Source organism: Aeromonas sp. QDB11, from assembly GCF_027705265.1.
Lineage (GTDB): Bacteria > Pseudomonadota > Gammaproteobacteria > Enterobacterales > Aeromonadaceae > Aeromonas > Aeromonas allosaccharophila.
Map to the genome: position 1 here is coordinate 1 of NZ_JAPDBM010000045.1, position 42391 is coordinate 42391.

Here is a 42391-nt window from a genome sequence, read left to right on the forward strand (position 1 = left end):
CAGGCAAGGGGCAACAGTGGATCAAGGGATGATCGTCTCACTTTTTCCTGTCAATGCCATCTGGGTGAACAGTTACCCCTCAAGGATCTCTCATTCATTGGCGATCCGGATGATTTTTCGCCAGAGCCAGGCGATTTCCCCACCTTTAGTGGCCAGAAAAACCTAGCGTGTACCAGCGCTTTCACCCCTGCACCCGGTAATTACAAGAATGCCTCCTGGGGCAGCGACAACTGCCTAGCCACCCTGCAATCAGGGCAGATCTATCGCTTCAACACCCTGTCGCTTTCCGACGGGGCCGTGCTCAACCTCAACGGTGCGACCGTCTATGCCAAGACGGTGCTGGTCACGGGGAACTCGGATGGCATCAAGGGGAGTGGCAACCTCCACGTCAATGAGCTGACGGTCTCCGGCAACGGCAAGCTCTCCGGTGCGAACGTCACCGTTTATGACAACCTGGCGCTGTCGACCAGCTCGATTGGCAACGTCACGGCCCGCTTTCAGCCCCACTATGCCAAAGCGGTCTCCCTGAGCGGGCAGAGCCAGATGCCCATGGCGGCGGGGGACTGGGCCATCAGGGAACTGACGGTCGAGGACAACAGCGTCATGACGCTGGAGGGACAGAGTACCCTCAGTGTCTACGAGTTAGAGATGAAGGGGCAGGGCAAGATCACGGCCGCGGGCAGTCGCGGCGATCTGACCCTCAAACTGCATCAGACCCTGGAGGTGAGCGACAACGGCGTCATCAATGGCTATCTGCAGGCCAGTTACGTCAAGACCTTCAAGCATCAGAGTACGTCTGACATCCGGCTCTACTTCCGTGGCGGCAGCCACTGGATCGACAAGTTGGAGCTTGGCAGCAACGACAAGCTGATCTTCGATACCGGTTTCGCCACCCAGCTCTACCTCAAGAGTGACCTGATCCTGAGCGACCAGATGGAGGTCAATGCTGGGGGCATGGCCAACGACCTTATGTTCTACCACTTTGGCAAGGTCACCATGAGCAGCAATGCCAAGCTCAACGCCATTCTGTATGTGATTGCGGGCGATCTGGCCATGAGCGGACAGGCCCAGCTTACGGGGGCCGTGTCGGCGGTGAATGTCACCATGACGAACAACAGCATGGTCATCCATGAGCCCTTCACCGGTGACTGGCCCGGTATCTGTGAAGAGGATCTGCCCTGCTTCAGCGACGACTTCTCCGCCAGCGCTCTCAGCAACAACTGGGTGGTGGCCCGCAGCAGCGGCAATTTTACCCCCGCCATCGTCAATGGCAGGCTCGGCATGACCGAGGCCAGCACCCGGCAATCCACCTCGGCCACCTATCAGCGGCTTTTCCCCGCTGCCAACAACTTGGTGACCATAGAATTCGACCAGTATTCCCACGGCGGCAACGGGGCGGACGGCATGGCGGTGGTGCTCTCGGATGCTAGGGTGACCCCCCAGCCTGGCGCCTTCGGTGGGCCCCTCGGATATGGTTTCAAGACGGGGGTCAATGGCTTTGCCGGTGGCTGGCTCGGGGTGGGAATAGATGAGTACGGCAACTTCTCCGGCGAAGGTGGGGCGACCAACAAGGGGCGGCGCAAGCAGTCCGTGGTAGTGCGTGGCTCGGGCTCGGGCACCAGCGGCTACAACTATCTCAAAGGGACTTGCAAAGATGGTGCTGACAACGCCAACGGCGACTGCCTCTCGCCAACCGTGGACAGCGGCTCGGACAGCAATCGCCCTCACCGTTATCGACTGACCATAGACTCGCGCATCGGCGGCCAGTCCATGGTCAAGGTGGAGCGCAACACAGAGGGCGGCTACAGCACCCTAATCGACAGCTTCAATGCAGCCACCCAGAGCGGCCAGGCGGCCATTCCCGAGAATCTGCTATTGTCGCTGACCGGTTCGACCGGGGATGCGACCAACGCCCACCAGATCGACAACGTCCGTATCTGCGCCCTCAACTCCAGCCCGGTGGGCACCCAGATCGATCACTTCGAGTTCGATCACTCAGGCCAAGCCCTGACCTGCACCCCCGAGACCATGACCATACGGGCCTGCGCCAACGCCAGTTGCAGCCAGCTGTTTACGGATCCGGTAAGCGCCGCCCTGACGCCGCTTAAAAATGGCGGCAATGGCTGGGTAGCCGGCAACCAGGTGAGCTACAGCGGCAACACCGCTACAGTGAGTTTCAGCGGCGGCACCACCAGCTTGCAGCTGCGCAACAATCTGGCGAGCTCCATGACGGTGGGGGTAAGCGGCTCGACGCCGTCCACCAAGCCGCTTAGCACCACCCTGTGCCGAGCGGGCAGCGGCGCCCTGAGCGCCACCGCCTGTACTCTCAGCTTCGCCGACAGCGGTTTCTTCTTCGATTTGCTGGATACCTATTCCAACCAGCCTCAGGATGTGACTATAAGTGCGGTCAAAAAAGACGACATTACCAAGCAATGTGTGCCCGGATTTACCGGCGTGAGGTCTGTCGGCTTTTGGGGAACGTACAACAATCCAAATACCAATAGCTTTGGTAGCAAGATTTCCATCGATGGCAACGCCATTGCAACTTATGCCGGCAGTGTTTCTTCACCAACGCCAACCACCCTTAACCTGACTTTCGATAATCAGGGTAAGGCGACCTTGAAAAAAGTGACCTACCCAGATGCGGGTCAGATGCAGCTTTCAGCCAGTCATAATGGCAGTGGCGAGACGGCGGGTCTGGTGATGACGGGGTCCGACAAGTTTGTGGCACGTCCGGTCGGCCTGTGCATCACGCCCCCGCAAGGGGCCTGCGTGGCAGGTGATAGCAGTTGTCCGGTATTCAAAAAAGCGGGGGAGACGTTTCAGGTAGATATCAAGGCGATGGCCTGGGAGTCGGCCAATGATGGGGATATCTGCGTAGGGAATCAGACTACGCCCAACTTTGCTTTGACTAACATCGCTCTTGCTACTCAACTGGTTGCCCCGATTCCCGGGCAAAATGCGCAGGTCGGTACAGCGAGCTATAACCACTCTAATGGGATGGGCATCAACAATCTCAATAAGGTCACCCAGTCAGTCAGCGAGGTGGGGGTGTTCCGGATGACGGCGACGCCACCGGCGGCAAAGCCGCCAGAAGGAAGCACTGTATCTACGGGCTATTTCGGCTACACCATCCCTCCCGCCAGCAGCGTGCCGGTGGGCCGCTTCGTACCCTGGGATTACAGTTTGAGCGGTGGTTTTATCACGCCTGCTTGCAATGCCTTTACATACATGAGCCAGCCCTTTGCCAGCGGTTTTGTCCTCACTGCGCGCAATCTGCAGAAAGGAACGACACAGAACTATCAGGGGGCGTTCGCCAAGGGGGAAGCGCTGATGGTGGCGGCCAATGCTCTGGATGGGGTTGCGCGTGACAAGCGCATTACACTATCTCCCTCGCTCAGCTGGGCAAGTGGTATTGCGAGCGTTAATCAGCAGTCACCTTTCGGGCTGAATACCCGCTTTGATCGTGCTGCGAGTCCAGAGGCACCGTTTGCCACGTTGAGCTTTGGTATCAAAGTCGATGATCAGGATGGCGGTACTACGCTGTTGGCGAATCCGAATATAAATGCGGCTGTAGCAGGATCCTGCGCTGGGGCTAGTTGTAATGCGGTGCGGCTGGGCACTCAAAAACTGTTGTATGGCCGCCTTTTGGCCGGGACTGAAGCCGGGGTCGCCTCGGCGCCGCTGGCCATTCCACTGCAGATGCAATATTACGAAGCGGGCAACTGGCAGCCGAACAAGGAAGATCAATGTACCCGGCTCTCTCTCGCCGCTGACGGCATCCGCTTCCTCAATCCGGGCCACTCGTTTGATGCAGCCACTCGCGATCTGAATCTGGGGGCGGGCCGCAAGATCAAGCTGGGGTTGGGCAGTTCGGCACCGGGTGGTGATGCTGCACAGGCGAAAGATGGGGAGATCCTGTTCCACTTTGCCAGGCCGGATATCTCGGTGCGCATTCCGTACAAGGTTGATTTGGCAAAACAGCCATCATCGCCACTCTGGTTGTCTGACCCGGCAAGTGCCAATGATGGCAACCTGCAAGGTGAGGCCATTTTCGGCTCCAGCCGGGGTAATGACAGAATTATTTATCGGCGCGAAGTATTGCACTAAATGATGTGTAAGGGGGGATGGCGCAACGGCATCCCCCTAAATCCTTGTTTATTAGCGTTTACAAGCGTGTGCGAGTGAGTGATGACTCGCATTTTTGTCGCGCCTGATTGATTGGCGACAGTTTGAGCGCTTGCCCATTAGGGTGGGCATTGGTAAAGTTAGCCGGTTTTCTGCACCTCCAAATTCTTAGGATTTCCCGTAGCCATGTTCAAAAAGCTCAGAGGCGTCTTTTCCAACGATCTGTCGATCGATTTGGGAACTGCCAACACCCTGATCTATGTAAAAGATCAAGGGATCGTCCTTAACGAACCCTCAGTTGTCGCCATTCGCCAAGAGCGCGGGAACGCCAAATCGGTCGCTGCTGTCGGTCATGCCGCCAAGCAGATGCTGGGCCGTACCCCGGGCAACATCTCCGCGATCCGCCCGATGAAAGACGGCGTGATCGCCGATTTCTACGTGACCGAGAAGATGCTGCAGCACTTCATCAAGCAGGTTCACGACAACAACTATTTCCGCCCCAGCCCGCGTGTGCTGGTGTGTGTGCCGTGCGGCTCCACTCAGGTTGAGCGTCGCGCCATCAAGGAGTCCGCACTGGGCGCCGGTGCCCGTGAGGTCTACCTGATCGACGAGCCTATGGCTGCTGCCATCGGTGCCGGCCTGCCGGTCTCCGAAGCGACCGGTTCCATGGTGGTCGATATCGGTGGTGGTACCACCGAAGTAGCCATCATCTCCCTGAACGGTGTGGTCTACTCCCAGTCCGTCCGTATCGGTGGCGACAAGTTTGACGAAGCGATCATCAGCTACGTTCGTCGCAACTACGGCAGCCTGATCGGTGAAGCCACTGCCGAGCGCATCAAGCACGAGATCGGCTCCGCCTATCCGGGTGAAGAGGTGCGCGAGATTGAAGTGCGTGGCCGTAACCTGGCTGAAGGTGTACCGCGCAGCTTCACCCTCAACTCCAACGAGATCCTGGAAGCGCTGCAAGAGCCGCTGTCCGGTATCGTTGCGGCCGTCATGGTGGCGCTCGAGCAGTCTCCGCCGGAACTGGCTTCCGACATCTCCGAGCGCGGCATGGTGCTGACCGGTGGTGGCGCCCTGCTGAAAGACATCGACCGTCTGCTGATGGAAGAGACCGGCATTCCTGTCGTCGTAGCCGAAGATCCCCTCACCTGTGTGGCCCGTGGCGGCGGCAAGGCGCTGGAGCTGATCGATATGCACGGTGGCGATCTGTTCCACTACGAATAAGACCCAAAGCCGGCCAGCGTGCCGGCTCTTTTTTGACGACCCATGAAACCCATTTTTGGTAGAGGCCCTTCGCTTCAGTTACGGTTGTTTCTCGCCGTCATCATCTCCATCGCTGCCATCGTCGCGGATTCCCGCTTCGGTGTGTTTACCCATGTCCGCGTCTACCTCAGTTCGTTAGTCAGTCCCCTGCAATACATGGCCAATGCGCCGGGTACCCTGCTCGACACCATGTCGACCCAGGTGCAGACCCGTGCCGATCTCATCGAGCAGACCAAGCAGCAGGAGCAGCAACTGTTCACTCTGCGTGCCCGTCTGCTCAAAATGGATCAGCTGGAACACGAGAACCAGCGGCTGCGTGAGCTGCTAGGCTCGCCGGTGCACAAGGAGTCCCGCAAGATGGTGGCCGAGCTGCTGTCGGTGGATTCCGACCCCTTCAGCCATCAGGTGCTGATCAACAAGGGGGCGCTGGATGGCGTCTACAACGGTCAGGCGGTGATCAACGATCAGGGTGTGATTGGTCAGGTGCTCCACGTGGGCTCCACCACCAGTCGCGTGCTGCTGATCACCGACTCCAGCCACGGTATTCCGGTGCGGGTACTGCGCAACGACTTGCGTGCTATTGCTTCCGGCAGTGGCGAGCTCGACAAGCTTGAGCTGCGCAACCTGCCGCGCAACACCGATATTCAGGTGGGTGACCTGCTGGTCACCTCGGGTCTGGGCGGCCGCTTCCCGGAAGGTTATCCGGTGGCGACTGTGACCCGCTCCGAGTATGTGGAGGGCAAGCCCTTCGCCCAGGTCGAGGCCAAGCCGCTGGTGGAGCTGGACAGACTGCGCTATCTGCTGCTGCTGTGGACCGACAAGAAGCCTGAAGTACATGATGAGGATGGCGAACGGGCGGCTCCCGCTGCGTCCGCCGCAGGAGCCACCCGCTAATGCTAGAACCCGCCAGCGGCAGGATCTGGATCTGGATCTCGATCCTGCTGGCCTTGAGCCTGTCGATCCTGCCGCTTCCTTTTGAATTTGACCCCTTCCGTCCGGACTGGCTGGCCATGGTGCTCATCTACTGGGCACTGGCCTTGCCGCACCGGACCAACGTCGGCACCGCTTGGGTGGCGGGCCTGCTGCTGGATGTGCTGCTTGGCAGCACCCTCGGCGTGCGGGCGATGGCGATGGCCATCACCACCTATCTGGCGGCCTTCCAGTTCCAGAAGATCCGCAACTTCTCCCTCTGGCAGCAGGCACTGATCATCGGTGGCCTCTCGCTGGTGGGTAAAATGACGGTATTCTGGGCCGAGCATCTGTTTAGCCAGGCCAGTCTCAACTTCTCCTACTTTTGGTCGACGTTGACGACGATGCTAATATGGCCCTGGGTGTTTCTGGTGCTGCGCAAGGTGCGGCGCCGCTTCAATATCAGGTAAATATGAACAAAAACAACGAACCACAACTCTATCTCGCCTCGGCTTCTCCCCGTCGCCGTGAACTGCTTACCCAGCTTGGCTACCGCTTCGAGGTGCTGAAACTGGATGTGCCCGAGCAGCGGGAAGAGGGTGAAAAGGCGCAGGATTACGTCTGCCGCCTCGCCCGTGACAAGGCGATGGCTGGCGTGGCGTGTGCGCCGACGGCGTTGCCGGTGCTGGGTGCCGACACAATAGTGGTGCTGGGCGACCGGGTACTGGAGAAACCGTCCGATCTGCTCGATGCCAAAGATATGCTGGAGGCGCTCTCCGGCAAGGTGCATCAGGTGATGACTGCGGTGGCGCTGGCCAGCAAGGATCGTTGTGATGTGCGTCTGGTCACCACCAACGTGGCGTTTCGCAAGCTGGATGAGGCCGAAATCGAGGCCTACTGGCGGACCGGTGAGCCCTGTGACAAGGCCGGGGCGTATGGCATTCAGGGCATTGCCGGCAAGTTTGTCAGCCGCATCGAGGGGAGCTATAGCGCCGTGGTCGGCCTGCCCCTGCTGGAGACAGACCTGCTGATCAAACATCATCTGGAACAGCTTAAATAATTTCCCGTCAGCTGTGCTCTGCTGCGTTTCTCCCTTGCGCGCGTTGTACCGGATTGGCTCTATAGAATTCAAAACTGGAACAGGCAAGGTTACTTATGTCGGTAGAACTGCTGGTTAACGTTACCCCCTCCGAAACCCGGGTCGCTCTGGTCGAAAACGGTCTGCTGCAGGAAGTGCATGTCGAGCGTCAGGCCAAGCGCGGCATCGTGGGCAATATCTACAAAGGCAAGATCAGTCGGGTGCTGCCCGGTATGCAGGCGGCGTTCGTCGATATCGGCATGGACAAGGCGGCCTTCCTGCACGCCTCCGATATCGTGCCGCACACCGAGTGTGTGGCGGTGAAGGAGAAGGAGCAGTTCCAGGTCGGCAACATCGCCGAGCTGGTACGTCAGGGGCAGGACATCATGGTGCAGGTGGTGAAAGATCCGCTGGGTACCAAGGGTGCCCGTCTCACCACCGACATTACTCTGCCGTCCCGCTATCTGGTGTTTATGCCGGGCAGCGCCCACGTCGGCGTCTCCCAGCGTATCGAGTCCGAAGCGGAGCGGGAGCGTCTCAAGCGCACCGTGGCCGGTTATGTGGACGAGCTGGGTGGCTACATCATCCGTACCGCCGCCGAAGGGGTGGGGGAGCTGGAGCTGGAGCAGGATGCCGCCTTCCTGAAACGCCTGTGGCGCAAGATCCTCGAGCGCAAGCAGAAGTACCCGCCCTGCAAGATCCTCTACGAGGATCCCAGCCTTGCCTTCCGGGTGGTGCGCGATTTCGTCGGCGCCGAGCTCGACAAGATCCGCGTTGACTCGCGTCAGAGCTTCGATCAGCTCAAGCGTTTCACCGGTGAGTATGTGCCGGAGCTGGCCAACAAGCTGGAGTACTACCCCGGCGAGTCGCCGATCTTCGATCTCTACGACGTGGAGAACGAGATCCAGCGCGCGCTGGAGCGCAAGGTGGAGCTGAAATCCGGCGGCTACCTCATCATCGACCAGACTGAAGCCATGACCACGGTGGATATCAACACCGGCGCCTTTGTCGGCCATCGCAATCTGGAAGAGACCATCTTCAACACCAACGTCGAGGCGACGGCGGCCATCGCCCGCCATCTGCGACTGCGCAACCTCGGCGGCATCATCATCATCGACTTCATCGACATGCAGTCGGAAGATCACCGTCGTCGGGTGCTGCACAGCCTGGAGCAGGCGCTCTCCAAGGACCGCGCCAAGACCAACGTCAACGGTTTCTCCCAACTAGGCTTGGTCGAGATGACCCGCAAGCGCACCCGCGAGAGCCTGGAGCATGTGCTCTGCTCGGAGTGCCCGGAGTGCAAGGGGCGTGGTCGGGTCAAGACGGTGGAATCGGTCTGCTTCGAGATCCTGCGGGAGATCATCCGGGTCAATCGCGCCTACGATGCGGATCAGTTTACCGTTTATGCGGCTCCGGCCGTGGCCGACTACCTCCATGGCGAGGAGTCCCACAGTCTGGCGGAGCTGGAAGTGTTCATCGGCAAGCAGGTGCGGGTAGTGAGCGAACCCCTCTGTGGTCAGGAGCAATTCGACGTGGTGATGATGTAATTGGTCTATCGCTGGCTGAGTCGGGGCTGGTTGGCCCTGGGGGTCCTGTTCGTACTGATGGCCATGCTGGTCACGCTGGTAAGGGTTGGGGGCCCTTTGCTGAATCAATACCGGGAGAGCCTGATCCACACTCTGCTGGGGGATTCACAACTCAAGGTCAGCGTGGAGCAAGTGGGGCTGGACTGGACACAATCCGGCCCTGCCCTCGAATTGCAGCAACTCGCCATCGCCCCGGATTCGGGGCGTTTTACCGTACAGCTCGGTAAAGCCTGGGTGCATCTCGACTTCTGGCGCACCCTCAACGAGCTCAAGCCAGTGTTTGGCGAGCTGACCCTCAGTGATGGCGATATCACCCTCGATTTCAGCCAGCCAGCCAACAGCCGCGAGCCGCAAGGGGACCCCCAGCAGGGCGCCCTGCTGCGCTTTTTGCTGACCCAGCTCTCCACCTTCGATGTGCACAACACCCGCCTCAGCGTCACCACCTCCCTCGGCGATCTGCGGGCGCTCGACATTGCCCAGCTGCGCTGGCAGAACCGCGGCAAGCGCCATCAGGGGGTCGGCAAGGCTTACCTCATCAACGGGGTGGGCGAGAGTACCATCGATCTGATTCTGGATATCGATGCCCCGACGGCACGTCTCGACCGCCTCAAGGGGCAGCTCTATCTGGGTGCCCGCCAGCTCGATATCAGCCCCATTCTCGCCAAGATCCATGCCGGTGAGCCCAGCGTCGCCGGTCAGCTCGACTTCCAGCTCTGGAGCGAGTTTGACAGCGGCAAGCTGGGCAACACCCTGCTGGCCTTTGGCAACAACTACCTGATCTGGAAGGATCCCAAGGATCAGCGGCTCCATCGTCTCGGTCTCGATGGTGGCAAGGTTCAACTGCGGCGCGATGGTCAGGACTGGCAACTGGCCAGCCACGATGTGATCTTCAAGCTGGATGACAAACCCTGGCTGCACAGCCGGTTGCAGCTGGAGCGGATCGGCGAGCGGGTACAGGGCTATGTGCCGCAGATCGATCTCGATCAGCTTGCCCAGCTGAGCCAGCTGGTCTCGGCGATGTATCCCGCCCAGAGCGAGCTGCTCAAGCGGACCAGACCCAAGGGCAAGCTGACAGACTTGACCCTGCTGGCGGATGCCGGGTGGCAGGATATCTCCTTCAGCGGTGAGATCGCCAATGTGAGCCTCAATGCCTGGCACGACGTGCCCGGTTGGCGGGATCTCAACGGCGAGTTCTGGCTCACCCCCAAGGGGGGCAGCGCCAGATTGGCACTGGCGAACGACAAGGTGGACCCCGCCCGTCACTTCAAGGTGCCGATCCCGGTCGATCGCTTCTCGGCCCGCCTCGACTGGTGGCGCGAGGCACAGGGCTGGGTGTTGTACGGGCAGGATATCGCGCTGGATAACCCGGATCTGACCCTGGCCAGCCGTTTCCGTCTCGATCTGTTCGAGCACCCCTTCCTGGCCTTGACCGGCCGCATCGATGTGAAGAACGCGGGCCATGCCGATCGCTACTTCCCGCTGCAGGCGATGGACAAGGGACTGGTGGATTACCTGAGCGGCGCCATCAAGGGGGGCAAGGCCAAGGGGGCCGATCTGCTCTGGTACGGCGAGTTCCGTGATTTCCCCTATGAGCAGGGCGATGGTATTTTCCAGGTGGCGGTGCCGCTGGAGCAGGCTACCTACGAATTCTTCCCCGGTTGGCAACCGCTCACCGACCTGCAGATCGATCTGCTGTTCCAGAATGCCAGCCTCGATATGCGCAGCCGCTCCACCCGACTTGGCAAGGCGAGCTCCGACTCGGTGCATGCCTGGATCCCGGATCTCTCCCCCGGCGCCCACCTCTATGTGGATGCCAAAGTACAGGGCGAGGGGAAGGCCATCAGCGACTACCTGCAGGACTCCCCGCTGGGTAGTTCGGTGGGACAGGCGCTGCGAGAGATCGAGATCCGCGGCCCGATGGCCGGTTCGGTCAAGCTCGACATTCCTCTCGATGGCGAGAGCGAGGTGAAGGCGAGCGGCGATGCCACCTTCAGCAACAACAAGGTGCGGGTCGCCAGTCTGGATCTGCCGCTAGAGAAGGTGCAGGGGCGTCTCGAATATGACAACGAACAGACCCGCTTCAGCAACCTCAAGGCGAGTTTGTGGAACCAGCCGCTGACCCTCGACTATCAGGGGCGCCAGCATCCGGATCACTATCAGGTCGACCTCGATTTCAAGGGGCAGTGGGATAGCCGCCGCCAGCCCGCTGCCATCGCCTCGTACGGTATCCTCAACGGCCGCAGCAACTGGGGCGGCAAGCTCGGGTTGACCCTGCCCGAGAGCAAGCCGTTCAGCTTTCAGCTGGCGCTCGACTCCAACTTGCAGGGGATGGGACTGGATCTGCCGCTGCCGCTGGCCAAGAGCAGCGCCAGCCGGCTGCCGCTCAAGGTGATCGCCCGTGGCCGGGATGGCAGCGCCGACATTCGCGCCGTGCTTGGGGCTGATGTGGATATGCAGACCCGACTGGTTTACGGCGAAGGGGTGCCTTATCTCAGCCGGGTGCGGGTCGATGTGGGACAGCCGGGTGCCCGGGTGCTGCGCGATGCCCCCATGCTGCTCGCCATCAACCAGCAGGAGGCTGACGTTGGCAGCTGGCTGGCACGACTCAAGCAGTGGCTGCCAGCGCAGAACCAGACCAGCAATGCGGTGGTTGGACCGGCCTTCTTGCCGCAGGAGTGGTGGGTGGATGGGCAGCTGGCTCGCGCCTATATCGGCAGTGCCACCCTCAAGGCGGTACGTTTCACCGTGGGGCCGACCAATCAGGCGACCGAGGTGATGATCGACAGCCCCGATGTGATGGGGGTGATCCGCCTGCCCGCAGTGGCCAATCGCCCGGTGGATGCCAAGTTTGCCCGCATCTACTGGTCTGGCAAGAGTTCGGATCTCAGCCCGGACCCCGATGCCAAACAGGACAACGCCATCATGGCCTCCATCCCCTGGTTGAAGGTGAGCTGTGTCGATTGCCGCTTTGGCGAGCTACCTCTTGGTGAAGTGAAAGGGGAGCTGGTGCCCGGCGCCAACAAGGTGACACTCAAGGGGCTGGATGTGCGGCTGGCGGGGAGTCAGCTCACCGGCAGCGTCGACTGGCTGGCCGATGGCAACCGGATGCAGACCCGCGCTCGTGGCAAGCTGACCAGCAACAACAGCGAACTGCTGCTCAAGCGGCTGGGCTACACCTCGCCCATCGGCGATGCCCCCGGCTCCCTCGCTTTTGATCTGAACTGGCAGGATGTGCCCTACCGCCCGAGTCTGCCGACCCTGGGGGGAAGTGCCAACTATCAGCTGGAGGGCGGCACCCTGCGGGAGGTCAACGACAAGGGGGCGCGGCTGCTCTCCCTGCTCAGCCTTGACTCCCTGCTGCGCAAACTGCGCCTCGATTTTCGCGATGTGTTCGACAAGGGCTTCTACTTCGAATCCATGTCCGCCTCTGCCACCATCAAGCAGGGGCAGGTCAGCAACGATGATTTCTATATGAAGGGGGCGGCAGGCAACCTGCGCGGCGAGGGGATCGCCGATCTGGTGCGCTGGCGGCTCGACTACGAGCTGAGCTTCTCCCCCAATCTGGGGGGCACCCTGCCAGTGGTGGCGGCCTTCTCCATCACGCCGGTAACCGGCCTCTATGTGCTGGCCCTCTCCAAATTGCTGGAGCCGGTGGTGGATGTGGTGACCCGCATCGATTTCCGGGTCTCCGGCCCGCTCGATGATCCCAAGCTGATCGAGGCGGGACGCAATCGGGCTCGGATCAAGCTTAACCAGCAGCAGAAAGAGGCGGTCGATGCGGTGGTGCCCACCCTGCCAGCGGCCACCCCTTTCCTGCTCAATCCACAACCGGGCAGTCCGCGCCAGCCCTGATGCTGGCGCCAACCCTTGCCTCGACCTGCTCACGCTCAAGGAGAGAGCCATGATCCGACATATTCTGCTGATCACCTTCAAGCCCGACGCACTCCCCGCCGATATTGCCGCCATCAGGGCCGCCTTCCTCGCCATACCGGCCAAGGTCAGCGGCGTGACCGCCGTGGAGTGGGGGGAGAATGACAGCCCCGAGGGGAGGGATGACGGCTTTACTCACTGCGTGCTGATGACCTTCGCCGACGAAGCGGCCCGCCAGCGCTATCTACCCCACCCGGATCACGATGCCCTCAAGGCCATCTTCCGTCCGCTGCTGGAGCGCATCATAGTGCTGGATTACACCCTGCAGGCAGGGGATGCTGTCACCGTCTGATGGTCCAATCTACAAGGCAAGCGACAAGGAGAGCGTCATGTGGTTAGCCGCAATACAGCTGGTATCTGGCCGTCACTGGCAGGATAACCGGGAGCAGATTGCCGCCGAGCTGGCGGCCTTGCCAACCGAGCGGCCGCTGCTGGTGCTGCTGCCGGAGAACTTTGCCCTGTTTGGCGAGCGGCAGGGCTATCTGGATGGCACCGAGGCGATCGGCCCCGATCTGAGCGGCGCCGCGCCGATCCAGCAACAGCTGGCCGAGTGGGCCCGCGACTTTGGCATCTGGCTGGTGGCGGGGGCTATGCCGACGACTATCGCCGGTTCCGACCATATCCACACCAGCTCGCTAGTGTTTGACCCAAGCGGTGAGCTCAGGGGGCACTACCACAAGATCCACCTGTTCGACGTGGATGTGGCGGACAATCACGGCCGCTATCGGGAGTCGGAAACTTTCAGCCCTGGTCAGGACTGCGTGCTGGTGGACTCCCCCTTTGGTCCCCTTGGCCTCTCGATCTGTTATGATCTGCGCTTTCCCGAGCTCTACCGCCAGCTGGCCCGTGCCGGTGCCCGCGTGCTGCTGGTGCCTGCCGCCTTTACCGCCGTGACCGGCGAGGCGCACTGGGAGCCGCTGCTGCGGGCCCGCGCCATCGAAAACCAGTGCTACGTAGTCGCTGCCAATCAGGGCGGCACTCACCAGACGGGGCGCCAGACCTGGGGCCACAGCATGGTGATCGACCCCTGGGGTCGGGTGCTGGCGAGCAAAGAGTCCGGACGCGGCACCGTGCTGGCGCAGATGGAGCCTGGGCTTATCGACGAATTGCATCGCACCATGCCAGTGCTGACCCATGCCCGTTTGTTGTGATGGTGTGGCTTGTTGCCAACCCGTCAGCAAGACGATTTAAAACATCTCGTTACGAGAGTGGAGAAGAAGATTGAGTCTATTGAGCCAGGTTAGTGCCTCCCTGTTGGCCCCGAACGATCTTGACGAAGGGCGGCTGCAGCAACTGCTCGGCAGCCTGATGAGCCATCAGGTGGAGTTCGGCGATCTCTATTTCCAGCGCAACTGGCACGAGTCCTGGATGCTGGAAGATGGCATCGTCAAGGATGGCAGCTACAACATCGATCAGGGGGTCGGGGTGCGCGCCGTCAGCGGCGAGAAGACCGGCTTCGCCTACTCGGACGAGTTGAGCCTGCTGGCGCTGCAACAGTCGGTGACCGCCGCCCGTGGCATCGCCGCTGCCGGTGCCCACGGCAAGGTGAAGGCGTGGGCTCGCACCGAAGCGAACCTGCTCTATCCGGCCATGGATCCGCTGCAGACCCTCGACAAGCACCAGAAGATCGCCCTGCTGGAGCAGATGGACAAGTTCGCCAGAAGTCTGGACCCCGCCATCAATCAGGTGATGGCCTCCATCAGCGGTGTCTACGAAGAGGTGCTGGTGGCTGCTACCGATGGCACCCTGGCTGCCGATATTCGTCCACTGGTGCGTTTGTCGGTGACCGTGATCGCCGAGAAGGGCGATCGCCGCGAACGTGGCAGTGCCGGTGGCGGTGGCCGCTTTGGTTACGACTGGTTCCTCGAACTGGACGGGCTGGAGAGCCGCGCCTTTGGCTATGTGCGCGAAGCGGTGCGTCAGGCGCTGGTCAACCTCGAAGCCATCGACGCGCCAGCCGGCACCATGCCGGTGGTGCTGGGCTCCGGTTGGCCCGGCGTGCTGCTGCACGAGGCGGTGGGCCACGGTCTGGAGGGGGACTTCAACCGCAAGGGATCTTCCGCGTTTGCTGGTCGCATCGGCGAGCAGGTGGCCTCCAAACACTGCACTATCGTCGATGATGGCACCCTGCCGGGTCGGCGCGGCTCCGTCAGCATAGATGACGAGGGGACGCCGGGCGGTTACAACGTGCTGATCGAGAACGGCATCCTCAAGGGGTATCTGCAGGACAAGCAGAACGCCCGCCTGATGGGCGTGCCGCTCACAGGCAACGGCCGCCGCGAATCCTACGCCGCCATGCCGATGCCGCGCATGACCAACACCTATATGCTGGCGGGTCAGTATGATCCGGCCGAAATCATCGCCTCGGTGAAGAAGGGGATCTATGCCCCCAACTTCGGCGGCGGTCAGGTGGACATCACCTCCGGCAAATTTGTCTTCTCCGCCTCCGAGGCCTACCTCATCGAGGATGGCAAGATCACCGCGCCCATCAAGGGCGCGACCCTGATCGGCAACGGCCCCGAGGCGATGAGCCAGGTCTCCATGGTGGGTAGCGACCTTGCACTGGATCGCGGGGTCGGCATCTGCGGCAAGGAGGGCCAGAGCGTGCCGGTCGGTGTCGGCCAGCCCACCCTCAAGCTGGACCAGCTCACCGTGGGTGGCACCTCGTAGGTTGGGTGAGCCGCGCAGCGGCGTAACCCGACGCAATCAAACCCCGGCTCTTGCCGGGGTTTTGCTATTTAGCTGATGGCAGATAACAAAAAGCCCCGGTCGGTGGACCGGGGCTGGCGAATTATTCGGTATCAGTTGACCGAGATGGCGCGGGCGTCGATGAAGTAACGGGCCTTGCCCTGTTTATCGATCTGGATCTTGGCGATCAGCCTCTCTTGCTGCTTGTGTTCCCACAACTGCTCTACGTTGGCAAGGGCTGGATTGACAATGCCGAGCACATTCAAGTACTCGTGAAACAGGCTATGACTACCAATTTCGGTCAGCATCTTGGTCATCTGGACACTCTTCTGGAACAAGGGGGGCGGATACAAGATAGCCATGTCGAGCTGAATGATTACTGTACAAAAAACAAACAGCGGATGATTTGTCGTCACAGAAAGAGATAAGGCCGGTCGTTGAGTACGGGATTGCGGACAACAAAAAGCCCCGGTCGGTGGAGCGGGGCTGGCGGATTATTCGGTATCAGTTGACGGATATGGCGCGGGCGTCGATGAAGTAGCGGGCGTTACCCTGTTTGTCGATCTGGATCTTGGCGACCAGCTGCTCTTGCTCTTTATATTCCCAGCGCTGTTCGATCTTGGCGAGGGATGGGCTCGCAATCCCAACCACGTTCAGGTACTCGTGAAACAGGCTATGGCTCCCTATTTCGGTCAGCATCTTGTCCATCTGCATACTCTCCTGAAATTGAGTGGGTATTCATCAACAAACCTATCAGCATCCGTCTGAACAAAGTCTGTATGAAAAACAAACTAACTCATTTGTGTGTCAATAACATGATCAGGAACAAGATCAGTGCAGATCGTCAGGGACTTTTTGATACCGTTTTCAATCAGAGCTGGTGGGCTTTTGCGGCAAGTGATCAAAAGTGCCGGAAACCTGCGGTAGCGCCGGTGTGCTCTGTACGGCTCCCCCACCGTGGAATACCGGATCCTGTGCCACTTCCTTGATGCCATTGATGCAAAATTGCATACCCATGCAAACCAGCAGGAAGCCCATGATGCGGGTCATGGCGTCGATGCCGGTGTCGCCGAGGATCTTGCAGACCGGATCCGCCAGCTTCAATACTCCCCAGCTGATCAGGCTCATCAGGGCAAACGCCGTCACCATGCCGCCGTAGATGGTGAGCCGATTGTACTCGCCGGGCAGCTCGGCGATCTGGGCGGCACCGCTGATCACCAGTGCCATGGTGCCCGGCCCGCACATGCTGGGCATGGTGAGCGGCACGAACGCGATGCTCTGGTTGATGTCTACCCCGCTTGCCTGACTGGGGGCGGGAAACAACATGCGAAAACCGATAAAGCCGATGATGAGGCCACCGGCCAGTCGCAAGCCCGGAATGGAGATCCCGAACAGATCCAGAACCGAGGATCCGATAAAGAAGGTGATGCAGAGGGTGCAGAACAGATAGATGGCGGCCAGGTTGACCTGGCGGCGCACGTGTTCGCGCGACATCCCCTTGCTCAGCCCCAGCAGCAGGGTGGCCGTGGTGGGCGGGTTGACCATGGGCAGCAGCGCCAGCAAGGCGATAAAGACGACCTGAAAGAACATATTGGGCCTCTGATAACGGGAGTGAATAGGAACGCCATGAGGCAGGCTGTCACCTGACTCAAGAGGGAGGCTATCTTATGCTGGCCAAACTGAACACAAGCAGTACAAAAAAGCCCCGAATCAGATTCGGGGCTCGGGGTCAGGCGGGTTGGGGTTGCTGCTGCCGAATGGCGCGCTGCTGGAACCAGAGCCAGAGGCCGATGGCAAAGCCAAGCACCGACAGACTCACCACATAGTGGGAGGGTGCCAGCATGTCGTTTTTCATCCAGAGGGTCACCGCCATCGGGGTGAGGCCGCCGAAGATGGCGTAGGCCACGTTGTAGGAGAACGACAGGCCGGAGAAGCGCACCACCGGCGGGAAGGCGTTGACCATCACGTAAGGCACGGCGCCGACAATCCCGACCGCAAAGCCCGCCAGCATGTAGAGCGGCACCAGCTGGCTCGAACCGGCCGCCAGACCGTGATAGAAGGCGTAACTGGAACCTGCCAGCAGCAGGGAGCCGAACATGAAAGTGATACCGCTGCCCAGCAGGTCGATCAGCCGACCATAGACGATGCAGCCGAGGGTCAGGGCCACGATGGCCAGCGAGTTGGCGGTCAGGGCGTCAGCCGGGCTGATGCCATAGACCTTTTGCAGATAGGTGGGGGTCATCAGGATCACCACCACGATACCGGCGGAGAGCAGCCAGGTGAGCAGCATGGAGACCACCACGCTGCTCTTGTGACTGCGCAGTACCGTCTTGAGGGGCAACTCGTCGGCCAGCGCCTTGTTGGCCTGCATTTCGGCGAAGACCGGGGTCTCGTGCAGCCAGCGGCGCAGGTACATGGCGACGATGCCGAAGATTCCGCCGAGCAGGAAGGGCACCCTCCAGCCCCACTCGCTCACTTCGGCCGGGGTCAGGCTCTTGTTGACCGCCGTGGCGATCAGGGAGCCGAGCAGGATGCCGGCCGTCAATCCCGCCGTGAGCGTGCCGCAGGCGACCCCGACCCGACGGGCAGGGACGTGCTCGGCGACAAACACCCAGGCACCCGGCACTTCACCGCCGATGGCGGCGCCTTGCAGGATGCGCAGTCCCAGCAGGGCGATGGGGGCGCCGATGCCGAGCACCGCATAGGTGGGCAGCAGACCGATCAGCAGGGTCGGCAGCGCCATCATGAGGATGCTGAGGGTGAACATCCGCTTGCGGCCGATGAGGTCGCCAAAGTGGGCCATGATGATGCCGCCGAGCGGGCGGGCCAGATAACCGGCGGCGAAGATGCCGAAGGTCTGGAACTGGCGCAGCCACTCGGGAATATCGGCCGGGAAGAACAGCTCGCCGATGACGACGGCGAAGAAGACGAAGATGATGAAGTCGTAAAACTCCAGCGCACCGCCGAGGGCAGCCAGACTCAGGGTCTTGTAATCCTGTCGATTGAGGGGGCGGGCGTGATCGTGCTGTTGTGCGGTTGTGGTCATATCCGTATGTTTCCCATCGGTTTTTTTAGTTATTGTCGTCCCCGTAAAGGGGCATATACAGGTGATCGAGAGTATGCTGCCCGTCGCTTGTGTGTAAATCGCGCAATTCGCAACACTGTCTTGCATCTTTTTGGGGCAACCTTTTTGGGAAAACCAGCGCGTTTGGGAAACCAGAGCGCCCCGTTGGCGGAGGAATGATGGAAAAGAAACGGGTACTGCTCTCCTGGAGCTGCGGCAAGGATTGCGCATGGGCATTGCATCAGTTGCGGCAAGATCCCGCCATTGAGGTGGTGGGGCTGTTCACCACCCTCAATCAGGCATTCGAGCGGGTGGCAATGCACGGGGTGCGCAAGCAGCTGTTGACCGAACAGGCCGCTTGCGTCGGCTTGCCCCTTATTACCATCGATCTGCCCTGGCCCTGCAGCAACGAGGATTACGCCCGTATCATGACCGGCTTTATCGCCGATGTGGTGGCGCAGGGGATCCGCCATATGGCGTTTGGTGATCTCTTTCTTGAGGATGTGCGCGCCTACCGTGAACAGCAGCTGGCAGGCACTGGTATCGAGCCGCTGTTCCCGCTGTGGGGCAGCAATACCCGTGAACTGGCGCCACAGATGGTGGCCGCAGGGTTGAAGGCGCGGATCAGTGCCCTCGACCCGAACAAGCTGGATGCCAGCCTGGGTGGCCACGATTTTGACGATGTACTGCTGGCTGCACTGCCGGAGGGGGTTGACCCGTGCGGCGAGAACGGCGAGTTTCACACCCTGGCCTATGATGGCCCCATGTTTTCCCGCCCGCTCGGCATTCGGGTCGGGGAGACAGTGCTGCGCGATGGCTTTGTCTTTACCGATCTGCTGCCAATCGAAGATTAATTATCAGGCGTCAAATGCTCCCTTTTGCAGGAGCATTCACAGATTTGAAGGCGTGGATGGGGGCACTATTGGCCCCCTCTTTTGATTGACGATGACAACCTGCCTTATGAAACACCTCTCTCGTCCGGCGCTGCTAGCCTCCTTGCTGGCTGCCGCTCTCTCTCTGCCCGCCTTGGCGGGTCAAGCCGCGATCGTTCAGCCGATCCCTGCCGGTGTCACCACCGTCACCCTGGCCCAGCAGGCGCCGATCCACTGGGTCTCGGTGGAGCAGATTGCCAAGAGTCTGGATGGCCTGCCGCCGATGGCGGTCGGTTTTGATATCGACGATACCCTGCTCTTCTCCAGCCCGGGCTTTTATCGCGGCAAACAGGAGTTCTCGCCCAACGACGAGAGCTATCTGAAGAACCCCGCCTTCTGGGAGAAGATGAACAACGGCTGGGATGCGTTCAGCATGCCGAAAGAGGTGGGCAAGGCGCTCATCGCCATGCACCTCAAGCGCGGCGATCACATCTATTTCGTCACCGGTCGCTCGGCCACCAAGACCGAGACGGTGAGCCAGACCCTGCAGCAGACCATGAGTATTCCGGCCGACCAGCTCAATCCGGTGATCTTCGCTGGCGATCAGCCAGGCCAGAACACCAAGGTGCAGTGGCTCAAGGAGAAGCATATGAAGCTCTTCTACGGCGATGCCGACGGGGATATCAAGGCGGCGCAGGAGATCGGCATTCGCGGCATTCGTCTGCTGCGGGCCGCCAACTCCAGCTACCGGCCACTGCCGCTGGCAGGGGCGCTGGGGGAAGAGGTGATCATCAACTCCCAGTTCTGATCCACTGCGGATCGATGCAACAAGGGCGGGGCCATCAGCACCCGCCCTTCTGTTTTTTAATGAGCCATTTTTTAGTGAGTTATGACAAGGCGTGGCGCCTCAGTCTGCCCACGGCATCTCGGGCAGGCTGTCGAGGAACTCGCCGTAGCGGGTCAGATTGAAGGGGCCCTGATCGGCCTCCATCGCCATCAGCTCGGCCCCGAGGGCGCAGGCGATATATTGCAGCGCCTCTTCCCGCGGGGTGCCCTTCATCACCAGCCGCATCAGGGTCGCTTTCACATGGGGCGGGTGACCATCGTTGAGCTGGTTCTCCACCATCTCCAGCAGTGTCTCTTCGTCAAAAAATTCCTGAGTGTCGTTCATGGGATATCCGCAACAGTGAATGTGGCGGCCAGTATAGCCTGAATGGGGCTAACACCTTGAACGGTCAGCGAATAAACAATCCGATACAGAAGTCATTTGTTACCCATAATTAGGAGGAGTTTGCCAAGGCAAACAGGTTGGAACACAGATAACATGGATGGACACGCCTATGCCCACGATAGATTCCCTGCTGGCCGAGCCCAAGCTGCTGCCACAGATCCCCGAAGTAATGCGCGACTTGATTCAGACCTTCAATGAAAAGGAGCCGGATCTGCTCAAGATCAGCAAGTTGATCAACAAGGATCCGGTCATCTCCGCCAAGTTGCTGCGGTTGGCCAACTCGGCCAAATTCGGCAGCAGTCGCCAGATCGGCACCGTCAATGAAGCCGCTGTGCGGCTGGGGTTGGCGATGGTGCGCAACATGGTGCTGGCCTGCGGGCTCACCGAATCGGTCAAGGCCGTCCCCGGCATTGATCTCAAACATTTCTGGGGCTGCGTGTTCAACGTGGCCGAACTGGCTCGCCGTCTGGCGGTGAAGAAGGGGATGAAGGGGGAGGAAGTCTTTACCTGCGCCCTGCTCTACGATCTCGGCCGCTTGGTGATGCACGTGGGCCTGCCGGAAAACACCGTCCATCACATCCACGATCTGGAGTTGCACAAGGGGCGGGCCAAGGCGGAAGAGCTGGTGGTCGGCTTCAACTATGCCCAGGTCGGGGCGGCCATGGCTCGCTACTGGAAGTTCCCCGAGACCATCAGCACTGCGGTGGAGTACCACTACAACCCCATGCTGGCCAAGGAGTTCTCCCCCGAGGCCGGATTGATCCACTTGGCCATCGTGCTGGCGGCTCAGTCCGATGTTGCAGAAGAGGCACCACCCGAGTGGCCCCACAAGGTGGCAGATGCGCTGGGGCTGAGCTGGGCCGATTGCGCCGCCCAGTTCATCGCGCTGCGGGAACAGGGCAACGGTTATGCCGGGTTGCTGGCGGCCTGAGACCATATCTTCCATCTCATCAGGGGTCGCCGCGCGGCCCCTTTTTCATGGCTGATGGTGCCGCAGGCTTGCCAGTCAGGGAGTGACGGGGCACTCTTTGCCCTTCACTTTCCGTCTGAGAGCCCTTGCCATGATTGCCTCCTCCCGCCTGATCCTGCGCGAAATGATCGCCACCGACGCCCCCTTCATTCTTGAGCTGCTCAATGACGGCGACTTTTATCGCTACATCGGCGATCGGGGCATCCGCACTCTGGAGCAGGCGCAGGAGTATATCCAGCAGGGACCGGCGGTCAGCTATGCCCGTTATGGTCACGGGCTCTATCTGGTGGAGCGCAAGGAGGACGGGGCCAGCCTCGGTATCTGCGGCCTGATCAAGCGCGATACCCTGGCGCAGGTTGATATCGGCTACGCCTTCTTGCCGCAATATCGCGGTCAGGGCTACGCCATTGAAGCGGCGCAGGCAGCCCTTGCCGATGGCAAAAGCCGGTTGGGGATCGGGCAAGTGGTTGCCATCGTCACTCCGGGCAACGAGCGATCCATCGGCCTGCTGGCCAAGCTGGGGCTGGTACGCAGCCGCCTGGTCAAGTTGAGCGACGATGCTGACGAATGCCTGCTGCTGGAACAGTGATCAGGGTCAGAGAGCGTGAAAGCGAATGGCGAGGTGGCTGGTCAGGCTGAGTGACAAGCAAGAGACTGGATCTGGCTAAAGGCATGAGAGAGAAGCAAAGAGGCCGCCGTGAGTTGCGGCCTGTCTGCATCGGGCGCTGCCGGAGGGCAGGCAGGATCAGTTGAGGTCTTCGATGGAGAACTCGCCAGCGATACCATCACAGGAGATGGCGAAACCGCCGCTGAAGCGGGTGCTGAACTGGATCAGGAACGCATCGGAATCCTGCTCTTGCGGGGGCAGGTTGATGGGTTTGCTACGACGCAGGGGCTTGTGTGTTTGTACGGCTTTCATCATGGTATTTCTCTATATAAATTAGGTGTTTGCTCCTTGTATTGGCAAATGTCAGGTTAATGGGCGCGGTCGATTGGGTGAACGACAAGCGCGCAGGAATACCCAGCCCGGTTAAGGGGCGTCTGCACTTTTCAAGGAATATGCTGATGCATAAATCAAATTGGGTGGGCAGATCGGGTCTGCACCGTGAGAGCCGGGCAACGCAGGCAGACAGCCTGACGGTTCTCAAGGCGAGTAAATCAGAGGAAGGTTATGTGGGTTTTGGCAGGATTCATCTAACGTTGAAGCATTGCGAACATAAACAGGGCTGATTAACTAGCCGGGGCGCATTCTCTCCTCGAAATGAATAAAAAGCAAACAATAATTTGGCGATGTTGAAGTAAGTACGCTTTTCCTCTGTGTTATCAAGGTGCTATCAGTCGCAAATATTAGTCATAAAAAGAGGGCTCCTGACGGAGCCCTCGTTCATTCTGCAATCAGTACCGTCGGTCGACTCAGTAGTCGCCACAGGCCTTCTTGGCGGCAGTGATCATCGGGGTGATGGTCATGCCCTGCACCACGATGGAGAACATCACCACCGAGTAGGTCATCACCAGGATGACCTGACGCAGGTCGACACCATGATCCGGGATCATCATGACGCCGGAGGGGAGTGCCAGTGCCATCGCCATGGCCAGACCGCCACGCAGACCGCCCCAGGTAAGGATCCGCACCGAGAAGGTGTTGTAGTTGCGGAATCTGCGGAAGGCCACATAGGGCAAGGAGACGCTGATGAAGCGGGCAGCCAGACAGAGCGGTACCGCGATAACCAGCAGCACCCAGTCATGCCAGGATAGTTCCAGCAGCACCAGTGCCAGACCGATCAGCAGGAACAGCAGGGCGTTGAGGAACTGATCCATCAACTCCCAGAAGTGATCCAGGTGATGACGGCTCTGTTCGGAGAAGCCGGATTGACGGGTCCAGTTACCGATCATGATGCCGGTGACCACCATGGCCAGCGCACCGGAGACGCCGATCATGTTGGCAAAGGCGAAACCGGCGGTCGGGATGCACAGCGTCAGCAGCAGCTCCAGCGAGCCATCGTCGGTGGCGCTGATCATCACGTGGGCGATGAGGCCCAGCACGGCGCCGAACAGGATGCCGCCGAGGGCTTCGTGCAGGAACAGACCAGCCACGCTGCCGAAGGTCGGCTCAACCCCGCCAAAGGCGACGGCAAACACGGTGGCGAAGATGACGAGGCCGACGCCGTCGTTGAACAGTGACTCCCCTTCGATCTGGATGGCGATCTGGGGTGGCGCTTTCATCTTCTTGACGATGGCGAGTACGGCAATCGGGTCAGTGGGGGAGATCAGCGCCCCGAACAGCATGCAGTAAACCAGCGGCAGTTCCCAGCCCAGCAGCTTGGCGATAAACCAGAAGCCGTAACCGATGATAAAGGTGGAGAGCAGGGTGGCGATGATGGCCAGAATAGTGATCTCCCACTTCTGGCTACGCAACGCCTTGAGGTTGATGCCAAGACCACCGGCGAACAGCAGGAAGCCCAGAATCCCCTTCAGCAGGAAGTTCTGGAAGTCGATGCTCTCCATGGTTTTGACGGCAAGAGGTTCCAGGTTGAACCAGCCCAGTTTGCCAAACAGCACCATCAGCGCGGAGATCAGCATGGAGCCCGCAGTAATGGCGATGGTGGTCTGGATCTTCACAACATACTGGTTGGCAAAGGCGATAAAAATCGCCAGCGCTGCCAGAAAACAGAGTGTGTAGTAGACGCTCATAGTTATTTTTTTCTCGTTGGTAGACAGCAAGCACGTATCCCTATACAGGACGGGCATAGGTTACTCTCGGGCCCTATGTTACTCATTACCCATAAATGAGTATATGGTGTTCTGTTTGGACTGATAGACGGCTAGATTTCCATTTTATTTGTTTGCTGTTAGGATGCTGTTTACGCAGTTGCATGGATGTAAGAGGAACACGCGGTGTCGAACGAAATGTCGAGCAGAGAGCCGAGCAAGCAGTCGGACATAACAAAGAAGCTGGAAGCCTGCCTCAGGGAGCGGATCCTGATCATCGACGGGGCCATGGGCACCATGATCCAGGGTTACCGACTGGGCGAAGCGGATTATCGGGGTGAGCGGTTTGCCGACTGGCACACCGACATAAAGGGCAACAACGATCTGCTGGTGCTGACCCGTCCGGCGGTGATCCGCGAGATCCATGAGCAGTATTGCGCTGCCGGGGCCGACATCCTCGAGACCAACACCTTCAACGCCACGCGCATCGCCATGGCCGACTACGAGATGGAAGCATTCTCGGCCGAGATCAACCGCGAGGCGGCCCGGCTGGCCCGTGCCGTGGCAGACGAGTGGACGGCGAAAGATCCCGCCAAGCCGCGCTTCGTCGCCGGGGTGCTGGGCCCCACCAACCGCACCTGTTCCATCTCGCCGGACGTCAACGACCCCGGCAAGCGCAACGTCACCTATGACCAGCTGGTGGCCGCCTATACCGAATCGACCCATGCCCTGATCGAGGGTGGCGCCGACATCATTCTGATCGAGACCATTTTCGATACCCTCAACGCCAAGGCTGCCGCCTTCGCGGTGGAAGGGGTGTTCGAAGAGCTGGGTTACAGCCTGCCGGTGATGATCTCCGGCACCATTACCGACGCTTCCGGTCGTACCCTCTCCGGCCAGACCACCGAAGCCTTCTATCACTCCCTGCGCCACGTCAAACCGGTGTCGTTCGGCCTCAACTGTGCGCTCGGCCCTGACGAGCTGCGCCAGTATGTGGAGGAGCTGTCGCGCATCAGCGAATCCTGCGTCAGCGCCCACCCCAATGCCGGTCTGCCCAATGCGTTCGGCGAGTACGATCTCGATGCCGTCGAGATGGCGGAGCATATCCGCGAGTGGGCCCAAAGCGGCTTTCTCAACATGGTCGGCGGCTGCTGCGGCACCACCCCGACCCATATCCGCGCCATGGCCGATGCCGTGGCGGGCCTCAAGCCGCGTGTGCTGCCCGAACTGCCGGTGGCTTGCCGCCTGTCGGGTCTCGAGCCGCTGATCATCACCCCCGAATCCATGTTCGTGAACGTGGGGGAACGCACCAACGTCACCGGTTCGGCCAAGTTCAAGCGGCTGATCAAGGAGGGGCTCTACGACGAGGCGCTGGATGTCGCCAAGCAGCAGGTAGAGAGCGGTGCCCAGATCATCGACATCAACATGGACGAGGGGATGCTGGACGCCGAGGCGGCCATGGTGCGCTTCTTGAACCTCATCGCCGGTGAGCCGGATATTGCCCGGGTGCCGGTGATGATCGACTCCTCCAAGTGGGAGGTGCTGGAAGCGGGTCTCAAGTGCGTGCAGGGCAAGCCGGTGGTCAACTCCATCTCCATGAAGGAGGGGGAGGAGAAGTTCATCCAGCAGGCCAGATTGCTGCGTCGCTACGGCGCCGCCGTGATTGTGATGGCGTTCGACGAGAAGGGACAGGCCGATACCCGCGCTCGCAAGTTCGAGATCTGCCAGCGCGCCTACCGGATCCTGGTGGATCAGGTCGGTTTCCCGCCGGAAGACATCATCTTCGACCCCAATATCTTCGCGGTGGCGACCGGCATCGACGAACACAACAACTACGCGGTGGACTTCATCGAGGCGGTGAAGGACATCAAGACGCACCTGCCTCACGCCATGATCTCCGGCGGCGTCTCCAACGTCTCGTTTTCGTTTCGCGGCAACGAGCCGGTGCGCGAAGCCATTCACGCCGTCTTCCTCTACCACGCCATCAAGAACGGCATGGACATGGGGATCGTCAACGCTGGCCAGCTCGCCATCTATGAAGACATTCCGGCCGAGCTGAAAGAGAAGGTCGAGGCGGTGGTGCTCAACCTCAATGACAACGCCACCGAGGAGCTGCTGGCCATCGCCGAGAAGTATCGCGGTGCCGGTGCCCAGGCCGAGGATCCGCGGGATCAGGAGTGGCGCAGCTGGCCGGTGGGCAAGCGGCTGGAGCACGCGCTGGTCAAGGGGATCACCGACTTTATCGAAGAGGACACGGAGGCGGCTCGTATTGCTGCCGAGAAGCCGCTGCACGTCATCGAAGGGCCGCTGATGGATGGCATGAACGTGGTCGGCGACCTGTTCGGTGCGGGCAAGATGTTCCTGCCGCAGGTGGTGAAATCGGCCCGGGTGATGAAGCGGGCGGTCGCCTATCTGCAACCCTATATCGAGGCGGAAAAGTCGGGTGGCTCCAGCAACGGCAAAATCGTGCTGGCGACCGTGAAAGGGGATGTGCACGACATCGGCAAGAACATCGTCGGGGTGGTGCTGCAGTGCAACAACTTCGAGATTGTCGACCTCGGGGTCATGGTCTCCTGCGAGACGATTCTCAAGACTGCGCGGGAGGTCGGCGCCGATATCATCGGGTTGTCGGGTCTCATCACCCCGTCGCTGGACGAGATGGTGCACGTGGCCAAAGAGATGGAGCGTCAGGGCTTCAAGCTGCCGCTCTTGATCGGCGGTGCCACCACCTCCAAGGCGCACACTGCGGTGAAGATCGAGCAGAACTACTCGGAGCCTGTGGTCTATGTCTCCAACGCCTCCCGCGCGGTGGGGGTGGCCCAGAGCCTGCTCAGTCCGGATCTCAAGGAGGCGTTTGTCGCCCGCATCGACAAGGAGTACGAGATCGCCCGGGATCAGCATGCCCGCAAGCAGCCGCGCTCCCGCCCGGTCAGTCTGGCCCACGCCCGCGCCAACCGGCACCAGCTGGATTGGGTTGGCTACCAGCCACCCAAGCCCCGCGAGCTCGGGGTGCAGAAGTTCGAAGATGTGCCCATTTCGGTGTTGCGCCCCTACATCGACTGGACGCCGTTCTTCCTCAGCTGGGAGCTGGCGGGCAAATTCCCGCGCATCCTGGAGGACGAGATCATCGGCGAGGAGGCAACCAAGCTGTTTGCCGATGCCAACGCCATGCTGGACCAGCTGGAAAAGGATCAGAGCGTGCGCTGCGCCGGGGTGATCGGCCTGTTCCCGGCCAACGCGGTAGGGGACAGCATCGAGGTCTACAGCGACGAGTCCCGCACCGAGGTCATCAAGGTGCTGCACCACCTGCGCCAGCAGAGCGAGAAGCAGGGCTTCCCCAACTACTGTCTGGCGGACTATTTGGCACCGAAAGAGAGTGGCAAGCCCGACTGGATCGGTGCCTTCGCGGTGACCGGCGGTATCGGTGAGGAGGTCATCGCCAAGGCCTACAAGGCGGATCACGACGACTACAACGCTATCCTCATTCAGGCGGTGTGCGACCGTCTGGCTGAGGCGTTTGCCGAGTACCTGCACGAGCAGGTGCGCAAGGTGCACTGGGGTTATGCCCCCGATGAAGCCCTCAGCAACGAGGAGCTCATTCGCGAGAACTATCAGGGCATTCGTCCGGCCCCCGGTTATCCGGCCTGTCCGGAGCACACCGAGAAGGGGAGCATCTGGGAGCTGCTGGAGGTGGAGCAGGCCATCGGCATGCAGCTGACCGAATCCTACGCCATGTGGCCGGGGGCGGCGGTATCGGGCTGGTACTTCTCCCACCCCGAGAGCAAATACTTCGCGGTGGCGCAGATCCAGCACGATCAGGTGGAAGATTACGCCGCCCGCAAGGGGATGACGCTGGCAGAGGCCGAGCGCTGGTTGGGGCCAAACCTGAACTGACTCCCGCGTGACACCGGTTGATCTTTAACGAGAAACGGCGGCATCCTTGCACGGGTTGAACAACCTGCGCAGAGCCGCCGTTTAACCTGTTGGTCACAGTGACAGGGTAGCGTGCGGTCTGGCGTGGTTTGTCTTGTTGTCAGGAGAAACAATTGGCGTTGTCTTGGCGCTGTGGCACCTTATACTCTCCCGCCCCATCCTGCCCAGGCATAGCCTTCTAGCGGAATTGTCATGAAGATCGCCATTTTATCCCGTGAGCCGAAAAACTACTCCACCCGCCGTCTGGTCGAGGTGGCGCAGGCGCGCGGTCATCAGGTCGAGGTGCTCGACACCCTGCGCTGCTATATGAATATCGCTTCCCACAACCCCTCCATTCACTACGAGGGTGGGGAGCTGGGAAGTTATGACGCCGTGATTCCCCGGATCGGGGCCAGCATTACCGCCTATGGCACCGCCGTGCTGCGCCAGTTCGAGATGATGAACACCATGGCCCTCAACAGCTCGGTGGCCATCAGCCGCTCCCGCGACAAGCTGCGGGCGATGCAGCTGCTCTCCCGCCACGGCATCGGCCTGCCCATCACCGGCTATGCCCACAGCACCCACGACGTGCCTGACCTCATCACCATGGTGGGCGGGGCGCCGCTGGTGGTGAAGCTGCTGGAGGGAACCCAGGGGATTGGCGTGGTGCTGTGCGAGACCCAGAAGGCCGCCGAGAGCGTGATCGAGGCCTTTATCCAGACCAACAACAACATTCTGGTGCAGGAGTATATCCGCGAGGCCAATGGCGCCGACATCCGCTGTCTGGTGGTCAACGGCAAGGTGGTGGCAGCGATGCGCCGTCAGGCCCAGCCGGGGGAGTTTCGCTCCAACCTGCACCGTGGCGGCACCGCCGAGGCGATCAAGATCACCCCGGAAGAGCGCGCTACCGCGGTGCAGGCCGCCAAGATCATGGGGCTGGATGTGGCGGGGGTGGATATCCTGCGCAGCGCCCGCGGCCCGCTGGTGCTGGAGGTCAACTCCTCCCCCGGCTTGCAAGGGGTGGAAGCTGCCTCCGGCAAGGATGTGGCTGGCAAGATCATCGAGTTCCTCGAACTCAAGGCGAGCCGCAAGAACAAACCGGCGGAGTGAGCCTCGGGCTCGCATCCGTCAGATAAAAACAGGGCGCCCTCGGGCGCCTTGTTGCTATCTGGCTGGTGGGCTGCGGGCTTGTCGGGGTGTGTCTGCTGTCTCCCTTCTCCCACTATTTTGAATAGACGGGGAGAAGGGTTGGGATGAGGGGGCTATGCCTTCGTGGGTTCGCTGGTGCTCATCGCCAGCCTTGCGCTGAATACGCCATCCTCCAGCCGGGTGTCGATCTGCCAGCCCAGCTTCTCGCAGATGCGCTGAATGATGGTGAGGCCGCAGCCGTAGCCGAGGATCTGATCCGGCGCCGCCGCTGTCGGGTTGCTAATGGTGAGCACCGGGCCGCGCAGCTCGATCTCGATATGCCCCTCGGCGTAGCTCAGGGCATTTTTCAGCAGGTTGCCGAGGGCAATGGCGAGCAGGGAGAGGGGGGCGTTGACTTCGCTGCTCTCGTCCAGGTTAAGCCGGATATCGAGCGCCTCCCGCTGCAACAGCGGAGCGAGGCGGGCCAGCTCCTGACGGATCAGCGGGGTCACCTGTTGCAATGGCCGCTCCACCGCCTCCTTGCGGCCCAGCAGCAGGAAGGTCTCGGTGAGCAGCGCCATCTCGTCGGCGGCGGCGCGGATGCGGGTGGTGGCGCGGGCGGCCGGTGCGGGCAAGTCCGTCACCTTGCCGAGCAGGGCCGCCGAGCCCTGGATCACCATGTTGGGGGTGCGCAGCTCGTGGCTGGCGAAGCGGCTGAACTCCTGTTCGCGGGCGAACACTGCGCTCACCTCCTGCTTGCCGGCCAGCAGCGCCAGCTCGATATCCCGCAGCTCCTGCCAGGGGGCGTCGGGTTCGAAATCCGCCTGATCTGGGGTGAGGTGGGCGACCCTCTGTTGCAGCCGTTGCAGCGGCCCTGTGATATGGCGCACCAGCCAGATGCCGAAGCCGAGGCAGGCGAGCAGCAGGGTCACCCCGATCAGCCGGGTGGCCAGATGCAGCTTGTCTTCGTAGGGATCTAGGTAGTCATCGGCGTCGTCGTTGAACACCAGATAGAGCAGTCCCTCGCCGGAGGGGTGGCGGGCCACCAGAAAGTGCTTGTCCTCCTTGCCCAGCTGATGCTCGAAAAAGCCGGGGGTCTGGTAGGGCTTCAGCCATTTCGGCAGGCGGCCCGCCTCGGTCCAGTAGCTGGAGAACTGTCTGGGGCTCGGGGCAGCGGCGGCCGGGCCGAGTCGCAGCCAGTCATCGCTGTAGCGGGTCACTTCGGCTTCCAGCCAGTGGCGCAGGCTCAGCTCCTCCATCTTGTCTTCGGCCACCAGCATCAGGCCGGAGAGCAGGATCAGCAGCACCACCCCGGCGCCGCCGAGCGCCATGATCAGGCGGCGGCGCAGGCTCGGCAGGCTCATGCGCTCACCAGTCGATAGCCCTGACCGTGCAGGGTCTCCAGCATGGGAGTGGGGAAGGGTTTGTCCAGCGCGTTGCGCAGGGCGTAGATATGGCTGCGCAGGGCATCGGAGTCGGGCTCCTCATCCCCCCAGACGGTGTCGAGCACCTCCTGACGGCTGACGATGGCGGGGGCGCGGCGGGCCAGCAGGGCGAGGATCTGGAACGGGATCTTGCCGAGCTTGAGGGGCTCACCGGCGCGGGTGGCGCGGCCGCTGGCGACATCGACCGTCAGATCGCCAAAGCTGATGGCCCCCACATCGCCGCGCGGGCCGCGCAGACTGAGGGCTTGCAGCCGCACCTCCAGCTCCTCCATGGCGAACGGCTTGACCAGATAGTCATCCCCTCCCGCCTTGAAGCCCGCCAGCTTGTCTTCCAGGCTGTCGCGGGCGGTGAGAAACAGCACGGGAGTGGCAATCCCCTGCTCGCGCAGGCGCGCCACCGTGCTGAGGCCATCGAGGCGCGGCATCATCACATCCATGATGATGACGTCGAAACGCTGCTCCTCCAGCAGTTGCAGCGCCGCCTGACCGTGATAGGCACAATCGAGGCGGTGACCGGCCAGCTCCAGATAATCCATGATGGTTTCCGCCACCTGAGGATTGTCTTCCACTACCAAAATCTTCATGCTTTGCTCTCCTGGTTGGCGAGCGTTTCACGCTCTTTTCACACCGGATACGGCATCCTGTTTGCCAGTGTAACCCCGAGGATCCCTGATGAAGAAGTCTCTCTGCGCCCTCCTGCTGTTGATCTTGTTGCCACTTGGCACCGCACAGGCGACCGAATTCAAACTGACCGGCCGCACCACCTGGCAGCTTGGCCAGTTGATGGTCAACGGCATGCCGTTCGTGATCGACGACCAGACCCGCTTCAAGGATTGGCTCAACGAGGATGATCTCGGCGGTACCTGGGTCGAGATGAAGGGGGTGGTGGAGAACGGCGTGCGCTATGTGCGCAAGGTCGAAGCCCTCGACGAAGATGACAAGGACGAGATGGATCTGGAAGGGCCGGTCGAAGGGGGGCGGATCTGGGGCTACACCACCTCGGACAACAGTCTGGAGCCGTTTGAAGGGCGCTGGCTGGAGCTGGAGTGCAAGTTTGACGGCATGCGCCTGAGCCGTTGCCGCGAGGATGACTGATCCGATCTCTGTGTTCCGATTAGAAATGCTCCCGAATGAAGCCCATGCTTGTCCAGCATGGGCTTTTTGTTCAGGGACGAACGAAGATGGAACAATCGAGAAAGTGGTGTGCATGGATGCTGGGTGTGCCGCTCTGGGCGGCGCAGGCGGGAGCCGACGAGCTGTGGCTGGTGGAGCTGGAGCACAGCGACGGCATCCGCCTGCAATTTCAGGGGGGCGAGGTGGAGCAGGGCAGTGCCGCCGTCTGGCGGCAGGGGGAGATGTGGCCGCAGCCACTCAAACCCGGCGACCAGCTCGCCCTGCTGGTCGCCGACGGGGTGGCCACCCGGATCGAGCTGCTGGCCGCCAGATCCCCGCTGGCCAATCGGCCCTGGCAACGGGCGCAAGATCGCCTGCAATCCTTCGATGATCGGCAGCTCACGCTGGCCACCCTGGGCACTGTGCCACTCAATCCGCAGGTGCGCTGGGTTAACGGCTCGGCTGCCGATCTGCACACCGGGAGCGAGCTGGTGCTGAGCCGCGACGAACAGGGCCGCTTAAGCGAAATCATTGTCGTCAATCCGGAGGAGTAGTTGACCCGTCTATGATAGGCGGGTTTATCCTCTGCCCGTTGGATGAAGGAACCCCTATGTTGACGATTACCCGGCTGGCCAGAGAACTGGGTCTGAGCCGCACCACCCTGCTCTATTACGAACGTCTCGGTCTGCTGCTTCCCGCCCTGCGCGGGGAGAACGGCTATCGCCGCTATGGCGAGGCCGAGCTGGAACGGGGGCGGCAGATCGCCAGTTTTCGCGCCATGGGGCTGCCGCTTGAAGAGATCGGCACCCTGCTGGCGGCACGGCAGGAGAGCCACTCCTGCCTCGATGGTCACCTGCTGCGACTGGAGCAGGAGATCGCCGAGTTGAGGCGTCAACAACGGGCCATCATCCTCTATCGCCAACAGACACACGAGGAGATCCCCATGGTAGACAAGGCACGCTGGGTTGCCATCATGCAGGCCGCAGGCATGACCGAAGAGATGATGCGCAACTGGCATATCCAGTTCGAGAAGATGGAGTCACAGGCCCATCAGGAATTCCTCGAATCCCTGCAGATCCCCGCCGCGGAGATCGCCGCGATCCGCACCTGGTCGCGTGGTGAGTAACCCCGTCTGACCACAGCACCGGCCGTTGACCCGGATTGTTAACGGCTTGTGCTTTAGATTTTCCCCCTTATACTGGCGCCATCTTGTCGGAGTGCTGACCGTCGAACGACGCGAAGCTGAGACCGTTAATTCGGGATCCGTGGAACCTGATCAGGTTAAAACCTGCGAAGGGAACAAGGGTAACTTGCGGGTTACCGCGCCGGGGGAGGAACAAGCCTCTTCCGCTCATCGGAGGGGTAACCCTGATGGGTCAAGGCGCACAGGAGGGAGTCTGTCCCGTCCGGTTGTCCAGCACGTGGTGCGCCTTGCCCACAGCGTGCAGAGAGCGGGAAGCGGCAGAACAGCAGCGCGGAGATCCATCCCGCACGCACTCCCTCCCGAGATAAACACCCCGCCGCAAGTTCATCTTCTCCTCGAACTCCAGACAAGCAAACACCCATAACTTCAACCAGTTAATGTGAGTTTTGCTATGTCTACTTCTGTATCTGATATCGCCAAATCCAGCCGCCGCGAGCAGCGCTCCAGCGCTCAGGCCTTTATCGACAGCCTCAAGGGGATGGCTCACCCCAACTCCCGCCGCATCTTTATCGAAGGCTCCCGCGCCGATATTCGTGTTCCCCTGCGGGAGATCCAGCTGGCCGATACCTTCGTCGGCGGCACCAAAGACGATCCCAAGTTCGAACCCAACGAACCGATCCCGGTCTACGACACTTCTGGCCGTTACGGGGAGGAGGGGGTCGCCATCGACGTGCGCCGTGGCCTGCCGCGCCTGCGGGAGAACTGGGTGCTGGAGCGCGATGACACCGACGAACTGCCGGGGCTCAGCTCCACCTTCACTCAGGAGCGTCTGGCCGACGAGGGGCTCGACCACCTGCGCTTCGAGCACTTGCCCAAGCCGCGCCGTGCCAAGCAGGGTCGCCGGGTCACCCAGCTCCACTACGCCCGCGCCGGCATCGTCACTCCCGAGATGGAATTTATCGCCATTCGCGAGAACATGGGGCGCGAGCGGGTGCGCTCCGAGCTCTTGCGCACCCAGCATCCGGGCCGCGATTTCGGTGCCCGTTTGCCCCAGAACATCACCCCCGAATTTGTGCGCGATGAGGTGGCCGCCGGTCGCGCCATCATCCCCAGCAACATCAACCACCCGGAAGCGGAGCCGATGATCATCGGCCGCAATTTTCTGGTGAAGATCAACGCCAACATCGGCAACTCGGCGGTCACCTCCAGCATCGAAGAGGAGGTGGAGAAGCTGGTCTGGTCCACCCGCTGGGGCGCCGACACAGTGATGGATCTCTCCACCGGCCGTTACATCCACGAGACCCGCGAGTGGATCCTGCGCAACAGCCCGGTCCCCATCGGTACCGTGCCCATCTATCAGGCGTTGGAGAAGACCAACGGCATCGCCGAAGACCTCACCTGGGAGCTGTTCCGCGACACCCTGCTCGAACAAGCCGAGCAGGGGGTGGACTACTTCACCATCCACGCCGGCGTCCTGCTGCGCTTTGTGCCGATGACCGCCAAGCGCCTCACCGGCATCGTCTCGCGCGGCGGCAGCATCATGGCCAAGTGGTGCCTCTCCCACCATAAAGAGAACTTCCTCTACCAGCACTTCCGCGAGATCTGCGAGATCTGCGCCGCCTATGACGTGGCCCTGTCGCTGGGCGACGGTCTGCGTCCGGGCTCCGTCTATGACGCCAACGACGAGGCCCAGTTCGCCGAGCTGCGCACTCTTGGCGAGCTGACCAAAATCGCGTGGGAGTACGACGTGCAGGTGATGATCGAGGGGCCGGGCCATGTGCCGATGCACATGATCGAGCGCAACATGACCGAGCAGCTGGAGCACTGCCACGAGGCGCCGTTCTATACGCTGGGCCCGCTCACCACCGACATCGCGCCGGGGTACGATCACTTCACCTCCGGCATCGGCGCCGCGCTCATCGGCTGGTACGGCTGCGCCATGCTCTGCTACGTCACTCCCAAGGAGCATCTGGGGCTGCCCAACAAGGAGGATGTGAAGCAGGGGCTCATCACCTACAAGATCGCCGCTCACGCCGCCGATCTGGCCAAGGGGCACCCGGGCGCCCAGATCCGCGACAACGCCATGTCCAAGGCGCGTTTCGAGTTCCGCTGGGAGGATCAGTTCAACTTGGCGCTGGATCCCGACACCGCCCGTGCCTACCACGACGAGACCCTGCCGCAGGAGTCCGGCAAGGTGGCCCACTTCTGCTCCATGTGCGGGCCCAAGTTCTGCTCCATGAAGATCACTCAGGACGTGCGTGACTATGCCGCCAAGCTTGAGGCTGTGGAGATCAAGCTGGTCGGTATGGATGGCCAGCAGGAGCAGGTGGTGGCTCAGGTGGAGAGCGGCATGGCCCGCATGGCTGAGACTTTCAAGGAGACCGGCGGCGAGATCTACCATCAGGCTGCGGCGCTGAAACAGGCCGCAGGGGAGGAGGCGTGAGTAGCGCAAGCGGGGCTGTCAGCCCCGCCGATCAGCTGTCTGTGACGGACTCGCGTCCTGTGGTCTGGACTATTGCGGGTTCAGATTCCGGCGGTGGCGCCGGCATTCAGGCCGACTTGCACACATTGCACGACCTTGGCGTGCACGGCTGTTCGGTTATCTCCGCCATCACAGCCCAGAACTCGGTGGCGGTGAAGATGGTCGACCCCGTGCTGATGCAGACCTTCACCGCCCAGATCGACGCCCTTGGCGTCGATCTGCCGCCTGCCGCCATCAAGATCGGCCTGCTGCCGACCCGGCTTCATGTCGAAGTGCTGGCCCGCCGACTGGCAACTATTGGGAGTCCCTTCGTGGTCTACGATCCGGTGGCCATCGCCAGCACCGGCACCCCGATGGCGGAGCCCAATATGCTGGAGGCGGTGCGCGAGCAGCTGTTGCCACGTCTGTCGCTCATCACCCCCAACGGCCCCGAACTGGAAGCCCTGACCGGCATTCCCGCGACCAGCCCTGTGTTGGTGCGCTTCGCCGCCCAGCGGCTGCGCGAACTGGGCGCCCGCGCCGTGCTGGTCAAGGGCGGCCATCTGGGTTGGAGCGGTGAGCTCTGCCTCGACTACTACCAGGATGAGACCCGCGAATTCTGGCTCGCCGCACCGCGCCTCGATACCCGCCACGGTCACGGCACCGGTTGCTGCTACGCCAGCGCCATCGCCGCCGTGGTGGCGCAGGATTATCCGGTGGAGGACGCCATCACCCTCGCTCGCGCCTACCTGCAACAGGGGTTGGCGGCGGCGCAGGGGGTGGGGGCAGGCCCGGGCCCCATCGCCCATCTTGGCTGGCCTGCAGATCTTGCCCACTTCCCCCGCGCTGTGCTGGCGGGATCAACCCTCGATCGCCGCTTCGGACTTTATGAAGCGAGCAGTGCCCGCCTGCCGGATGGCCCTTTTGCCGCAACCGAACAGCATCTGGGCCTCTATCCGGTGGTGGACTCGGTCAAGTGGCTGCGCCGCCTGCTGGGACAGGGGGTCAAGACTATCCAGCTGCGGATCAAAAATCTGCCCGCCGCTCAGGTGGCACCGGCCATTCGCGATGCGGTAGCGCTTGGTCACCGTTATGGGGCGCGGCTCTTTATCAACGACTACTGGCAGCAGGCCATCGAGGCGGGCGCCTGGGGCGTGCATTTGGGGCAGGAGGATATGGAGACCGCCGATCTCGCCGCCATTCAGACCGCCGGGCTGCGCCTTGGCATCTCCACCCACGGCTACTTCGAGCTGATGCGGGCCCGCGAGCTGGCCCCCTCCTATATTGCGCTTGGCCATATCTTCCCGACCAACACCAAGGCGATGCCTTCGCGCCCGCAGGGGCTGGTGCGGCTGCACCGCTACCGCGCCCTGATGGCGGAGTGGCCGACGGTGGCCATCGGCGGCATCAGCGAGGAGCGGGTGGCGGCGGTCAAGGCAAGCGGGGTCGGCAGTATCGCGCTGGTCTCGGCCATCACGGCCAGCGATGACTGGCAGGGGGCGACCGAACGGCTGCTCGAGGCCGTGGGAGCGGGGGATGAGCCACGCTCGGCCTCTGCCATAAGGGAGGTGGAACATGCTCTCTGATGTTGAGTATTTGCGATACGGCCGCCAGCTGATGCTGGCGGAAGTAGGCGAGGCCGGGCAGGCGCGGCTGAAAGATAAGTCCGTGCTGATCGTGGGCTTGGGCGGGCTCGGCTCGCCGCTCGCCCTCTATCTTGCTGGCGCCGGGGTGGGCACCTTGTGGCTGGCCGATGGCGATACGGTGGACTCCAGCAACTTGCCGCGCCAGATCCTGTTCGATAGCGAGGCGGTCAACCACTCCAAGGCGGAGCTGGCCCGCGAGCGGTTGGCTGCCCACAACCCGCTGGTGGAGCTGATCGCCATCAACCAGCGCCTCGATGCTACCAGCCTGCCGGAGTTTGTGGCCGAGGTAGATCTGGTGATCGATTGCTGCGACAACCTCGCCACCCGCCAGGCCATCAACGCCGCCTGTGTGGAGCAGGGCAAGCCCTGGATCTCCGCCGCGGCGGTGGGTTGGCATGGGCAGCTGATGGCGCGCACAGGTACGGCTCATGCCTGCTATGCCTGCCTCTATCCGCTGGATACCAAGGTGAGCCAGAGCTGCGAGACCAGCGGCGTCACCGGCCCGCTGGTCGGAGTGATGGGCACCCTGCAGGCGCTGGAGGCGCTGAAACTGCTGCTCGGTATGCCAAGCCCGGTCGCCGGCACATTGCGCCGTTTTGATGCGTTGACCCACCAGTGGCAGACCCTCACTCTGGCCCCGGATCCCGATTGCCCGGTTTGCGGGCAGCGCCGATGCCCGACACACGATAAGGAGATCACCCCATGACCCTCACCATTCGACTCAACGATAAAGCCCAGTCGCTGGCGGCAGGGCTGAGTGTGGCCGATCTGCTGGCAGCGCAAGACGTTAATCCACAGGGAGTGGCGGTAGCCCTTAACGGCGCCGTGCTGCCCCGTGGCCGCTGGGCCGAGACCCGTCTCAATGACGGGGACGAACTTCACCTCTTTACCGCCATTGCGGGAGGCTGACCCATGATGCTCGCAGTCCCATCTTCGATCGTTCTGCCTTGCGGTGGAACTTCATCTCTTCTTACCACTGTGGCCGGAGGCTGACATGCTCAAGATTGCCGATCACACCTTCTCGTCGCGCCTCTTCACTGGCACTGGCAAGTTTGCCCGCCCGGAACTGATGGCCGCCGCCATCGAGGCGAGTGGCTCCCAACTGGTCACCATGGCCATCAAGCGGCTCGAACCGGGCAAGGCCCATGACGATATCCTGAGCCCCTTGTTGCAACTCGGGGTCAAGCTGCTGCCCAACACCTCAGGAGCCAAGACCGCCGCCGAGGCGGTGTTTGCTGCCCACCTCGCCCGTGAGGCGCTGGGAACGAACTGGCTGAAGCTGGAGATCCACCCCGATCCCCGTTATCTCTTGCCCGATCCCATCGAGACGCTGAAAGCCGCCGAGCAGCTGGTGAAAGAGGGCTTTGTGGTGCTGCCCTACTGCGGCGCAGACCCCGTGCTCTGCAAACGGCTGGAAGAGGTGGGCTGCGCCGCCGTGATGCCGCTCGGCGCGCCCATCGGTTCCAATCAGGGGCTGGTGACCCGGGAGTTTCTCTCCATCATCGTCGAGCAGGCCAATGTGCCTGTGGTAGTGGATGCGGGGATCGGTGCACCGAGCCACGCCGCCGCCGCCTTTGAGCTGGGCGCCGATGCCGTGCTGGTCAACACCGCCATCGCGGTGAGCGGAGACCCGGTCGCCATGGGCCGCGCCTTTGCACTGGCCTGCACCGCCGGTCGCAGCGCCTATGAGGCAGGCCTTGGCGCCCGCGCCCTGCAGGCGCAAGCCTCCAGCCCGCTTACCGATTTTCTGGGGGTGTTATGAACCAGGGTTTAGAGGAGATAGATGCTTCAGCTATGGGCTCCGTACCAGATGATCAGCCAAGTGTTCGCCCCCCTCTCCCTCTGGGAGAGGGGCTGGGGGTGAGGGCGCCGGGGGGGAGGGCTAAGGAGCCTTCCTTTCTCGATCGCTGGCACGAACTGGATTGGGACGATATCGGCATGCATATCCGCGCCAAAACGGCCGCTGATGTGGCCCGCGCCCTGAGCGCACCACGGCGTACCCTGGCCGATTTTATGGCGCTGATCTCCCCAGCCGCCGAAGCCTATCTGCCGCAGATGGCGGCCGAGGCCGAGCGGCTGACCCGCCAGCGTTTTGGCAACACCATCGGCTTCTATGTGCCTCTCTATCTGTCGAACCTCTGCGCCAACGACTGCACCTATTGCGGCTTCTCTATGAGCAACCGCCTCAAGCGCAAGACCTTGAATGCAGAGGAGATAGAGCGCGAGTGTCTGGCCATCAAGGCGCGCGGTTTTGACAGCGTGCTGCTGGTGACCGGCGAGCACGAGCACAAGGTGGGGCTCGCCTATTTTCGCGAGGTGATGCCCATCATCCGCCGCCACTTCAGCACGGTAGGGATGGAGGTGCAGCCCCTCTCGCAGGCCGACTATGCCGAACTGAAGAGCCTCGGCCTCGACGCCGTCATGGTCTATCAGGAGACCTACCACGCCCCCACCTATGCCCGCCACCATCTGCGCGGCAACAAGCGGGACATCGCATGGCGCCTCGCCACGCCGGATCGGCTGGGCCGCGCCGGTATCGACAAGATCGGGCTGGGGGCGCTCATCGGCCTCTCCTCGGACTGGCGCGCCGACAGCTACTTTGTCGCCGAGCATCTGAGCTGGCTTGAGCGCCACCACTGGCAAAGCCGCTACTCGCTCTCCTTCCCGCGCCTGCGCCCCTGCACCGGTGGGTTGGAGCCTGCCGTGGTCATGTCGGATCGCCAGCTGGCCCAGCTTATCTGTGCTTGGCGCATCTTCTCGCCCACGCTGGATTTGTCCCTCTCCACCCGCGAGTCGGCTACGTTTCGCAACGGCGCGGTGCGCCTTGGCATCACCCAGATTTCGGCCGAGTCGCGCACCCAGCCGGGGGGCTATGCCGAAGGGGGTGCAGAGGAGCTGGAACAGTTTGCCATCCACGACGACCGCCCGGTGGGGGAAGTGGCCGCCGCCGTGCGGCAGGCGGGGTTGCAGCCGGTGTTTAAAGATTGGGAGCCGTTCTTGGGCCGATAGGGGCGGCCACTCCCCCCCTTTGCCGGTGGCATCCCGGCGTCCAGCCAGACTCCGTGCCTGTGGCAAGCAGGCACGGCTGCGCCGTGCAATCGTAGGGTCGATTAGCCGGTAGGCGTAATCGTCCGGGGGGGATAGTCGATGGCACGGCTTCGCCGTGCAGGATGCGAGGCCGCTGGCCTCGAAGGGGTTTCGCCCGCCCTTCGGGCCGGGGCGAGTGACTTTGGAAAGACCCGCTATTTTCAAAAAATGCACCAAAGGTCTTCTCCCCCACTTATTCGCCCGACGTTGTCGGGTTCCTTCGGCTCACTCACTTGTCCGACGGCATGCGGCGACGGGCCGTTCATGGCCCAGCGCCGCTCGCTCGACATCCTGTCTCGCTGCTGACCTGGTTCTCGCCTCAGCGAATAAGAGGGGGGGCAATGCCGATCTGACTTATGTGACTCCTCCTAACATTTATGGGGAAATCACTCCAACTATTTGATAAATAGCGTAGTATCGGAAATAACTGACTCTGGATGAGGCTTTCAAACTAGCGAAGAAAGACCCTCAAGCGATTCCAATACACAGGTTTCTTGTTCCTATGACGTCGACGTTTTACCTCCCGCGCAAGCTTTCTAGTGATAGCCAGATATACACAGAAGCAGAGCTATTGGCTGCTTCGAAGTTTGTTGTTGTCTTGGCCGAACCCGGCGGGGGAAAAACCGAGCTGATGGAAAGTCTTGCGCGGCAGTTGGGGACAAAAGCCGTAACCGCAACCCGATTCCGGCATATGGGGGCAGAGGTAGAAAATAGTCCACAGGTGATCGATGCATTCGATGAACTGGCCAAGATAGATCAGTCAGGAATTCACTTAGTTCTAGCTAATGCCTGTAAGGCAAAAGCAACGCGAGTCATCATTTCAAGCCGCTCCAGTGAATGGAGCAATGCAGATACCCAGTCATTCGGCGAGTTTTTTGGGGTGCAACCTCTGGTCGTCAGGCTGTATGAATTTGATGAGCGCGACCAGCAAGCTATTTTCCTGCATCACTACCCAGAAGAGGACTTCATCGCCTTTCGTTCAGAGGTAATTCGATTTGAACTGGAGCCATTACTACCCAATCCACTGTTCCTGCAACTGTTTGCGGGGGCCTATATCGAGAGCGATAGACATTTCATCGACAAGCGATCCATTTTCAGCACGGCAGTCGAGCGTCTGGCCAAAGAGGCCAACTCCAGAGTCAAGAGCGCAGCCCACTCTCTGACCTCACAACAAAAAATTGAATTGGCAGCAGAAGTATTCGCCAAGCTACTGTTATCTGGGGCTGAGGGGGTCAGTACCCAAGATGCTACGGCAGACCGGATCTACCCGACGCTGACATCATTGCTTCACCCGATCGCTTCCAGAAACGACATTCTGGCAACCCAGCTCTTTAAACCGGGTGAGCGAGTGGATCAACATCGGCCAGTGCATAAGATCGTTGCTGAATATTGCGCGGCGCACTATCTGACTCAACGGATTGCGGATCCAACCAAACCTCTGATGCTTGCAAACTGTTTCGCCGTCATCGCGCCCAACAATACGGTGCGAGATGAATTGCGGGGGCTATTGGGCTGGATGGCGGCCCTGGGTAACCGCGCTATACAGGAAGAGGCCATCAGGATCGACCCTTATGCTGTGCTGGCCAACGGTGATCCTTCCCAATTGCTTCCTAGCTCAAAACGAATGCTGCTGGAGCAGTTGAGGAAATTTGCAGCTCAAGACCCCTACTTCAGGCGGGGTGATTACTGGCGCAGGTTCAGCATCGCTGGTTTCTTCACGCAGGATGTGGCAGACGAACTAAAGCCACTGCTAGCAACTGGTGATGAAGGACATTTGCGCGACTTGATTCTTGAATTGCTGGCGGGGTCTTCGGTAATCGACTCACTGCAAGATGAATTGCACCAACTCACCTTAGCTTCGCAAGAAAGCGCCCATACACGTATTCTGGCAACGAGATGCTTGCTCAAGATAACAGGCCGTGATCACCACGCAGACTTGGCCAGTCTCCAGGGCCGACGCATGATCATTCTTTGCGCTAGTTGATCAAGTATCGATCAGTTGAGCGGCGCCAAGTACGATTTTA

Annotated in this window: 35 protein-coding genes and 1 riboswitch; of the genes, 26 read left to right on the forward strand and 9 right to left on the reverse strand. The window is 61.2% G+C overall.

Going from position 1 to position 42391, the window contains the following annotated elements:
• The 10 genes from OKC40_RS15060 to tldD form a co-directional block, all read left to right on the forward strand.
• Window positions 1–4110: DUF6701 domain-containing protein (locus OKC40_RS15060; protein ID WP_442865901.1), on the forward strand; the 4110-nt coding region annotated here is incomplete at its 5' end.
• A gap of 204 nt (window positions 4111–4314) precedes the next feature.
• Window positions 4315–5355 carry a rod shape-determining protein gene (locus tag OKC40_RS15065; protein WP_005340051.1) on the forward strand — a complete coding sequence of 347 codons (1041 nt, stop codon included), beginning with the start codon at window positions 4315–4317 and terminating at the stop codon, window positions 5353–5355.
• Between the two features lie 42 nt (window positions 5356–5397).
• Complete coding sequence (mreC, locus tag OKC40_RS15070) at window positions 5398–6288, forward strand: rod shape-determining protein MreC (protein ID WP_005340053.1); 891 nt, start codon at window positions 5398–5400, stop codon at window positions 6286–6288.
• The gene (gene mreD, locus OKC40_RS15075; protein WP_005340054.1) at window positions 6288–6773 is read left to right on the forward strand and encodes a rod shape-determining protein MreD; all 486 of its coding nucleotides are present in this window, start codon (window positions 6288–6290) and stop codon (window positions 6771–6773) included. The genes mreC and mreD overlap by 1 nt, the downstream gene beginning before the upstream one ends.
• A 2-nt stretch (window positions 6774–6775) precedes the next feature.
• On the forward strand, window positions 6776–7363 hold the full coding sequence (locus OKC40_RS15080; RefSeq protein WP_270795776.1) for a Maf family protein: 588 nt from the start codon (window positions 6776–6778) through the stop codon (window positions 7361–7363).
• A 95-nt stretch (window positions 7364–7458) separates the two neighbouring features.
• The gene (gene rng / locus OKC40_RS15085; protein ID WP_005348639.1) at window positions 7459–8928 is read left to right on the forward strand and encodes a ribonuclease G; all 1470 of its coding nucleotides are present in this window, start codon (window positions 7459–7461) and stop codon (window positions 8926–8928) included.
• The gene (locus OKC40_RS15090; protein ID WP_270795778.1) at window positions 8929–12819 is read left to right on the forward strand and encodes a YhdP family protein; all 3891 of its coding nucleotides are present in this window, start codon (window positions 8929–8931) and stop codon (window positions 12817–12819) included.
• A gap of 49 nt (window positions 12820–12868) precedes the next feature.
• The gene (locus tag OKC40_RS15095; RefSeq protein ID WP_182933364.1) at window positions 12869–13189 is read left to right on the forward strand and encodes a Dabb family protein; all 321 of its coding nucleotides are present in this window, start codon (window positions 12869–12871) and stop codon (window positions 13187–13189) included.
• 37 nt (window positions 13190–13226) lie between these two features.
• Complete coding sequence (locus tag OKC40_RS15100; RefSeq protein ID WP_270795780.1) at window positions 13227–14048, forward strand: carbon-nitrogen hydrolase family protein; 822 nt, start codon at window positions 13227–13229, stop codon at window positions 14046–14048.
• Window positions 14049–14118: 70 nt separating this feature from the next.
• Entirely contained in the window at window positions 14119–15567 is a 1449-nt protein-coding gene (gene tldD / locus OKC40_RS15105; RefSeq protein WP_270795783.1) for a metalloprotease TldD, read from the forward strand.
• Window positions 15568–15698: 131 nt separating this feature from the next.
• On the opposite strand, the gene OKC40_RS15110 is transcribed toward tldD, so the two are convergent.
• From OKC40_RS15110 to OKC40_RS15125, 4 genes are all read right to left on the reverse strand, one after another.
• Window positions 15699–15902 (reverse strand): hypothetical protein, encoded by a 204-nt coding sequence (locus OKC40_RS15110; protein WP_042658113.1) that lies wholly within the window; start codon window positions 15900–15902, stop codon window positions 15699–15701.
• Window positions 15903–16089: 187 nt separating this feature from the next.
• Window positions 16090–16293, reverse strand: a complete 204-nt coding sequence (locus OKC40_RS15115; protein WP_042658161.1) for a hypothetical protein — start codon at window positions 16291–16293, stop codon at window positions 16090–16092.
• A 159-nt stretch (window positions 16294–16452) separates the two neighbouring features.
• Entirely contained in the window at window positions 16453–17175 is a 723-nt protein-coding gene (locus OKC40_RS15120; protein WP_058054193.1) for a MarC family NAAT transporter, read from the reverse strand.
• A 139-nt stretch (window positions 17176–17314) separates the two neighbouring features.
• Window positions 17315–18631, reverse strand: a complete 1317-nt coding sequence (locus OKC40_RS15125; RefSeq protein ID WP_270795784.1) for an MFS transporter — start codon at window positions 18629–18631, stop codon at window positions 17315–17317.
• Between the two features lie 197 nt (window positions 18632–18828).
• Here OKC40_RS15125 and OKC40_RS15130 point away from each other — a divergent pair, with 197 nt between their 5' ends.
• Entirely contained in the window at window positions 18829–19503 is a 675-nt protein-coding gene (locus tag OKC40_RS15130) for an adenine nucleotide alpha hydrolase (protein ID WP_270795801.1), read from the forward strand.
• Between the two features lie 106 nt (window positions 19504–19609).
• Window positions 19610–20329, forward strand: coding sequence for an acid phosphatase AphA (gene aphA / locus OKC40_RS15135; protein WP_270795785.1), 720 nt, complete (start codon window positions 19610–19612; stop codon window positions 20327–20329).
• 99 nt (window positions 20330–20428) lie between these two features.
• Here the strand turns inward: aphA and OKC40_RS15140 are convergent, their stop codons facing one another.
• A complete protein-coding gene (locus OKC40_RS15140) occupies window positions 20429–20692 on the reverse strand; it encodes a hypothetical protein (RefSeq protein WP_042658108.1) in 264 nt (87 codons plus the stop codon).
• 169 nt (window positions 20693–20861) lie between these two features.
• On the opposite strand from OKC40_RS15140, the gene OKC40_RS15145 reads away from it, so the two are divergent.
• Complete coding sequence (locus OKC40_RS15145) at window positions 20862–21683, forward strand: HDOD domain-containing protein (protein WP_075112782.1); 822 nt, start codon at window positions 20862–20864, stop codon at window positions 21681–21683.
• A 130-nt stretch (window positions 21684–21813) separates the two neighbouring features.
• Window positions 21814–22311, forward strand: coding sequence for a GNAT family N-acetyltransferase (locus OKC40_RS15150; protein WP_270795787.1), 498 nt, complete (start codon window positions 21814–21816; stop codon window positions 22309–22311).
• A gap of 156 nt (window positions 22312–22467) precedes the next feature.
• On the opposite strand, the gene OKC40_RS15155 is transcribed toward OKC40_RS15150, so the two are convergent.
• Window positions 22468–22644: a hypothetical protein gene (locus OKC40_RS15155; protein ID WP_005342935.1), complete on the reverse strand. Its 177-nt coding sequence runs from the start codon at window positions 22642–22644 to the stop codon at window positions 22468–22470.
• A gap of 491 nt (window positions 22645–23135) precedes the next feature.
• On the reverse strand, window positions 23136–24413 hold the full coding sequence (locus tag OKC40_RS15160; protein WP_042057196.1) for a cation:proton antiporter: 1278 nt from the start codon (window positions 24411–24413) through the stop codon (window positions 23136–23138).
• Between the two features lie 216 nt (window positions 24414–24629).
• Between OKC40_RS15160 and metH the strand changes: the two genes are divergently transcribed.
• The gene (gene metH / locus OKC40_RS15165) at window positions 24630–28325 is read left to right on the forward strand and encodes a methionine synthase (protein ID WP_270795803.1); all 3696 of its coding nucleotides are present in this window, start codon (window positions 24630–24632) and stop codon (window positions 28323–28325) included.
• Window positions 28326–28556: 231 nt separating this feature from the next.
• Window positions 28557–29453 (forward strand): 30S ribosomal protein S6--L-glutamate ligase, encoded by an 897-nt coding sequence (rimK, locus tag OKC40_RS15170; RefSeq protein WP_005340088.1) that lies wholly within the window; start codon window positions 28557–28559, stop codon window positions 29451–29453.
• Between the two features lie 152 nt (window positions 29454–29605).
• Here the strand turns inward: rimK and OKC40_RS15175 are convergent, their stop codons facing one another.
• Both OKC40_RS15175 and OKC40_RS15180 read right to left on the reverse strand, forming a co-directional pair.
• Window positions 29606–30835, reverse strand: coding sequence for a sensor histidine kinase (locus OKC40_RS15175; RefSeq protein WP_270795789.1), 1230 nt, complete (start codon window positions 30833–30835; stop codon window positions 29606–29608).
• Window positions 30832–31500 carry a response regulator transcription factor gene (locus tag OKC40_RS15180; RefSeq protein ID WP_019446511.1) on the reverse strand — a complete coding sequence of 223 codons (669 nt, stop codon included), beginning with the start codon at window positions 31498–31500 and terminating at the stop codon, window positions 30832–30834. Before OKC40_RS15180 ends, OKC40_RS15175 begins: the two co-directional genes overlap by 4 nt.
• An 88-nt stretch (window positions 31501–31588) precedes the next feature.
• Here OKC40_RS15180 and OKC40_RS15185 point away from each other — a divergent pair, with 88 nt between their 5' ends.
• The 10 genes from OKC40_RS15185 (at window position 31589) to OKC40_RS15230 (ending at window position 42351) form a co-directional block, all read left to right on the forward strand.
• Entirely contained in the window at window positions 31589–32011 is a 423-nt protein-coding gene (locus tag OKC40_RS15185; protein WP_270795791.1) for a hypothetical protein, read from the forward strand.
• Between the two features lie 86 nt (window positions 32012–32097).
• Entirely contained in the window at window positions 32098–32583 is a 486-nt protein-coding gene (locus OKC40_RS15190; protein ID WP_270795792.1) for a hypothetical protein, read from the forward strand.
• Window positions 32584–32639: 56 nt separating this feature from the next.
• Complete coding sequence (locus tag OKC40_RS15195) at window positions 32640–33155, forward strand: MerR family transcriptional regulator (RefSeq protein ID WP_270795793.1); 516 nt, start codon at window positions 32640–32642, stop codon at window positions 33153–33155.
• Between the two features lie 77 nt (window positions 33156–33232).
• Window positions 33233–33345: riboswitch (TPP riboswitch) on the forward strand.
• Between the two features lie 279 nt (window positions 33346–33624).
• Window positions 33625–35616, forward strand: coding sequence for a phosphomethylpyrimidine synthase ThiC (gene thiC / locus OKC40_RS15200; RefSeq protein ID WP_270795794.1), 1992 nt, complete (start codon window positions 33625–33627; stop codon window positions 35614–35616).
• Window positions 35613–37220 (forward strand): thiamine phosphate synthase, encoded by a 1608-nt coding sequence (gene thiE, locus OKC40_RS15205; RefSeq protein WP_270795796.1) that lies wholly within the window; start codon window positions 35613–35615, stop codon window positions 37218–37220. The genes thiC and thiE overlap by 4 nt, the downstream gene beginning before the upstream one ends.
• A complete protein-coding gene (locus tag OKC40_RS15210; protein ID WP_270795797.1) occupies window positions 37210–37986 on the forward strand; it encodes a HesA/MoeB/ThiF family protein in 777 nt (258 codons plus the stop codon). The genes thiE and OKC40_RS15210 overlap by 11 nt, the downstream gene beginning before the upstream one ends.
• Window positions 37983–38189, forward strand: coding sequence for a sulfur carrier protein ThiS (gene thiS, locus OKC40_RS15215; RefSeq protein ID WP_139405115.1), 207 nt, complete (start codon window positions 37983–37985; stop codon window positions 38187–38189). The genes OKC40_RS15210 and thiS overlap by 4 nt, the downstream gene beginning before the upstream one ends.
• Window positions 38190–38274: 85 nt before the next feature.
• Entirely contained in the window at window positions 38275–39042 is a 768-nt protein-coding gene (locus tag OKC40_RS15220; RefSeq protein ID WP_139405116.1) for a thiazole synthase, read from the forward strand.
• Between the two features lie 32 nt (window positions 39043–39074).
• Window positions 39075–40289 (forward strand): 2-iminoacetate synthase ThiH, encoded by a 1215-nt coding sequence (gene thiH / locus OKC40_RS15225; RefSeq protein ID WP_139405139.1) that lies wholly within the window; start codon window positions 39075–39077, stop codon window positions 40287–40289.
• Window positions 40290–40869: 580 nt separating this feature from the next.
• Window positions 40870–42351 (forward strand): hypothetical protein, encoded by a 1482-nt coding sequence (locus tag OKC40_RS15230; RefSeq protein ID WP_270795798.1) that lies wholly within the window; start codon window positions 40870–40872, stop codon window positions 42349–42351.
• Window positions 42352–42391: the final 40 nt, after the last annotated feature.

What these genes read in the sequence shown, in the direction of transcription:
- OKC40_RS15065 (WP_005340051.1), top strand. Translation starts at nt 4,315, where the DNA reads ATGTTCAAAAAGCTCAGAGGCGTCTTTTCCAACGATCTGTCGATCGAT.
- mreC (WP_005340053.1), top strand. Translation starts at nt 5,398, where the DNA reads ATGAAACCCATTTTTGGTAGAGGCCCTTCGCTTCAGTTACGGTTGTTT.
- mreD (WP_005340054.1), top strand. Translation starts at nt 6,288, where the DNA reads ATGCTAGAACCCGCCAGCGGCAGGATCTGGATCTGGATCTCGATCCTG.
- OKC40_RS15080 (WP_270795776.1), top strand. Translation starts at nt 6,776, where the DNA reads ATGAACAAAAACAACGAACCACAACTCTATCTCGCCTCGGCTTCTCCC.
- rng (WP_005348639.1), top strand. Translation starts at nt 7,459, where the DNA reads ATGTCGGTAGAACTGCTGGTTAACGTTACCCCCTCCGAAACCCGGGTC.
- OKC40_RS15095 (WP_182933364.1), top strand. Translation starts at nt 12,869, where the DNA reads ATGATCCGACATATTCTGCTGATCACCTTCAAGCCCGACGCACTCCCC.
- OKC40_RS15100 (WP_270795780.1), top strand. Translation starts at nt 13,227, where the DNA reads ATGTGGTTAGCCGCAATACAGCTGGTATCTGGCCGTCACTGGCAGGAT.
- OKC40_RS15110 (WP_042658113.1), bottom strand. Translation starts at nt 15,902, where the DNA reads ATGACCAAGATGCTGACCGAAATTGGTAGTCATAGCCTGTTTCACGAG.
- OKC40_RS15115 (WP_042658161.1), bottom strand. Translation starts at nt 16,293, where the DNA reads ATGGACAAGATGCTGACCGAAATAGGGAGCCATAGCCTGTTTCACGAG.
- OKC40_RS15120 (WP_058054193.1), bottom strand. Translation starts at nt 17,175, where the DNA reads ATGTTCTTTCAGGTCGTCTTTATCGCCTTGCTGGCGCTGCTGCCCATG.
- OKC40_RS15125 (WP_270795784.1), bottom strand. Translation starts at nt 18,631, where the DNA reads ATGACCACAACCGCACAACAGCACGATCACGCCCGCCCCCTCAATCGA.
- OKC40_RS15130 (WP_270795801.1), top strand. Translation starts at nt 18,829, where the DNA reads ATGGAAAAGAAACGGGTACTGCTCTCCTGGAGCTGCGGCAAGGATTGC.
- aphA (WP_270795785.1), top strand. Translation starts at nt 19,610, where the DNA reads ATGAAACACCTCTCTCGTCCGGCGCTGCTAGCCTCCTTGCTGGCTGCC.
- OKC40_RS15140 (WP_042658108.1), bottom strand. Translation starts at nt 20,692, where the DNA reads ATGAACGACACTCAGGAATTTTTTGACGAAGAGACACTGCTGGAGATG.
- OKC40_RS15145 (WP_075112782.1), top strand. Translation starts at nt 20,862, where the DNA reads ATGCCCACGATAGATTCCCTGCTGGCCGAGCCCAAGCTGCTGCCACAG.
- OKC40_RS15150 (WP_270795787.1), top strand. Translation starts at nt 21,814, where the DNA reads ATGATTGCCTCCTCCCGCCTGATCCTGCGCGAAATGATCGCCACCGAC.
- OKC40_RS15155 (WP_005342935.1), bottom strand. Translation starts at nt 22,644, where the DNA reads ATGATGAAAGCCGTACAAACACACAAGCCCCTGCGTCGTAGCAAACCC.
- OKC40_RS15160 (WP_042057196.1), bottom strand. Translation starts at nt 24,413, where the DNA reads ATGAGCGTCTACTACACACTCTGTTTTCTGGCAGCGCTGGCGATTTTT.
- metH (WP_270795803.1), top strand. Translation starts at nt 24,630, where the DNA reads ATGTCGAGCAGAGAGCCGAGCAAGCAGTCGGACATAACAAAGAAGCTG.
- rimK (WP_005340088.1), top strand. Translation starts at nt 28,557, where the DNA reads ATGAAGATCGCCATTTTATCCCGTGAGCCGAAAAACTACTCCACCCGC.
- OKC40_RS15175 (WP_270795789.1), bottom strand. Translation starts at nt 30,835, where the DNA reads ATGAGCCTGCCGAGCCTGCGCCGCCGCCTGATCATGGCGCTCGGCGGC.
- OKC40_RS15180 (WP_019446511.1), bottom strand. Translation starts at nt 31,500, where the DNA reads ATGAAGATTTTGGTAGTGGAAGACAATCCTCAGGTGGCGGAAACCATC.
- OKC40_RS15185 (WP_270795791.1), top strand. Translation starts at nt 31,589, where the DNA reads ATGAAGAAGTCTCTCTGCGCCCTCCTGCTGTTGATCTTGTTGCCACTT.
- OKC40_RS15190 (WP_270795792.1), top strand. Translation starts at nt 32,098, where the DNA reads ATGGAACAATCGAGAAAGTGGTGTGCATGGATGCTGGGTGTGCCGCTC.
- OKC40_RS15195 (WP_270795793.1), top strand. Translation starts at nt 32,640, where the DNA reads ATGTTGACGATTACCCGGCTGGCCAGAGAACTGGGTCTGAGCCGCACC.
- thiC (WP_270795794.1), top strand. Translation starts at nt 33,625, where the DNA reads ATGTCTACTTCTGTATCTGATATCGCCAAATCCAGCCGCCGCGAGCAG.
- OKC40_RS15210 (WP_270795797.1), top strand. Translation starts at nt 37,210, where the DNA reads ATGCTCTCTGATGTTGAGTATTTGCGATACGGCCGCCAGCTGATGCTG.
- thiS (WP_139405115.1), top strand. Translation starts at nt 37,983, where the DNA reads ATGACCCTCACCATTCGACTCAACGATAAAGCCCAGTCGCTGGCGGCA.
- OKC40_RS15220 (WP_139405116.1), top strand. Translation starts at nt 38,275, where the DNA reads ATGCTCAAGATTGCCGATCACACCTTCTCGTCGCGCCTCTTCACTGGC.
- thiH (WP_139405139.1), top strand. Translation starts at nt 39,075, where the DNA reads ATGGGCTCCGTACCAGATGATCAGCCAAGTGTTCGCCCCCCTCTCCCT.
- OKC40_RS15230 (WP_270795798.1), top strand. Translation starts at nt 40,870, where the DNA reads ATGACGTCGACGTTTTACCTCCCGCGCAAGCTTTCTAGTGATAGCCAG.